Annotated in this window: 47 protein-coding genes and 2 pseudogenes (2 of these 49 cut by a window edge); 19 read left to right on the top strand and 30 right to left on the bottom strand. The window is 65.8% G+C overall.

The features are described 5' to 3' along the window. The 19 genes from GV068_RS14545 to GV068_RS14455 form a co-directional block, all read right to left on the bottom strand. Positions 1–1,098: the 5' portion of an MOP flippase family protein gene (locus tag GV068_RS14545; protein ID WP_159699020.1), read on the bottom strand. It extends 378 nt beyond the left edge of the window; the window shows 1,098 of its 1,476 coding nt (coding positions 1–1,098); it begins with the start codon at positions 1,096–1,098; its stop codon lies off the left edge, out of view. After that, positions 1,095–2,369 (bottom strand): glycosyltransferase, encoded by a 1,275-nt coding sequence (locus tag GV068_RS14540; RefSeq protein ID WP_159699017.1) that lies wholly within the window; start codon positions 2,367–2,369, stop codon positions 1,095–1,097. Before GV068_RS14540 ends, GV068_RS14545 begins: the two co-directional genes overlap by 4 nt. A 120-nt stretch (positions 2,370–2,489) precedes the next feature. Then, positions 2,490–3,692 (bottom strand): glycosyltransferase, encoded by a 1,203-nt coding sequence (locus GV068_RS14535; protein WP_159699014.1) that lies wholly within the window; start codon positions 3,690–3,692, stop codon positions 2,490–2,492. A 1-nt stretch (position 3,693) separates the two neighbouring features. Then, complete coding sequence (locus tag GV068_RS14530) at positions 3,694–5,154, bottom strand: lipopolysaccharide biosynthesis protein (RefSeq protein WP_159699011.1); 1,461 nt, start codon at positions 5,152–5,154, stop codon at positions 3,694–3,696. Positions 5,155–5,208: 54 nt separating this feature from the next. Continuing rightward, entirely contained in the window at positions 5,209–6,204 is a 996-nt protein-coding gene (locus GV068_RS14525; protein WP_159699008.1) for a polysaccharide deacetylase family protein, read from the bottom strand. Continuing rightward, positions 6,201–7,568 carry a putative O-glycosylation ligase, exosortase A system-associated gene (locus tag GV068_RS14520; protein ID WP_159699005.1) on the bottom strand — a complete coding sequence of 456 codons (1,368 nt, stop codon included), beginning with the start codon at positions 7,566–7,568 and terminating at the stop codon, positions 6,201–6,203. Before GV068_RS14520 ends, GV068_RS14525 begins: the two co-directional genes overlap by 4 nt. After that, positions 7,561–7,707, bottom strand: a complete 147-nt coding sequence (locus GV068_RS14515) for a hypothetical protein (RefSeq protein ID WP_159699002.1) — start codon at positions 7,705–7,707, stop codon at positions 7,561–7,563. The genes GV068_RS14520 and GV068_RS14515 overlap by 8 nt, the downstream gene beginning before the upstream one ends. 11 nt (positions 7,708–7,718) lie before the next feature. Then, complete coding sequence (locus tag GV068_RS14510; protein WP_159698999.1) at positions 7,719–8,918, bottom strand: glycosyltransferase family 4 protein; 1,200 nt, start codon at positions 8,916–8,918, stop codon at positions 7,719–7,721. Beyond that, a complete protein-coding gene (locus GV068_RS14505; protein ID WP_159698996.1) occupies positions 8,915–10,153 on the bottom strand; it encodes a TIGR04063 family PEP-CTERM/XrtA system glycosyltransferase in 1,239 nt (412 codons plus the stop codon). Before GV068_RS14505 ends, GV068_RS14510 begins: the two co-directional genes overlap by 4 nt. Before the next feature lie 35 nt (positions 10,154–10,188). Continuing rightward, the gene (locus GV068_RS14500) at positions 10,189–12,129 is read right to left on the bottom strand and encodes an XrtA/PEP-CTERM system amidotransferase (RefSeq protein ID WP_159698993.1); all 1,941 of its coding nucleotides are present in this window, start codon (positions 12,127–12,129) and stop codon (positions 10,189–10,191) included. Then, positions 12,117–13,313 (bottom strand): TIGR03088 family PEP-CTERM/XrtA system glycosyltransferase, encoded by a 1,197-nt coding sequence (locus GV068_RS14495; RefSeq protein ID WP_229464212.1) that lies wholly within the window; start codon positions 13,311–13,313, stop codon positions 12,117–12,119. Before GV068_RS14495 ends, GV068_RS14500 begins: the two co-directional genes overlap by 13 nt. Before the next feature lie 13 nt (positions 13,314–13,326). Next, positions 13,327–14,880 (bottom strand): exosortase A, encoded by a 1,554-nt coding sequence (gene xrtA / locus GV068_RS14490; RefSeq protein ID WP_159698988.1) that lies wholly within the window; start codon positions 14,878–14,880, stop codon positions 13,327–13,329. Then, complete coding sequence (locus GV068_RS14485) at positions 14,871–16,064, bottom strand: TIGR03087 family PEP-CTERM/XrtA system glycosyltransferase (RefSeq protein WP_159698985.1); 1,194 nt, start codon at positions 16,062–16,064, stop codon at positions 14,871–14,873. Before GV068_RS14485 ends, xrtA begins: the two co-directional genes overlap by 10 nt. Positions 16,065–16,067: 3 nt before the next feature. After that, complete coding sequence (locus GV068_RS14480; protein WP_159698982.1) at positions 16,068–17,165, bottom strand: FemAB family XrtA/PEP-CTERM system-associated protein; 1,098 nt, start codon at positions 17,163–17,165, stop codon at positions 16,068–16,070. Positions 17,166–17,179: 14 nt separating this feature from the next. After that, complete coding sequence (locus tag GV068_RS14475) at positions 17,180–18,064, bottom strand: XrtA system polysaccharide deacetylase (RefSeq protein ID WP_159698979.1); 885 nt, start codon at positions 18,062–18,064, stop codon at positions 17,180–17,182. Beyond that, complete coding sequence (locus GV068_RS14470) at positions 18,061–19,095, bottom strand: XrtA/PEP-CTERM system-associated ATPase (protein WP_159698976.1); 1,035 nt, start codon at positions 19,093–19,095, stop codon at positions 18,061–18,063. Before GV068_RS14470 ends, GV068_RS14475 begins: the two co-directional genes overlap by 4 nt. Positions 19,096–19,110: 15 nt before the next feature. After that, complete coding sequence (locus GV068_RS14465; protein WP_229464210.1) at positions 19,111–20,712, bottom strand: TIGR03016 family PEP-CTERM system-associated outer membrane protein; 1,602 nt, start codon at positions 20,710–20,712, stop codon at positions 19,111–19,113. After that, positions 20,693–21,658, bottom strand: coding sequence for an XrtA-associated tyrosine autokinase (locus GV068_RS14460; RefSeq protein WP_159698973.1), 966 nt, complete (start codon positions 21,656–21,658; stop codon positions 20,693–20,695). Before GV068_RS14460 ends, GV068_RS14465 begins: the two co-directional genes overlap by 20 nt. 18 nt (positions 21,659–21,676) lie before the next feature. Beyond that, entirely contained in the window at positions 21,677–23,209 is a 1,533-nt protein-coding gene (locus GV068_RS14455) for an XrtA system polysaccharide chain length determinant (RefSeq protein ID WP_159698970.1), read from the bottom strand. Positions 23,210–23,653: 444 nt separating this feature from the next. Here GV068_RS14455 and GV068_RS14450 point away from each other — a divergent pair, with 444 nt between their 5' ends. The 7 genes from GV068_RS14450 to GV068_RS14420 all read left to right on the top strand — a co-directional run bounded on the left by GV068_RS14450 (position 23,654) and on the right by GV068_RS14420 (position 28,985). After that, on the top strand, positions 23,654–24,382 hold the full coding sequence (locus GV068_RS14450; RefSeq protein ID WP_308637247.1) for a serine protease: 729 nt from the start codon (positions 23,654–23,656) through the stop codon (positions 24,380–24,382). Positions 24,383–24,518: 136 nt separating this feature from the next. After that, on the top strand, positions 24,519–25,133 hold the full coding sequence (locus tag GV068_RS14445) for an XrtA/PEP-CTERM system exopolysaccharide export protein (RefSeq protein ID WP_159705034.1): 615 nt from the start codon (positions 24,519–24,521) through the stop codon (positions 25,131–25,133). A gap of 183 nt (positions 25,134–25,316) precedes the next feature. Further along, a complete protein-coding gene (locus tag GV068_RS14440; RefSeq protein WP_159698967.1) occupies positions 25,317–25,883 on the top strand; it encodes a hypothetical protein in 567 nt (188 codons plus the stop codon). Positions 25,884–25,898: 15 nt separating this feature from the next. Then, positions 25,899–26,177 (top strand): HPr-rel-A system PqqD family peptide chaperone, encoded by a 279-nt coding sequence (locus GV068_RS14435; protein WP_159698964.1) that lies wholly within the window; start codon positions 25,899–25,901, stop codon positions 26,175–26,177. Then, a complete protein-coding gene (locus GV068_RS14430) occupies positions 26,171–27,082 on the top strand; it encodes an HprK-related kinase A (RefSeq protein WP_159698961.1) in 912 nt (303 codons plus the stop codon). The genes GV068_RS14435 and GV068_RS14430 overlap by 7 nt, the downstream gene beginning before the upstream one ends. Further along, positions 27,079–28,182 carry a nucleotidyltransferase family protein gene (locus tag GV068_RS14425; RefSeq protein WP_229464208.1) on the top strand — a complete coding sequence of 368 codons (1,104 nt, stop codon included), beginning with the start codon at positions 27,079–27,081 and terminating at the stop codon, positions 28,180–28,182. Before GV068_RS14430 ends, GV068_RS14425 begins: the two co-directional genes overlap by 4 nt. Before the next feature lie 80 nt (positions 28,183–28,262). Continuing rightward, positions 28,263–28,985 (top strand): GAF domain-containing protein, encoded by a 723-nt coding sequence (locus GV068_RS14420; protein WP_159698958.1) that lies wholly within the window; start codon positions 28,263–28,265, stop codon positions 28,983–28,985. A gap of 87 nt (positions 28,986–29,072) precedes the next feature. Here the strand turns inward: GV068_RS14420 and GV068_RS25230 are convergent, their stop codons facing one another. After that, positions 29,073–29,954 carry a PEP-CTERM sorting domain-containing protein gene (locus GV068_RS25230; RefSeq protein WP_229464206.1) on the bottom strand — a complete coding sequence of 294 codons (882 nt, stop codon included), beginning with the start codon at positions 29,952–29,954 and terminating at the stop codon, positions 29,073–29,075. 465 nt (positions 29,955–30,419) lie between these two features. On the opposite strand from GV068_RS25230, the gene GV068_RS14410 reads away from it, so the two are divergent. Further along, positions 30,420–31,250, top strand: coding sequence for a ThiF family adenylyltransferase (locus GV068_RS14410; protein WP_159698955.1), 831 nt, complete (start codon positions 30,420–30,422; stop codon positions 31,248–31,250). On the opposite strand, the gene GV068_RS14405 is transcribed toward GV068_RS14410, so the two are convergent. From GV068_RS14405 to GV068_RS14370, 8 genes and pseudogenes are all read right to left on the bottom strand, one after another. Further along, the gene (locus GV068_RS14405) at positions 31,230–32,087 is read right to left on the bottom strand and encodes a PEP-CTERM/exosortase system-associated acyltransferase (RefSeq protein ID WP_159698952.1); all 858 of its coding nucleotides are present in this window, start codon (positions 32,085–32,087) and stop codon (positions 31,230–31,232) included. The two genes, GV068_RS14410 and GV068_RS14405, sit on opposite strands and share 21 nt — an antisense overlap. A 30-nt stretch (positions 32,088–32,117) precedes the next feature. Next, positions 32,118–32,990 carry a PEP-CTERM/exosortase system-associated acyltransferase gene (locus GV068_RS14400; protein ID WP_159698949.1) on the bottom strand — a complete coding sequence of 291 codons (873 nt, stop codon included), beginning with the start codon at positions 32,988–32,990 and terminating at the stop codon, positions 32,118–32,120. A 59-nt stretch (positions 32,991–33,049) separates the two neighbouring features. Continuing rightward, entirely contained in the window at positions 33,050–35,833 is a 2,784-nt protein-coding gene (prsT, locus tag GV068_RS14395; RefSeq protein WP_159698946.1) for an XrtA/PEP-CTERM system TPR-repeat protein PrsT, read from the bottom strand. Positions 35,834–36,117: 284 nt separating this feature from the next. Then, complete coding sequence (locus tag GV068_RS14390; protein ID WP_159698943.1) at positions 36,118–36,420, bottom strand: hypothetical protein; 303 nt, start codon at positions 36,418–36,420, stop codon at positions 36,118–36,120. Between the two features lie 135 nt (positions 36,421–36,555). Further along, positions 36,556–38,109 (bottom strand): annotated as a pseudogene (locus GV068_RS14385) (methylmalonyl-CoA mutase family protein); the annotation flags it as partial. Beyond that, positions 38,108–41,011: pseudogene (icmF, locus tag GV068_RS14380) on the bottom strand (fused isobutyryl-CoA mutase/GTPase IcmF); the annotation flags it as partial. The pseudogenes GV068_RS14385 and icmF, both read right to left, overlap by 2 nt. Positions 41,012–41,134: 123 nt before the next feature. Then, on the bottom strand, positions 41,135–44,692 hold the full coding sequence (locus GV068_RS14375; protein ID WP_159698940.1) for an indolepyruvate ferredoxin oxidoreductase family protein: 3,558 nt from the start codon (positions 44,690–44,692) through the stop codon (positions 41,135–41,137). Between the two features lie 150 nt (positions 44,693–44,842). Next, a complete protein-coding gene (locus tag GV068_RS14370; RefSeq protein WP_159698937.1) occupies positions 44,843–45,778 on the bottom strand; it encodes a LysR substrate-binding domain-containing protein in 936 nt (311 codons plus the stop codon). Positions 45,779–45,850: 72 nt separating this feature from the next. Here GV068_RS14370 and GV068_RS14365 point away from each other — a divergent pair, with 72 nt between their 5' ends. After that, positions 45,851–47,107 carry an HD-GYP domain-containing protein gene (locus tag GV068_RS14365; protein WP_373888414.1) on the top strand — a complete coding sequence of 419 codons (1,257 nt, stop codon included), beginning with the start codon at positions 45,851–45,853 and terminating at the stop codon, positions 47,105–47,107. An 18-nt stretch (positions 47,108–47,125) separates the two neighbouring features. On the opposite strand, the gene GV068_RS14360 is transcribed toward GV068_RS14365, so the two are convergent. Then, positions 47,126–47,866: an SDR family oxidoreductase gene (locus tag GV068_RS14360; RefSeq protein ID WP_159698931.1), complete on the bottom strand. Its 741-nt coding sequence runs from the start codon at positions 47,864–47,866 to the stop codon at positions 47,126–47,128. 76 nt (positions 47,867–47,942) lie between these two features. Between GV068_RS14360 and GV068_RS14355 the strand changes: the two genes are divergently transcribed. Then, positions 47,943–48,542, top strand: a complete 600-nt coding sequence (locus tag GV068_RS14355; protein ID WP_159698928.1) for a 2-hydroxychromene-2-carboxylate isomerase — start codon at positions 47,943–47,945, stop codon at positions 48,540–48,542. Here GV068_RS14355 and GV068_RS14350 read toward each other — a convergent pair. Next, positions 48,539–49,579 (bottom strand): GGDEF domain-containing protein, encoded by a 1,041-nt coding sequence (locus GV068_RS14350; protein ID WP_159698925.1) that lies wholly within the window; start codon positions 49,577–49,579, stop codon positions 48,539–48,541. The two genes, GV068_RS14355 and GV068_RS14350, sit on opposite strands and share 4 nt — an antisense overlap. Before the next feature lie 390 nt (positions 49,580–49,969). Here GV068_RS14350 and GV068_RS14345 point away from each other — a divergent pair, with 390 nt between their 5' ends. The 9 genes from GV068_RS14345 to GV068_RS14305 form a co-directional block, all read left to right on the top strand. After that, entirely contained in the window at positions 49,970–50,155 is a 186-nt protein-coding gene (locus tag GV068_RS14345) for a Flp family type IVb pilin (protein WP_159698922.1), read from the top strand. Between the two features lie 64 nt (positions 50,156–50,219). After that, the gene (locus GV068_RS14340; RefSeq protein WP_159698919.1) at positions 50,220–50,741 is read left to right on the top strand and encodes a prepilin peptidase; all 522 of its coding nucleotides are present in this window, start codon (positions 50,220–50,222) and stop codon (positions 50,739–50,741) included. Between the two features lie 111 nt (positions 50,742–50,852). Continuing rightward, positions 50,853–52,229, top strand: a complete 1,377-nt coding sequence (locus GV068_RS14335; protein WP_159698916.1) for an ATP-binding protein — start codon at positions 50,853–50,855, stop codon at positions 52,227–52,229. Next, positions 52,226–53,089: a Flp pilus assembly protein CpaB gene (gene cpaB, locus GV068_RS14330; RefSeq protein ID WP_159698913.1), complete on the top strand. Its 864-nt coding sequence runs from the start codon at positions 52,226–52,228 to the stop codon at positions 53,087–53,089. Before GV068_RS14335 ends, cpaB begins: the two co-directional genes overlap by 4 nt. Positions 53,090–53,114: 25 nt before the next feature. Beyond that, positions 53,115–54,761 (top strand): type II and III secretion system protein family protein, encoded by a 1,647-nt coding sequence (locus GV068_RS14325; protein WP_159698910.1) that lies wholly within the window; start codon positions 53,115–53,117, stop codon positions 54,759–54,761. A gap of 9 nt (positions 54,762–54,770) precedes the next feature. Further along, positions 54,771–55,031 (top strand): DUF3613 domain-containing protein, encoded by a 261-nt coding sequence (locus GV068_RS14320; RefSeq protein WP_159698907.1) that lies wholly within the window; start codon positions 54,771–54,773, stop codon positions 55,029–55,031. 44 nt (positions 55,032–55,075) lie between these two features. Continuing rightward, positions 55,076–56,251 carry an AAA family ATPase gene (locus GV068_RS14315; RefSeq protein WP_159698904.1) on the top strand — a complete coding sequence of 392 codons (1,176 nt, stop codon included), beginning with the start codon at positions 55,076–55,078 and terminating at the stop codon, positions 56,249–56,251. Between the two features lie 42 nt (positions 56,252–56,293). After that, on the top strand, positions 56,294–57,640 hold the full coding sequence (locus tag GV068_RS14310) for a CpaF family protein (RefSeq protein WP_159698901.1): 1,347 nt from the start codon (positions 56,294–56,296) through the stop codon (positions 57,638–57,640). Between the two features lie 9 nt (positions 57,641–57,649). Beyond that, positions 57,650–57,671, top strand: the 5' end (the start) of a protein-coding gene (locus GV068_RS14305; RefSeq protein WP_159698898.1) for a type II secretion system F family protein. 956 nt of this gene lie beyond the right edge of the window; only the first 22 of its 978 coding nucleotides appear in the window; it begins with the start codon at positions 57,650–57,652; its stop codon lies beyond the right edge, outside the window.

Genomic DNA, 57,671 nt, shown 5'->3' with positions numbered 1-57,671 from the left:
GAACACGATCAGGTTCGAGGCTATGCCCCAGCGCAGCTGCAGTCCGGTGTGGCCGGTGGCGACGTAGATCGAGCCGGTGGTGGTGAGCACGGAGCGGATCGCGGCCAGCGGCGCGAACATCGCCAGCAGCGGGACTACCTGCGCCCAGGCCTCGCCGAATACGGCGAAGACGAAGTGCTCGCGCACCGCCAGCAGCCCGATCATCATAGGGAAGGTGACGAAGGCAATGGTGCCGGCCACCCGCAAGAAGGCCTGGCGGAAGCGCGGCAGGTCGTCCTGGGCGCGCGCATAGTAGGGCAGCATGACGCGCCCGAACACCGCCGAGATGGCCTGCATCGGGAAGGTCATCAGCTTGTAGGCCAGGTCATACAGCCCGAGCGCCTCGCTGCCGAGGAAGCGGCCGATCAGGAGGTTGTCGAGGTTCTGGGCGAAATAGTAGAAGATGTTGTAGCCGGCCAGGTTCAGGCTGTAGCCGGTGATGCCGCGGATCTCGTCCCAGGCGAAGACCAGTTGCGGACGCCAGCGGCTGGCCATCCAGGTGAACAGGGTGCCGAGGGCCGCGTTGGCGATGACCTGGTACACCAGGCTCCAGACCCCGTGGCCCAGCAGAGCCGCGCCGATCCCGATCGCATACGAGAGCACCGAGGCCGCCAGCTCCACCTTGGCCAGGCGCTCGAAGGCCATTTCTCGGGTCAGAACCGAGGTGTGCACGATCGAGAGCGAGGACAGGAAGAAGGACAGCGCCATCACCGCGACCACCGGCTGTACCCGCGCTTCCTGGTAAAAGGCCGCCACCAGCGGCGACAGCGCCAGCATGAGCAGGGTCATCGCCAGGCCGAAGCCGCAGTTCAGCCAGAACACGCTCGACAGAAGCGTCGGGCGCGCCTCCTTTTCGCGCACTAGCGCGGCGCCAGTGCCGAGGTCTTTGAAGATGTCGACGAAGCCGAGCATCACGCCAGCCATCGCCACCAGCCCGAAGTCGGCCGGCGCCAGCAGGCGCGCGAACACGATGTTCGCGGCCAGGCCGAGCACCCGCCGCCCCATGGTCGAAGCCGAGGTCCACTTGATGCCGGAGACGACCGCGGTCTTCGATGTCATGCCGCCTTCGCCTCCTGCGCCCGGCTGCTTGCTGCGTCCAGCACCAGGGCCAATTCGCCGGCGCGGTACTGGCGCGAGGCCGAGCGGATCAGTTCATCGCTTGCCACGCTTGCACTGCCCTGCTTGACGCCGTCCAGGAACTGCTGCAGGACCGTGGCGATGTGCTCGGGCGAATCGATGTGGGCGATGTCATTGAAGCCGGCCTTGCCGAGCACGCGCGCCGTCTCGCCCAGCGGGTCGAGCAGGCCGATGATCGGTTTGCGGGCGCGGAAATACTCGTACACCTTGGCCGGGATCTGGTTGTTGAAGGGCGACCCCTGGAACACCATCAGGCCGTCGGCATCCAGCATTTCCCGGACCGCTTCGCCGTAGGGAACGGGCGGCGCGACCTCGACCAGGTCGCTGACGCCCGCCGTGTCGACGCAGGCCTGGGTCGCGGCCAGGTCGCCGGGGGCGCGCAGCACGACGCGCAGGCTGGCGGGGGTGGCCAGGCCTTGCGCTTTAAGGCGCCCCACGGCCTGCAGGAAGGGCGCCGGATCGCGGCCGTCCTGGTACAGCACGCCGCTGTGCAGCAGCGTCAAGGGGCGGCCGGCGGCTGGGGCGGGCGTAGCGCTGGCCGCAGGCATGTCGGAGCCGAAGCTGTCGTCGTCGTAGCCGTTCTCGATCACGCGGAACTTGCTGGCGCAGATCTCGGGGAAGCGGCGACAGTAATCCGCCATCGCGCTGTGGGTCGTGAACACGGCGGTGTCGCAATGCTGGATGGTCTGGCGTTCGATCCAGCGGTACAGGCTGCGCTGCAGCGGCAGGACCGGGTAGGACGGTTGCAGCATCGGATCGCGGAAGTCGGCGACCCAGGGCAGGCCGGTGAGCCGGTGCAGCGCCAGACCGATAAGATGGGCGGTCGAGATCGGAAAGGTCGACCAGATGACCTGCGGCCGGTGCTTGCGGATCAGGGCCAGGCCGGCCGGGATCGCGCCGACGGCCCAGCTGGTCCAGCGGTCCGGCAGGGCCGTGAGCGCCAGGTAGCGGCCCTTGTAGCCGAGGTGGTGCTTGGCATCGAGCGCGAAGGCGCGCCGCACCAGAACCTTGGAAGGAATGCTGGCGAGCTGGGACGTGTTCTGCTGGCTGTAGGCGCGCGGATGGGCCGACAGCACCATCGGTTCCCAGCCGGAGTCGCTCAGATGTTTCGAGAAACTCAGGGTGCGCTGGATACCGCTGCTGGCTGCCTGTGGCGGAAAGTGAAAGGCAATCAGAAGAACTCGTTTACTCATTATGTGTTTCCAGGCATGCGCATGCACCCATCCTCATCATTGCTGTTGCCAAGCCTGCATCGTCGATAAACCCCATTCATTATCGCTTTGTTGCAATATAGTTGCTACAAAAACACTGTGTCATATTGTTTCAACGGAATGCGGGCAGCGGCCGGCAACGCGGTCCAGCACGGCCGAGACGGCGACGGTATGCTGCTCGATCGAATAGCGCTGCGCGGTCTGCGCCGCCTGGCGCGCCATGCCGGCGGCCCATTGTGGATTGTCGAGGATGCGCAGGATGGCCGCGGCCAGCAGGCCGGGGTCGCGCGGGGGGACCAGCAGGCCGTCCTGCTCGTGGGTGATGACGTCCAGCGGTCCGCCTTCGGCCGCCGCGATCACCGGGCGGCCGACCGCCATGCCCTCGAGGAAGGTGCGCCCGAACGGTTCGGGCTTGGTGGATGCATGTACGACCACCGAGCTCAAGGCGAGGATATCCGCCACATCGCTGCGTCCGCCCAGCAGTAGCACCCGGCCTGCCATCTCGGGAGACGCCACCTGCTGCCCGATCGCGCGCGCGAACAGGTCGTTGCGTCCGTAGGCCGAGCCGACCAGCAGGATGCGCGCGTTCGGATAGCGCGCGAACAGCTGTGGCGCCGCCTGCAGCAGGACGTCCTGGCCTTTCCAGTCGATCAGGCCGCCGACCAGGGTGATCACCGGCGTGTTTTCGTCTAGGCCCAGCTCCGCGCGCAGGGCGTGCGACGGGGGGCGCGGCTGGAACTGGCCCAGCTCCAGTCCTTCCGGCACCACGGTGCATTTGCTGTCCGGCAGGCCCAGGCGCAGCAGTTCTTCCTTGACGGCGGTGGAGACCGGAATGCAATGGTCGATCCACTTCAGCACCAGGCGGTTGATGCTGGAATCGGCATGGAAGCCGCGCGCATGCAGGACCAGCGGCAGGCCGGCCAGGCGCGCGCCGACAGCGGCGGTGAAATTGCAGCTGGCGTCGTTGTTCAGGTAGACCACGCGTACCCGTTCAGCGCGGAAGGCCCAGTAGTAGCGCAGCGCGTTGGGCAGTACATTGAACAGGTTGTCGATCATCGAGGCAAAGGGCACGCCGCGGCGGCGCAGCGCGCCATGGTCGACCAGTTCGCGCGGAGGCAGCTGGCGCCAGCGCCCGAAGTGCGCCAGCTGCCGGTAGGGATCGGTGCCCAGTCCGGTCAGCAGCACCGGGGCATAGCGCTGGTCGAGGTGGGCCAGCATCGCGGTCAGCGAGATCACGGCGCCGCCATAGCCGGCGCCGTTCTCGCAGAATGCGACCGGCAAGGGTTTGGCTAGAGTCCGGTGCACGTCAGCTCCTGGTAAGAAGGCGTGCGTTCAGCCACCCGCGCGCCTGCAGCAGGTGTTCCCGGATCGGATGGCGGCACCAGAACACCCCGACCAGCCAGCCCACCAGGGCCACCAGGCCGCCGGCCACGGCGTCGACCAGGGGATAGCCCGAGCCGCTGTCGAGCATCATCACCAGCAGCGGGCCGCCCACCGCGAACAAGGTCACCAGCGAGCTGCGCACGGTGGCGCTCAGCACATGGTGGAAGCTGATCCCGGTGGTACGGCGCAACAGCGGCGAGAGCAGGGCCAGCGCGACCGCTTCCGACACCACGGTCGCCACCGCCACATGCGCCAGGCCGAACATGCTGGCGCCGAGGATCAGGCCGACCCGCACCGGCTGGGTCATCAGCTGCAGCTTGGTCACCGCTTTCACGTGGCCGTTGGCGATCATGACGTCGCCCGCGAACATGGTCAGCATCGACAGCGCGCCGGCAGCGCACAGGATCTGCACCAGCGGCACGGAGGCGTCCCAGTTGGGACCGTAGAAGGTGCGCACGGTCGGCAGCGCCAGCACCGCCAGCACGCCGAAGAAGGGCCAGGCCACGCCGGTGATGTAGGTAATCGCGGCGCGGTAGGGTTGCACCATGTCGCTGGACTGGTGGCGCAGGGCCGAGAAATAGGGCAACACGAGCGGCCCGACTGCGTTGGCGATCAGGTTTTTGAAGACTTGGACGAAACCGTTGCCGCGGCTGAAGAATCCGGTCGCCTCCAGGCTGAGGTTCTTGCCGATGATGACGTCCTGGCAGTTGCTGCCGGCCACGTTGGCCAGGCTGCCCAGGCTGGCGACACTGCCGAAGCGCAGGATCTCGCGCAGCTCGCGAAAGCGCGGCATCAGCGGGACGCCGGGAGCGCGCAGCAGGGCCGCGATCAGGCCGTACATCGCGATGCCGGCCAGGTTCGACCAGGCCAGGGTCATGGCGCCAAAGCCGTTCAGGGCCAGGATGGTCGAGACGATGGTGGAAAACAGTCCGCTGCCGATATGGATGGCGGCCACCTTGCGCATTGCCATGTTGCGGCGGTTGATGGCATTGATCACCGAGCCGAAGGGCGTGACGGCAAAGCTGATCGACATCACGGCCATGATGTCGGCCAGGCGCGGCTCGTTGTAGAAGCGCGCCACCGGATGGCGCAGCGAGAACAGGACCAGGGCGACGCCGGCGGCCAGCAGGATCGCCGCGCCCAGCGCCGAGCGGATCTTCTCGGTCGTGAGATCGGGTTCCTGGATCACGTACTTGGTCACGCCGAAATCGCGGAACACGTGCAGCAGCGCCATCAGGAAGGCGGCCACCGAATAGATACCGATTTCTTCCGAGCTGATGATGCGCGCCAGGATCATCACCCCGACGAACTGGATGAACAGCTCGGTGTACTGGGTGACGACGGCGATGCCGAGGGTGCGTTTTATCTTGGTATCAGCCGACATGGGGGGCTCCCGGCGCGCGGCGTGTGGTCGTCGTCATTATTCTTGTCATGATTTTCATTGTGGACGTCCCTGGGCCAGCCAGCGCAGCAGGCGCAGGCCGAACATCAGCGGACTGCGGTCCCATGGACGGCTGCGCGGCAGCTGGAAACGGTCCTGGTCGGGCGTGATCGCGCCAACGGCGGTAGTGAAGGCGGCATCGAAACCGGCCTCCCGCACCATCGCCACATGGCGCTGGTCGAAGTCCATCCCCACTTTGCCATTCGGGTAGGCGAACAGGCGGACCGGCTTGCCGAGGATGGCTTCCAGGTCTTCCTTGCCGCCGGCGATTTCGGAGCGCGCGGAGGCTTCGTCCAGGCTGGTCAGGATCGGGTGGGTCACGGTGTGGGCGCCGATCTCGATGCCGTGGCGGTCGAGATTCAGCAACATGTCACGGGTCAGCATCAGTTCCGGCGTCATGCTGCCGCCGGCCATGGCCGCCAAGCGTTCGGTCACGTTGCTGCGTTCTGGCGGCGGCAGGTATTTCGAGCGCTCGGTCAGGATGCCGATGGCGGCCATGCGGTCGTCCAGGCTGCGCAGCGAAAACGCACCCAGGCCGAGGTCGCGCAAGTCGAGCGGGCCATCGGGCAGCATCTGGACCGCCTCGATGATGCGGTCGTTCCACATATTGCCCTTGTCGACGTGGCCGCTGGTGACGAACACGGTGGCAGGCAGGCCGAAGCGGCGCAGCACCGGCAGGGCCAGGTCGTGGATCGAGCGGTAGCCATCGTCGAAGGTGATGCACACGCTGCGTGCGGGCAGCGGCTGGCCGGCGTCCAGGCGCGCGAGCGCTTCGCGCAGCGGCAGCACATGGAAGCAGCGGGCCAGCACCTCCATCTGCCAGCTGAAGGTCGCCACGTCGGGCTCGGCCGCCAGCAGCGGGTTATGGATCGGGAGCACGCGGTGGTAGTTGACGACGCAGAAGCGATTGGCGGCCAGAACGGCCGACAGCACCTTGCCCAGCGTCCGGATCGTGGCAACCGCGGGCCGCGAAACCTGGCTGGCGGCGGTCATGCGGGGACTCCCGCCAGCGATGGCGCCGGCTTGGCTTGCGCCGCCTGCGCAACCTGGGATGCCTGCGCCGCCAGTACGGCCGGCATGATGCGCGCTTCGAGCACGATCGCCAGGCCGAACAGGGTGAAGATCAGGTCGAAATAGGCAAAGCTCAGCGCGGCCCCACCCAGGGCGAAGGCGAAGATGCTGAGTTGCAGCATCGTAGCAAGCTGCTGCAGCCATGCCGGCCCGCCTCGCAAGCGGGTGGTCTTCGCGACCCGACCGGTCTTGCGATATGCGCTGACCAGGCAGAAGACGTAGATCGCCAGTCCGAAGAAACCGTGTTCACCGAGCACCTGGAAATAGACGCTGTGGGCGGCGCGGGCAAACTGCGTGGGCGGCAGCGCGTCGCCCGTATAGAACCAGGAGTAGGAGAAGAATTCCTTTGACAGCTCGCGCCATACCGGCAGGAATTCGAGCGACTTGAAGCCGCCGCCGAAGAAGGGGTTCTCCGATGCCATGATGAAGCTGAGCTTCCAAGCCACGACCCGGCCCATGAAGGAGGCATCCTCGCCGGCTTCGTTGATGGTGTTGATGCGCGAGGTCCATTCGGACGAGACGATCTGCGCCAGGCCGACAGCCAGGATCACTGCAAGCACGCCCAGCAGGAACTTGCGGTCGCTCTTGATGAACAGGTAGCCCCCCAGCGCCAGCATGGCAATGAAGCCGCCGCGCGACTGCGTGCCGATCACCGCCGTCACCAGGAGGCACATGGTGCCGATCAGGCCGAGACTGATGATGCGCGAGCGCTTGCCATATTCACTCAGCAGGTAGACGCAGAGCGGCAGTGTCATGACGAAAGCGACCGCCAGTTCGTTGCGGTCACCCAGCACGTGGCCATCCATGCCCGCGATCTTGTGGCCGCCTCCGCTGGCAATGAACTTGAGCGCTTCGACGTTGCCGTAGAAGCCGATCGACAGCACGACGCCCCACAGGATGGCGTCCACATGCAGCTTCTTCTCGACGATCAGAACGATGAACACGAACAACATGATCACCTTCGCGAAGCGGCTCCAGATTTCCCATGCGATTTCAGGGCGGCTCAGCGCCATCGTCGTGCTGACCGTAGTCCAGGCAAAGAACAGCAGCACCATCGCTCCCATCGCGCCGAAGTGCACCTTCGCCTTGTTCTTCTGGATTAGGTAAGTGAAGATGGTGATCCCTGCGAACAGCAGGTTATAGCGGATGCTGCCGGCGGCGCCGTAAAGCCAGCCATTAGGGAAGAACAGCGCCGTCCATGGCCACATCGCCAGCGCGATGAAGGAGCGCTGCCACATGGCGTATAGCAGGACCGGCAGTACGGCCAACATGACGATGTCACGCATTGTCCGGCCCCTGTCCGTTCTGGCCCGGCTTGCCGGATTTGCCCTGGTTTTCCGCGGATTCCGCTTTGTCGGTGCGTAGCGCCCACAGGCACAGGTAGGCGACCGCGGCCAGGTCGAGCGCCCAAATAATCGATTCCATCTTGTGTTCCTTTATTTCTCGCAGCCGATGGCGACGGCCTGCGCGTCGACGCAAGCATTGCGGCGCGCCAGCACTTCGCCAAACAGGCGCAGCTGGCCGGCGCTGGTGTCGTCCCAGCTGAAGCCTTCGGCATAGCGGCGCGTCGCGGCGCGGTCCGGGTAATTCGCGCGCAGCGCGTTGACGGCGTCGGCCACGCCCTGCAGGCTGCGCTCGCGCATCAGGACGCCCGCTTCCGGCGCCGCCACCACTTCCGGGGTGCCGTAGACACGGCTGGCGACGACCGGGGTGCCGCAGGCCATCGATTCGAGCAGCACGTTGGCCCAGCCTTCGCGCGAGGAAGCCAGCACCAGCGCGTCGGCCGCGCCGTAGTGCTCGCGCAGCTGGGCCTGGGGCACGGCGCCAAGGAATTCGACCCGGTCCGCCACGTTTTCACTGCGTGCGAGCGCTTCCAGCATGCCGCGGTTGGGGCCATCGCCGGCCACCACCAGGCGCACGCCCGGCAGCAGCGGCAGGGCCGCGATGATTAGTTCCTGGGCCTTGACCGGCACCAGGTGGCCCACCGTGAGCAGGGTGAACATGGCGTTGTCCTGGCGTTCGGTCGGGCGGAACAGCTGCAGGTCGACGCCGTTGCGCAGCGAGGTCACGCGCTCGGCCGGCACGCCCAGCGCCACCACTTCGTCGCGCAGGGCGTTGCAGACCGTGATCACGGCGTCGGCGCGATTTGCGGCCCACTTGATCATGCGGCGCGGCAGCGTGTACTGGGGCAGCAGGGTGATGTCGGAACCGCGCGCGGTGATTACCAGCGGCTTGTTGAACCAGCGCGCCAGCATGGCTGCGGCCACGCCGTCGGGGTAGAAATAGTGGGCGTCGATCAGGTCGAAGTCGTAGCCCTCCTCGATCAGGCGCGCGATCGCCGGCCTGGCCGCCTGCGCCAGCAGCAGGGGCGCGACGTTCATGCCGATCTTCGGGATCGTCGGATAGCGCGGGTGCGCGACCTGCAGGCCGTGGCGCACTTCCGTGCGCGGGACCTTCGCCATCTTGGCGTAGTTGCCGAAACGGGGATGGGTCGAGGGGAACCAGGCCACCGGCGCCACCACGCGCGCCTCCACTTGCCCGCTTGCGACCAGGTGGCGCAGGCGGGTTTCGACGAAGATGCCGTGGCCCGGCTTCTCCGTATTCGGGAACAGCGTACTGAAAGTCAGGATCTTCATGCAGCCTGCGATTCGGCGGAGCGGGTGGCCGGGCGTTTGGCGAGGCGTCCGTAGATGTTCTGGTAGCGCGCCACGCTGACCGGCCAGTTGCGTTCGGTCTCGACGTAGTGGCGGCCGGCCGCGCGCAGCGCCGGCCACAGGGTCTCGGCGCGCAGCAGGTCGGCGACCTTGTCGGCCAGCGAGCGCGGATCATTCGCCTTGAACAGCACGCCGGTCTTGCCGTCGGCGATCAGCTCGAGGTGGCCGCCGACGTCGGACGCGGCCAGGATGCGGCCCTGGGCCATCGCCTCCAGCGGCTTGAGCGGGGTGACCAGGTCGGTCAGGCGCATCGACAGGCGCGGGTAGACCAGCACGTCGAGCAGGTCGTAGTACTTCTGCACCTGGTCGTGCGGCACGCGGCCGGTGAACACCACTTTATCGAGGATGCCCAGCTCCTGGGCCAGCTGGCGCAGCTGGGCGTCCTGCGGACCGCCGCCGACCAAGAGCACGCGCAGGTCGGGAATGTCGGTGACGAGGCGCGGCACCGCGCGCAGCAGCACGTCCAGGCCCTCGTAGGCGTAGAAGGAACCGATGAAGCCGATCAGGCGCGAGCCCTGCAGGCCGAGCTTGGCTTTCAGTTCCTGGTCGGCGCTGCCGCCCACCGAGAATTTGTCGATGTCGACCGCGTTCGGGATCACCGTGACCTTGTCGGCCGGGATGCCGCGCGCGACGATGTCCTTGCGCAGGCCTTCACAGATGGTGGTGACGGCGTCGGCGCGCTTCAGGGCCCAGGTTTCCAGCGCCCGGGTGGCGCGGTAGCGCAGGCCGTTCTCGCTGCTGGTGCCGTGGTCGACCGCGGCGTCTTCCCAGAAGGCGCGCACCTCGTAGACCACCGGGATGCCGAACTTCTTGCCGGCGCGCAGGGCGGCGACCGCGTTCAAGCTGGGCGAATGGGCGTGCAGCACGTCCGGCTTCACCTGCGGGATCAGTTCGATCAGGCGCCGGGTGAGGCCGTCGATGACTTCCTTCTGGTTCAGTACCGGCAGCTTGGCGAGGGCGCTTTTCGAGGTCGGGGTGCGGTAGAAGTGCAGGCCGTCCACGGTCTCCTCGAGCTCTTCGCCCGAATTCTGCTTGGAGCCGGTGACGTGGAAGGTTTCCCAGCCGAGCGCGCGCTGTTCGCGCAGGATCGAGCGGGTGCGGAAGGTGTAGCCGCTGTGCAGCGGGATCGAGTGGTCGAGGACGTGGAGGACGCGCATGGTCTTGTACTGTTTTTACGTGGTGCTTGTTCGGGTCAGGCGACGGCCAGGGCGGCGCTGTTATCGAGGGCGGCGCTGCTGCCGGCGGCGCCGTTCTTGCGCAGGAAGGCGTCGAACATCAGCACCGACCACAGGGTCGTGCTGTGATCCTTGGCGCTCGACTGGTGCTCGTCGACCATCTGCTTGAGGAAGGCCGGGTTGAAGATGCCGGTGTCGAGCAGGGCCGGGTTCAGGACCGCGCGCCGCATGGCGTCGGCCAGCGGACCGCGCAGCCAGGCCGCCAGCGGGATCGAGAAGCCCTGCTTCTTGCGGTACAGGATGTCCTGCGAGAGGAAGGGCTCGAGCGCCTTCTTGAAGACGTGCTTGCCCTCGCCATTGCGCAGTTTGGTGTTCGAAGGCAGGCCCGAGATCCATTCCACGAACTGGTGGTCGAGCAGGGGCACGCGCACTTCCAGCGCGTGCGCCATGCTGGCGCGGTCGACCTTGGTCAGGATATCGCCCGGCAGGTAGGTCTTCATGTCCAGGTACTGGATCAGCGACAGCGGATCGTCGGTCGGCGACTTGGCCGCATGGGCGCGCATCACCTCGACCGCGCGGTAGCCCTGCAGCTTGTGCTTGAAGCCGCTGGAGAACAGCTGGCTGCGGATGCGGTCGTTGTTGATCGACACGCCGTGGAAGTAGCCCTCGGTGAGGTCGCGCGCCAGTGCTTCGAAGGTGGTCTTGGCGCGGAACATGCGCGGCGCCCAGTCGGCCTTTGGATAGGCCGCGCCCAGCAGGCCAAACACGGGTTTGCGCAGCGCCAGCGGCAGCAGCGAGCGCACGCGTTCCTCGCCCATCGCCATGCGGTGGCGGCGGTAGCCGGCGAAGTTCTCGTCGCCGCCGTCCCCCGACAGCGCCACGGTGACGCGCTTCCTCGCCAGCTGGCACACGCGGTAGGTCGGGATCGCCGAGCTGTCGGCATAGGGTTCGTCGTACAGCGCCGCCAGGGTATCGAGCAGGCCGTAGTCGTCCTTGTCCACGGTCTCGCATTGGTGCTTGGTCTGGTACTGCTGGGCCACCTGGCGTGCATACTCGGATTCGTCGAAGGCCGGGTCGTTGAAAGCGATCGAGCAGGTGTTGACCGCGCCGTCGGTGACGCCGGCCATCATTGCCACCACCGCGCTCGAATCGACGCCGCCCGACAGGAAGGCGCCCAGCGGCACGTCCGAGATCAGGTGGCTCTGCACCGCTTCGCGCAGGCGCGCCACCAGCTCTTCTTCCATGGCGCGCTCGCTCATCGGAGCGTGCGGGGTGAAAGGCACGTCCCAGTACTGCTTCGAGGCCGGCACCGGCTGGCCCACGCGCAGGGTCAGGGTATGGCCTGGCGGCAGCTTCTTGGCATCGCTGAAGATGGTGCGCGGCTCCGGCACGTAGCCGTAGGCGAAGTATTCCTCGACCGCCAGCGGGTCGATCTCGCGCTTCAGTTGCGGGAGCGTGAGCAGCGACTTGAGTTCGGAGCCGAAGGCGAACATGCCGTCGCTAAGTAAGGCGTAGTGCATCGGCTTGATGCCGATGCGGTCGCGCGCTAGGAACAGGGTCTGGTTCGGGCGGTCCCAGATCGCGAAGGCGAACATGCCGCGCAGGTGGTTGACGCAGGCTTCGCCCCACTGCTCGTAGGCGTGGACGATGGTTTCGCTGTCCGAGGGGGTGCGGAACACGTGGCCCAGGCCCTGCAGTTCGGCGCGCAGCTCGCGGAAGTTGTAGATTTCGCCGTTGAACACGAGGGCGAGGGTCTCGTCCTCGTTGAACAGGGGCTGCAGTCCGGCTTCCAGCGCGATGATGGACAGACGGCGGTGGCCGAAGCCCAGGCCCGGTTCCAGGTGCAGGTCGCCTTCCACCGGTCCGCGGTGGAACTGGCTCTCGTTCATCCGGTGCAGCAGGTCGCGGTCGATGGCGCGGCTGCCCTGGGTATCAAAAATTCCTACTATTCCGCACATGGTGTGATCGCCTTATTCGGCTCATTGGGTTTTTTGGGTGTTGGCTTGGTCTGGCACAGTTCGTCGTACAGGGCGACGTAGGCGGCCAGCATGGCCTGCATGCTGTATTGCCCTTCGATTCGGGCGCGCCCCTGCGCGCCGTAGCGCTGCGCCAGCGCGCGGTCGAGTACGTAGGGCGCGATGGCGTCGGCCAGGGCCTGTGGGTCGCCCGGCGGCGCCAGCGCGCCGCTGACGCCCTGCTCGACCAGGTCGGGAATGCCGCCGACCGCGGTGGCAACCACCGGCAGGCCGCTCGCCATGGCTTCCAGCAGGGTGACCGGGGTGCCTTCGGCGATCGAGGACAGGGCGAACAGCGAGAAGCTGCGCATCGCCGGCGCCACGTCGCTGCGGGCGCCCGCGAAGTGCACGCTGCTTTCCAGATCGTGTTTGCGCACGCGCGCTTCCAGCTGGGCGCGCAGCGGGCCGTCGCCCACCAGCACCAGGGCCAGCTTCGCATCGGGCAGCCGGCGGCGCAGCAGCGCGAAGGCGTCGATCAGGGTGGCCTGGTCCTTGACGTCCTGCAGCCGGCCTACGGTGCCGATCACGAAGCTGTCTGGATCGTGTTGCCAGGCTTCGGCGGCGGCCGACCCCGAGGCGCGGAAGCGTTCGGTGTCGACGCCGTTGTCGATCAACTGGATCTTGCGGGCCGGGATGCGCACCACGCGCTCGAGCCAGCCGCGCAGTTCGTGCGAGACCGGCACGTAGCGGTCGATGAAGGGCGTCATCAGGCGCCGCAGCAGATTGTGCTTGGGGTTCACGCCCTGCGGGTCGCGCGCGTCGCGGCCATGCTCGGCATGCACGCGTACCGGCACCCCCGCGGCCCAGGCGGTTGCGGCGTACTCGATGGTGCCCAGGTTGTAGGTGTGCAGGATGTCCGGACGCAGGCGGCGCAGCAGCTTGAACAGGTCGGCATGCGTCCCCAACGCCAGCCCGGCCGGCTTGTTCAGCGCGAACAGCTCGACGCCGGGGCGCGTAATGCGCTGGGCGAAGTCGGTATAGTCGGTCAGGCAGATCACCACGTGCCGGTAGCATCCCGGCGCCATGCGGTTGATGGTGTCGACCAGCAGCGTCTCCAGGCCGCCGATGTCGAGGCGGTAGATCAGGTGCGCAACCAGCGGCGGCTGCGCGGAGGACTGCTTGGCCATGTCGGCATCCATCTCAGTGACCCCGGGCAGCCACCAGCGCGGCGTCGACCGCGTTGAAGTTCTGCGCCAGGAAGGCGCGCAGGGTGGCGCGCGCCGCGTCCTGGCCGCCGGTGGCCGGGGCCGCGATCGCCACCAGGGCGCCGTCGTCGCCATGGAACAGCAGCTTGCCCTGGGCCTGGCGCAGCTTGCCGACCACGTTGCTGGCCGTGTACTGGCCGTCGACCCACAGGACGTGCCAGACCAGCAGTGCGCCGTCCGGGCCATCCATTACCGCTTCGCGCAGCGCCAGATTGCGCGCGCCCACGGTTTCGGTGCGCTGGCTGGATGCGGTCTCGTGCCAGGCATCCTTTTCGCCGGCCAGGCGGTTGACGGAACTGATCAGGCCCTTCTGCTTGCTCTGGTTGCGGTAGTAGAGCAGCTGCAGCTTGACCGCACGGCCGTCCGGTGCGCTGTAGGCGCGCGCCAGACGCGCGTCCGGCTCCATGTAGTCCACCTGCCAGTCGGCGAAGCTGGCGGCATACGGCCAGCTCACTTTCGGTTCGGGCAGGACGACGGCCTGTTCGTTGTGGTTGGCGCGGTCGTTGTAGAAGGCAAAGGCCGGCCAGACGGCGGCCAGCGCGACCACGGCGAGGGCCATCGGCACCAGCGAGCGCAGCGGGCCGCGGCTGTGCTGTGCGGCCACCGGCACGGCGGCCGGCGCGGGCGCGTCGTCCTCGCGCCAGTAGCTGCCGATCCAGAACATGATGAACATGATGATGCCGAAGAACAGCCAGCCGTAGACCAGGTGGTCGACGCCGGTGGCCAGTTCCATGCCGCTCATGTGGCCGATCATGACGATGCCGTAGGCGCGCAGCCAGTTGGCGACGATCGGGACCAGGATGGCCAGGCCGATGAAGACGGCGCGCCGCAGGTTGGAGCGGTAGGTCAGGTAGGCGTACAGGCAGCCCAGCGTGATCGAGGAGATCAGGTAGCGGATGCCGCTGCAGGCCTCGACCACCGACCAGCTGCCGGAGGGCAGTTCGAAGCGGGTGCCGTTGCGCAGGACCGGGATGCCGGTAGCCTGCACTGCCCACACGGTGAAGTCGGCGGTGTAGTGGATCAGCGGGCCGACGAAGATCTCGCCGAAGGGCACCGCGAACAGCAGGAACAGCAGCGGGAAGGTGAATTTCGCGGCCAGGCGCGGGCCCAGCAGGGCCAGCGCCGCCAGCGGGAACATCGACACGAAGGCGTACTGCATCACCACCTGCACCTCGGCGATGCGGCCGGCCAGCCAGGCGGCGCCCGCGCCGGCCAGCAGGATCAGGGCTGGACGCCAGGGCTGCGGCGGCAGCGCCGTGAACCAGGCGCGCTGGCGCCAGATCAGCGCCAGGCTGATCGGCAGGATGACGTAGCCGTGGGCAAAGGTCTCCGAGCTGTTCCAGGTGTCGACCATCGAGCGCACGGTGGCCAGGTAGAGCAGGAAGGGCGCCAGCATGGCCAGCACCAAGGGAAGGTAGTTGGCGCGCGCCGGCTGCGCCGGGGCGTCGACGCCGGCCTTCAGCACGCCGGGTGGAGGTGTCAGATGCATTCGAGTCGCTCCCCGATGCAGGCCAGGTTGCTCGGCCAGCTGTATTTGCGTTCGACCCGGGCGCGCGCGGCCAGGCCCATCTCGTTGCTACTGCGCGCCAGCAGCAGCGCGACCGCATCGGCGAAACCGGCGGCGTCCTGCGCCAGCACCAGTTCCTTGCCCGGCTCGGCATCGATGCCTTCCAGCGCCTGCGGCGACACCACCACCGGGGTGGCCATCGCCATCGCTTCCAGCACTTTGTTCTGGATGCCGCGCGCGATGCGCAGCGGCGCCACCGCGGCGCGCGCGTGGGCGATGTAGGGGCGCACGTCGGGCACGGTGCCGGTGACCACGATGTTCTGCTGCTTCGCCAGCTCCAGCACGGCCGGGGCGGGACGGGCGCCGACGATGTAGAACACCAGGTCGGGGAAGCGCGCGCGCAGCAGCGGCATCGCCTCAAGCGCGAACCACTGCACCGCATCGACGTTGGGCCAGTAGTCCATGGCGCCGGTGAACACGATGGCGCGTTCGCCCGGCTTGAACGGGCTGCTGCCGGCGGCGTCGGGCGAGAAGTAGTCGGTGTCGACGCCGTTGCTGAAGAAGCCGATGCGCGCGTCGCTCTCCGGAGCCAGCTGGCGGAACAGGGCGGCTTCGGGTTCGGACACGAACAGCGAAGCGTCGTAATCGCGCGCCACCTGGCGCTCATACGACAGCAGCTGGCGCGCCTCGTGGCGGTACAGCCAGCTCATCGGCCAGGATTTCTTCTCGGCGTACTGTCGCCACTTGTCCGAGTCGACGTCGCAGAAGTCGACCACGCGGCGCGCGTTCGGGTACTTGTCGGCGTACTGCGCCATCGCGGAGGAGAAGACCAGCACGCGCTCGATCTTGTGTGCGCTGACTGTCTGGTCGACCCAGCGCTGCAAAGTAGCGTCGCGGTAGTAGTCGAGCGAGAGCGAGCGGTTCTTGACCAGCGCACCGAGGCTGCGTACCCGCGCCAGCGTCGGGTTGAGGCTGGCGAAGTGGCTGCTGGCGCACATCTTCTCGACGGTGGGCACGTGCTGCCAGTCGTCGGCGTCGTCCACAAAAGTCGCCAGGTGCACGCGATAGTCGCGCGCCAGGTGCTTGAGCAGGTGGTAGGAACGGATCTTGTCGCCCTTGTTGGGTGGGTAGGGGATCCGGTGGATCAGAAGCAGCAGGTCTTCCACGTCTTATCCCAGGTTGCGCACGATGTAGGGGCCGAGGAAGTTCGCCACCGGCAGCGGCAGTTTCTTCCACATTTTGATGAACAGCTGGTACTTCGGGTTCAGCGGATTGTTGTCCGGCAGCTGGCTCGATGCATACAGCTTGTATTCATACGGCAGCGGCTCGGCGGTGAAGCCCCAGTTCTTCTTGAAGTCGTAGGCGCCGGTGCCCAGCTTGCTGCGGCCATAGTCGAAGATGCGGCAGCCGCGCGCGGCCGCTGCCTGCATCAGGTTCCAGTACATGAAGTCGTTGCCGGCCACTTCGCGCGCCAGGTCCATGCCGCCGCCGTAGTAGGGCACCACCTCGTCGCGCCAGTAGAAGGAGAGCACCGAGGCCACCAGGCGGTCGTCGCTGGTGTAGATGCTGCGCACTTCGCACTCGTCGCCGAAAGTCTGTTGCAGCAGGGCGAAGTATTTTTTCGGGAACACCGGGGTGCCCAGGCGCAGCACGCTGTTGGCATAGGCCTCGAACATGCGGTCTACGTTGTTCTCCACCACGCCCTTCAGGCCCAGCTTGATCCCCTTGCGCACCATGGCGCGCTGCTTGCGCGGGATGGCATTCAGGTTGGCCTCGTCGTCCGCGCTGATCTCCTTGCGGAAGGTGACGTACAGCTCCTTGGTATGGAAGCTGGGATCGTCCGGGTGGGCGCGCTTCATGCCGCGGTATTCCAGGTGGCCGACGCCCAATTCGCGCGCCAGCTTGTCGGCGGCTTCGTCGAGCAGGATGCGGGCGCCATCGTCGACCGCGGCCACGCCGCCGTAGACGCAGAAGGGCATCGCGCCCAGCGAGTGGCCGAACAGGCGGCTCTTGATCTCGGCCAGCGGCAGCACGCCCTGGATCTGGCCGTCCTGCTGGACGTAGTAGAACCAGGTCTTGATGCCGAAGGATTGCTCGATGACTTTCTGCCAGCCCGAGAGGTGGAAGAAGGTGGCGTCCGGGCAGGCGCGCACGAAGGCGTCCCAGCGGCCGTATTCGTGCGGCTGCAGGAGGTGGAGCGTTTGCGGTCCGGTGGCCAGCACCGGGGCGGCGCGCTTGGCCTGGGCGGCTTCGATGATCGAGTTCATGGGTGGGCGAAAGCTTATTTTTGTTCGAGGAAGATGCGGTCCATGCGGTCCCACGCGAAGTCGCGCGCCAGCTGCTCGAGGCGGCCTTCCATGCGCTCGATGTTCACGTAGTGGCGGAAGCGCGACTTGGCGTCCAGGCCCTGCGGGCGCGGCTGGCCCGGGTCAAGCTCCCAGGGGTGGAAGTAGAACAGCGCCGGCTGGCGGTCTTCGCGGTTCACCTTCTGCATCATCCAGCGCGACAGGGCGTAGGGCAGCAGGCGGAAGTAGCCGCCGCCGCCGGCCGGCAGGTTCCGGCCCAGCATGTTGACGGTGGTGACCGGGACTTCCAGCAGGCCGTCCGGGCCGTGCGGGTAGAAGGCGAAGCGCGGCGCATCCGGCATGCCGTAGTGGTCGTGCGCGATCGGGTAGATGCTCGAGCTGTAGCGGTAGCCGGCTTCCTGCAGGGCCTCCAGGGCCCACAGGTTGGCGTGGCCGATCGAGAAGCTCGGGGCGCGGTAGCCCAGCACGGCCTGGCCGCCGATGTCTTCCAGCAGCGCCTTGCTGGATCGGATGTCGTTGTCGAACTGAGCGCGGCTCTGGTCCGAGGCGCGCAGGTGGCCGTAGCCATGGCTGGCAAGTTCATGGCCGGCAGCCACGATCTTCTTGACCATCGCAGGATAGCGCTCGGCGATCCAGCCCAGGGTGAAGAAGGTCGCCTTCACGCCGTGGCGTTCGTAGATGGCCAGGATCCGCTCCATGTTGGCCTCGACCCGGCATTCGCGGGTCGGCCAGGAATCACGGTCGATGTAGGGGGCGAAGGCCGAGACCTGGAAGTAGTCCTCGACGTCGCAGGTCATGGCGTTCCGGATACGCTCACCGGGAGCAGGCACGGGGCGCGGGGCAGGGGCGTAGAGTTTCATTCCTGGTTATCCATGTGCTGCGCCGCCGCGCCCTGGGGCGTGGCGACGATTTTCTTCAGGATCGACAGAACCGAGACGATCGACTTCTCGAGGCGCATCATGCGTTCGTCCAGCACTTCGACGCTGGCCGCGCGGCGCTCGCCGTTGCGCTGGTCGACCGTGCGCAGCCCGTCCTGGGGCAGGGCGCCTGCATCCGGCGTGCCCATGCCGTCCGGCAGTTCGTATTCCTCGGAGATGTCGCGCACCACTTCAAGGATGTCGGCCTCGGTAAACGCGTGCATCTCTTCCAGGTAGCCCATCAGGAGCACCCGGTCCATCAGGGTATTGGTCTTGCGCGGGATGCCGCCGCTGTAGGCGTAGATCGCGGCGTGGGCGCCGTCATCGAAAGCAGGATCGCCCTTCCAGCCGACCGTGGCCAGGCGGTGCTCGACGTAGGCACGGGTTTCCTGGGTGTCCATCGGACCCAGGTGGTAGCTGGCGATCACGCGCTGGCGCAGCTGCTGCATGCCGGGGCTGTGCAGGGTGGCGCGGAATTCCGGCTGGCCGAGCAGGAAAGTCTGCAGCAGCGAGCGGTCGTCGGTCTGGAAGTTCGACAGCATGCGCAGTTCTTCCACCGTGCGCGCGTTCAGGTTCTGGGCTTCGTCGATGACGAGGAGGGCGCGCTTGCCCTGGCGGTCGACGCCGCGCAGGAACTGTTCGAGGCGATTGAGCAGCTCGGCCTTGCTGGCTCCTTCGTAGGGCAAGCCGAAGCTCGAGACCACCATGCGCAGCGTGTCTTCCGGATCGAGACTGGTGTTGACGATGTGGGCGGCGACGATCTGGTCCGTCGGAATCTTGTTCAGCAGGTTGCGCACCAGCGTGGTCTTGCCGGCGCCGACTTCACCGGTGATGACGATGAAGCCCTCGCCTTGCGACAGGCCGTACTCGAGGTAGGCCATGGCGCGCTTGTGGCCCTTGCTGCCGAAGAAGAAGTGGGGGTCCGGACGCAGCTGGAAAGGTTTGGCGGACAGCCCGTAGTAAGTTTCGTACATCGCTTGGCTAGCTCCTTAAAACTGCGCGGACAGGGTGGCGGACAGCGCGTTCTCGCGGTAGCCGCCGGCGATCCGGTCGATCTGTCCGCTCAGGTGGCGATACTCGAAGGCGGCGCGCAGATCCTTGCCCAGCTCGCGCGTCAGACCCAGGCGCAGTTCGCGCGGGTGATTTTCGACCTCGGTGGTGAGCGAGCGGTGGTGCGCGAAGCTCAGCACCGCGATGGCGCTGCTGCGCGCCGTCAGGCGATAGTTGTAGGTCGCGCTGACGCCCTTCTGGCGCACGTTGTTGTTCAGCGTGGCAAACTGGCTGCCCAGCAACGGGCTGTCGGTCTGCTGGTCCGACAGGGCCACCCGGTCGCTGGCGAACAGCGTGACCAGCACGCTGCTGCGGCCGCGCTGGAATGCGCTGCTTGCCTGCAAGCGCTTCTCGCGGAAGAAGCGGTTGCTCAGGTAGTTGATGTTGTCCGCCAGGCTGGGCGGCAGGCCGGTCTGCTGGATATAAGCCGCCACCGCCTGCCGGCGCTGCACCGGGTCGCTGATGGTCGCTGCGAACAGGCTGTCGAGCAGGGCCGCGGTATCGATGGTCGACGGCAGCAGGAACTGCTCGCGGCTGTTGGTGACCATGTCGTCGTACGCGACGCGCCACACCGTGTAGCGGCTGCGGTGGGTGAGGTCGAGCTTGCCCGTCTGGCCGTAATAGTGGCGTCCGAGCGAGGCGCTGAGGCGGGTGCGCGGCGACGGTGTCCAGTCGATGCCGCCTGACCAGTTGCTGCCGGCGTTACCGTTGCCGAGCGAATCGAATTCGTAGCGGTCGTAGCCGACGCTGGCGGTTAGCGCGAAACGCGGCAGCAGGGCGTAGCGCAAGTTCGCGAGCGCACTCTCCGTCGAGGACGCGCCGCCGATCTTGCTGTCGAGGTCCTGGCTCTGGTAGCTCAGGCCCCAGCCGAGTTTCGAGGAACGGTCGGTACTGGCCAGGCTGGCGCTGATGGTGCTGCCCAGGCTGTCGCCGTAGCCAGTGGCGAGCCCATCCGCTTGCACAGCATCGCGCGAATAGCGCAGCGACAGGGCGGCGGCGCGCCCGAGCCGCTGCTCGAAGCGCGGAGCGATGCGCCAGGTCTTGATGTTGGTCTGGTTGCCGAGCGAGTACAGGCTGGCGCCGCCCTGTTGGCCGAAGGCCGAGACCGGTTGCCGCGAAGCCGAGGCGCTCGCTTCAAGGAACAGCATGTCCTCGATCATTTCCCCATTGCCGGCGAACGAGTATTCGACGCTGTGGTCGGCGGTGTTCGGCAGGTCCCCCTTGCTATAGATGAACTGGCGTGCCTGGGCGGCGCCCGCCACCTGGAAACGGCGACCCTTGCCCGATAGCACGATGCCCGGGGTGAGCTCCGTCACGAACTGCGACTGTCGAAACGCATCCGATTGCAGGCTGACGTTGTCGGTAAAGGTTTCCGATACGTTGAAGGTCGGCTGCAGGCGCCAGTCGGCGCGGCATTCGCCGGCCAGCAGCATGGCCGCGGCGGCGAGCGGCGCCAGACGCAGCAGGCGCGAGGGAAGACGAGATGGCTGATGCGGGAAGGCGGGTGCCTGTCCAGCATCTTTACCCATAGTGATAGTCATACGTCTCTTCGATGCCGGGAATGTCCCTGGTCTTGTTATAGATGAGGTTGACGTTCTGGTAGCCCTCGAGCTGGTGCAGCGCTTCCTTGAGCGCGTGCTGGGTCGTGGTCTGGGCTTCCACCACCACCACGATCTGGCCCATGTGCGAGGCCAGCGCGCGCGCTTCGCTGGTCAGCAGCAGCGGCGGCGAGTCGAAGATGACGATCCGGTCGGGATAGCGGTTGGCGATCTCGTTCACCAGGTTCGCCATGGTCGAGCTGGCCAGCAGCTCGGTGGCGCGCGGCGTGCTGGTGCCGGCGGCCAGGATGCTCAGGGTGTCGACATTGGTGCGCAGCAGGACGTCGGAGACGTCGAGCTTGTCGTCGACCAGCAGGTCCATCAGGCCGCGCTCGGCCGGCAGGCCGAGGGTACGCAGCACCGAGGGGCGCGCCACGTCGGCATCCACCAGCAGCACGGTGTGGTCGAGCTCCATGGCGATGCTCATCGCCAGGTTGATTGCGCAATAGGTCTTGCCTTCGCCCGGCAGCGAGCTGGTCAGCATGATCAGGTTGCCCGGATTGCCCTTGACGCTCTGCTCCTCGAAGGCGCGCTTGAGCAGCGGACGCTTAATGATGCGGAAGTCTTCCAGCAGGCTGGTGCGTCCGCCGGCGGCGGTGACCATGCCGGTCTCGCGCATCTTGGCCAGGTCGAGCTCGACCTTGCGGGTGTTGTGGCGAACGACTGGCTCGGCGACTTGTGGGGCGGCCTGCGCCGGGGCCGGCAGCACCGGCGCCGCAGCCGCAGCGTCCACTGCCGGCGCGGCCGGCGGCAGGACCGGCGGGGTAGCGGGCTGGGTCACAGCGGCGGGTTCGAGGATCTCGATGCCGGCATCGAGGGCCGGCGCCGGCACGGCCGCCTGGCCGCGCTCGAGGTCGATGCGGCGTGCCGCTTTTTCGATAATGCTCACGTCTGCTCCTTGTGATCGTTACAGGCCGGTCGGGCGCACCAGGATGGCGGTGACGCCCGCGCCGTAGACGGCGAACAGCACCAGCACGGCGGCGCCCAGCGCGTACAGGCGGCGCTTGCGGCGGATAGTCTGAGCGCCGGTCCAGTTCATGCTGATCGAACCGAGGATCGGCAGGCCGGTGGCTTCGCGCAGGGTGGCCTGGCTGAGGAAGGTCGGGCGCAACTGGCTCATCAGGAAAGCGGCGGCCAGGCCGGCGCCCAGGGCGGCTGCGAATACCAGCGAGAACAGGCGCAGGCGGTTCGGGCCGGACGGCACGTTCGGCGCGGTCGGCGGATCGATCACGCGGAAGGTCAGCATGTCGGTCACCGAAGACAGGTCGCCCGACAGTTTTGCCGATTCGCGGCGCTCGACCAGCTTCTGGTAGTTCTCGCGATTGACCTGGTAGTCGCGGTTGAGCTGGGCCAGCTGGGCTTCGACTTCCGGCGCCTGCGAGCTGCGCGCCCGCAGCTGGGCTACGCGGCTGGAATACTCGGACACGCGCGCCTGCAGCGAGGCCACGCGCGCTTCGGCGTCGGCCAGCGACACGTTCAGCTGCTGGAACATCGGGCTGTAGCCGGCGCCCGGGTCGGCGCTCGGCTTGCGGTTCTTCGCCTCTTCCTTCTTGCGTGCGATCAGCTGGTCGAGCAGGCGGGCGTTGGCAACGATGTCCGGGTGGGCTTCGGTGTACTGGGTGCGCAGGCTGTCCAGGTTCTTGGTGACGGCGGCGATGCGCTCGTCGAGCTCCGGATTGTTGATGATCGGCGCGACCTTGTCGCCCGGCGCCGATTCGCCGGCAATGCGGCGGCGCAGCGCGTTGCGCGCCTGCTCGGCCTCGGCCAGCTCCAGGCGTGCGGTATTCAGGGCTTCACTGGCGGCCACCATGCGCGAACCGTAATCGCCGCCTTCCGACGGCAGCATGCCGACGTTGCGGATTTTGAATTCCTTCAGCGAATTCTCGGCCGCGGCCAGCTTTTCCTCGTAGTTGCGGATCTGGTCGTCGATGAACTGGACCGCCTTGTCCGAATCCTGTTTCTTGCCGCTGGAACCGCCTTCGACGAAGATGCTCAGGAATGCCTGCACGATTTCCTTGCCCAGCTTCGGATCGGGTCCGGTATAGCTGATGGTATAGATGTCGTCGCGCTCGGTGCCGCCGAGCTTGATCCGCGAGGTCAGCTCGTCGACCATCTTGTCGTGGGCCTTGGCATCGGTGGCCTTGACGTCCAGGTCGACCATGCGCATCACACGCTCGACGTTCGGACGGCTGATCAGGGTGCCGCGCATGAACATCACCTGCTGCTCGATGTTCGGCAGCGTGGTCATGCCCGACAGCAGCGGCTTGAGGATACTCTGGGTATCGACGTAGACGCGGGCCGAGGCCTCGTACTGGTTGGGCAGTTTCAACACCACGGCCCAGCCGACGATGGCCACGGCCCAGGTGATGAAGACTGCATGCCAACGGTATTTCCCGATAGCCTTCAGGAAGGTAAGGATTGCGGCTGTGAACTCTGCCATGTCATGAATCTCGCCTTAACGACTTGCGCTTGCGCAAGCCCATCAATCAATAAACAAACTGCATGATCGCTTGTTGACTGAGCAATTGCAATTGCGGGCTGGAAAAATGTCGAGGTGATGCGACGAAAAACACGGCGCATGCAACACAAATTCCCAAGAACAACTCTTTTAGCGCACAATTTGCATCACTTATCGTCAATTCGTTCCATTATAGCAACGCTTTGACTGATAAAATGTTTCTGCAGTCAATCAGAACATCAGGACAGTAAAGTCCCTCATCCAGCCCTTGTTAACAATTATTGCCCTGTATCAAATGCGTATTTTAATGTCGAGATTGCAAAAGTGCCCACACAATTGATTTCCGGTCGGAAGGGTTCGAACGGTCCTCGCAAGGCCTTCAATGGCGCGCTAATCCCGCTGCTCGGCATGCTAATGGTGGCGCCCGTGCCGGCCTCAGCAGCGCCTGTCAACGATCCGCTGCCGGCCACTGTAGCGCGTGTGAAGCCCTCGGTGGTCGGGGTCGGGACCCTGCTCAAGACGCGCCAGCCGGCCACCGTCTTCGTCGGCACCGGCTTCGTGGTGGGAGACGGCCTGAGCGTCATCACGAATGCCCACGTGATCCCGGAGCGGATGGACGTTGCGCGGATGGAAGAGCTCGGTATCGTGCTGGGCAATGGGGCGGAAACGGTGAGCTTCCGGTCGGCGCGCCTGGTCGGCCTCGACCGCGAACACGATCTCGCCCACCTGCGCCTCTCCGGTGCACCGATGCCGGCGCTGGTGCTGGACGGCGACGATGCGGTGGCCGAGGGCCAGCTGCTGGCCTTCACCGGCTACCCGCTCGGCATGCGCCTGGGCCTGCATGCCGCCACCCACCGCGCTACCCTGGCCGCGATCGCCCCGGCGGTGCGGCCCTCACTCAACTCGCGCCAGCTCGATGCGCGCGCCATCTCCCAGCTCCAGCGCAATCCCTTCGGCATCTTCCAGCTGGACGGGACTGCCTATCCGGGCAATAGCGGCAGTCCTCTGTACGATCCCGACAGCGGGGCGGTGGTGGGCGTCATCAACATGGTTTACCTGAAGGGATTGAAAGAAAGCGCGGTGTCGGACCCGAGCGGAATCACCTATGCGATCCCGGTGCGCTACGTACGCGAACTGTTGCAAAGAAGCCCATAGACTTTCAGCAGTGCACGAGGTTGCTTAAGTGCTATGGTATAAAATAGGGCTCGACAAATAGCGAGCCCGCCAGCGGCCCCGGAACGGATGGCTGCGGCCCAAGCCAAACCAGGGGATTCTTGACGTGAGCACGAAAATGACGCACCAGATCAAGCGCGCAGCCCATGCTGTCGCCATTAGCTGCCTGTTCGTACTGGGTGGCTGCGCCAGCACGCCGGCACCGGTCGACACTACGCCGGCCATCAACCCGGAGTACCTCATCGGCCCGGGCGACAATGTCAACATCATCGTCTGGCGCAATCCGGAAGTCTCGATGTCGGTGCCGGTGCGCCCGGACGGCAAGATCACCACGCCGCTGGTCGAAGACCTGCCGGCGGCGGGCAAGACCTCGACCCAGCTGGCGCGCGACATCGAAGGCGCGCTCGCCAAGTTCATCCAGCAGCCGGTAGTGACCGTGGTCGTGACCAATTTCGTCGGCAACTACAACGACCAGATCCGCGTGATCGGCCAGGCCACCAGGCCGCAGGCCCTGCCATATCGCAAGGACATGTCGCTGATGGATGTCCTGATCGCCGTCGGCGGCGTCACCGAATTCGCAGCCGGCAACCGCGCCACCATCATCCGCACCGTCGACGGCAAGCAGCAGAAACTGCCGGTGCGCCTCGACGACCTGATCAAGGACGGCGACATTTCGGCCAACCTGTCGATGCGTCCGGGCGACGTCCTGGTCGTGCCAGAGAGCTTTTTCTGATCAGCTGTCGAAAATTTTTACACAGGGACCGTCTGACTGGCTAGACTGTTGAGTGCGGGGCATGGCTCTACGTCATAGCCCTCTGTTTTTCCAGCAGTTTTTGGACAGGCATGGCAAGAAGGCACAATTCTTGCTTAATCGAAATTCAGCTGTCTCTGTATAACTACCAAGAGGATCGAACCCGTGTCGACCGAAGACCAACCAGCACGCGCTCGCGAAGCGCAGCCCCTGACTCCGCGTGGTACGGCGCGGCGCCGCCTGACCAAGGCCGGTCTGGGCGCGGCCAGCGTGCTGTGGACAGCCGACAGCCGGGCCACGATGAAAACCATGGTCTGCGTCTCGGCTTCCGGCGCCCTGTCCGGCGGACTGAGCAGCAATTACGCCAAGACGACGCCCAAGTGCGACGGCAAGTCGCCTGGCTTTTGGAAGAACCACACGGGGTCTTGGCCTTGCTCGACCGGCAAGGATTTCGACGACGTGTTCGGCTGCAGCGCGAAGTACGCCAAGACCTACGCCACCAAGACGCTGCTCGAGATCGTGCAGGGTTGCGATTTCGACAAATACAACCTGGGCATGCATCTGGTCGCCACCTATTTGAACGTGCTGTCGGGAAAAATCGGATTCCTGTCGGTGCAGACCCTGCAGCAGATGTGGAACCAGCTTCAGAGCAGCGGCTTCTACCAGCCCGCCAAAGGTGTGTACTGGAGCGCCGAGCAAACCAAGCGCTACCTAGAGGCTACACACGATTAAGGACGGCGTTGGCCGATGTGGCGTGTGATTCCGGGGCAGTCCCTGCGCTGCCGCCAGTGGGACGGGGACGAGGAAGCCGTACTGTTCAATAATCTTTCGGGCGCGACCCATCTGCTGGGTCCGGCGGCGCTGTGCCTGCTCGACGCCCTGCGCGCCGCGCCCGCCACGGAAGCGGTTCTGGCAGACAGCCTGCGCACTGCCTTCGAAGTCGACGAGCTGGAATTGCCGGCCCAGCTGGCCGAACTGCTCGACAGCCTGGTGCGTCTCGACCTGATCGAACCCCTGCCATGCTGAACTTGTCCTCCCTGGCGCCAGGCGAACTGCGCCGGCGCTTCGCCGGCCCCGGCCTGGTCCTGCGCACCGGCCCCTTCCGCAGCCGCATCCGCACCGACATCCCGGCCCTGGTCGACACCATCTCCCTGCTGTACGCCGATTACCCGGTCGACGAGGAAGGCTTCGCCGACTTCCAGCTGCACCTGGAAGGCACCCCCGGCTGGCGCCGCTGGCTGCGGCCCCAGGTGCGTTTCGACCAGGATGGCCTGCGGCCCTTCAAGCCGCTGCCGATCGCCCAGGCCCATCCCATGTTCGAATGGGTGATGAACTGGTGCGTGTCGAACAAGGCACACAGCTACCTGGTGATCCATGCCGCCGTGCTCGAGCGCCATGGACGCGCCTTCATCCTGCCGGCGCCGCCGGGTTCCGGCAAGAGCACCCTGTGCGCAGCGCTGGTATGCCGCGGCTGGCGCCTGCTGTCCGACGAACTGACCCTGGTGCGTCCGAGCGACCTGGCCCTGGTGCCACTGCCGCGCCCGGTCAGCCTGAAGAACGCCTCGATCGGCGTGATCCGGGCCTGGGATCCGGATGCCGTGTTTGGCCCCGCAGTGCCGGAAACCAGCAAGGGCACCATCGCCCACCTGCGCGCGCCGCGGGCCAGCGTGGCCGCGGCCGGCGAGACGGCGCGCGCCAGCCACATCGTGTTCCCGCGCTATGAGGCGGGCGCGGCGGCCGTGCTGGCGCCGCTGCCGACATCCCGGCTGTTCACCCGCGTGGCCGACAACGCCTTCAACTACACGGTGCTGGGCGAAACCGGCTTCGACGCGCTCGGGCGCCTGGTCGAAGGCTGCGCCGGTTTCGACTTCAGCTACGGCAAGCTGGACGAGGCCCTGGCCCTGTTCGAGTCGCTGGCGGAAGCGCCATGAGCCTGGGCCGGCCACTGCTGGTCGAGGTGCTACGCGAGCCTGGGCAGGTGCGCAGCCTGGACGCGGCCGGGTGGGACCTGCTGCTGCGCCAGGCCGGGCACGCGGACCTGCTCGCCACCCTCGGCATCCTGCTGGAGGAAGCCGGCCTGCGGGAAGCGATTTCGGCGGCGGCGCGCGAACACTTCGCCTGGGCCGCCGTGCTCCTGGAGCGCCACCGGCGCGCGCTGCGCTTCGAGGTGGACCGGATCGGGCAGGCACTCGCCGGCATGAACCGGCCGCTGCTGCTGCTCAAGGGCGCGGCCTATGTGATGGCCGGGCTGCCGCCGGCCGCAGGCCGCATGTTTTCCGACGTCGACATCCTGGTGCCCAAGGACCGCCTGGCCGAGGCTGAAGGCGCGCTTTTGATGCACGGCTGGGCCGCGATTCACCAGGACGAATACGACCAGCGCTACTACCGCGAGTGGATGCACGAACTGCCGCCGATGGAGCACATCCGGCGCGGCAATACCATCGACGTGCACCATGCGATCCTGCCCGAGACCGCCCGGGTGCGGCCCGATCCCGCGCTGCTGCGCGCGGATGCCGTGCCGGTCCCGGGCGCCGCCGGCCTCTCCACCCTGTCCCCACACGACATGGTGCTGCACAGCGCCACCCACCTGTTCTCGGAAGGCGAGTGGCAGCACGGCCTGCGCGACCTGCTCGACCTGCACTTGCTGCTGCTGCACTTCGGCGCCGTGCCCGGCTTCTGGGACGGCCTGGTGGCGCGCGCCATCCGGCTGGAGCTGGCGCGCGCGCTGTTCTACGCCCTGCGCTACGGCGCCCGCCTGCTCGGCACCCCGGTGCCGCCCGCCGTCATGGCCGAGGCGGCGAGGGCCGGCAGCCCCGGCGCGGCGCTGCTGGCGCTGATGGACGCGCTGTTCCTGCGCGCGCTGCTGCCGCCCCATCCGAGCTGCGCCGACCGCCTGACCCCGACCGCGCTCGGCGCGCTGTATGTGCGCGCCAACTGGCTGCGCATGCCGCCCCTGATGCTGGCGCGCCACCTGTTCCACAAGGCCTTCATTTCGCCGCGCGAGCGTGACACGGTAGACCAGGTCATGTAATCGCTTGTTGCAATTATTGAATTAACATATCATCAAATGCCGCGTCCGCCGGCAGCGCGTTGACCCTGGAAAGGCGATCCATGATGAATGATGCGAAGCACCTGGTGCGGCTTCAGGACGTGCAGGCCCTGCTTGCCAGCGGCTCACTCGACGACAACCTGGCCAGCCATGCCGAACTGGCGCGGCGCCTGGTCGGCGCCACCAGCTGTTCGGTGATGCTGCTCAACAGCGAGGCGCCGGACGACCTGCGCATGCGGGTCTGCGCAAGCGCCGGCGACATGCCGCCGGACGCCGCCGACGCCCTGGTCGGCAGCGGCGAGGGCATCTGCGGGCGGGTGCTGGCCAGCGGCCGCGCGCTGCTGGTGGATGACATCGCACGCTCCGAATTCGCCGGCCTGGCGCGGCGCCGCCGGGCCGCGGTGCCGGCCCTGATGTCGGCGCCGGTGCGCATTGACGGCCGCATCGTCGGCGTACTGAACGTTACCGGGGTCGCTTTCAGCGAGGGCGAACTGCAGCTGCTCGAGGTGACCGCGCTATTTATCGGCAAGTCGGTGCAGACCATCCAGCTGCAGGGCCTGCTGGCCTCGCGCTTTGCCCAGATGGCGCTGGTGCGCGAAGCGCAGGAGAGCGGCGCCGACGCGACCGCCTACCAGAATCCGGAAGACGTGGCGCGCATCCTGGCGCGCTCCTTCTATAAAGAGATGACTCGCGCCGGCTTTGCGCCGGCCCAGATCGTCAGCGCCGCGACCGAACTGATCGGCCAGCTGGGCGGCGCCATCCAGGAAGCCGGCCGCAACACCTAAGCAGGAAAGACAAAGGCCGAAACCCTTGCGGGTTCCGGCCTTTGTTTGCTGGAGATTCCCGCCGCAGGGCGGGAAAGGTCCACTTGATTACTTGGCTGCCTTGCGGCGGCGCAGGCCAGCCAGACCGGCGAAGCCCAGGCCCAGCAGAGCCAGCGAACCTGGTTCCGGCACCTTGTTGGCGCGGATCGGGTCGTTGATCAGGCCGGTGAAGCAGGTGTTGTTAGCGACTTGTGCCGGCGAGCAGGTGCCCGAACCGAACTGGGAGCCGTTGGTGCTCAGGGTGAACTTGCCGTCCAGGTCGTGACCGAACTGGCCGTTGGTGTTCCACTGAGCTGCGGCGGTGCCGCCGACCACATCACCGAAGAACTGGCCTTCGCCAGCTGCCGGCAGGGTTGCTGCGGTCGCGGTCTGGGTCAGGGTTGCCAGGCGCTCGTCGGCGCCCGGGTTGGTGCCGCCGGCCACGTCGGTCAGTTGCTTGCCGGTGCCGAACACGACTTCCAGGTATTTTTCCATGCCTGCGAACAGCGAGAAGCTGTCGTAGCCGGTACGCTGGCTCGGCGAGGCGTTGAAGTCCGAGGTCAGTTGCAGCAGGTTGGTGTTCGAACGGTAGATGTCCAGGTGGATCTCGCCGTCAGCCGCACCACCGGTCGCGCCGATGTTGTAGATGCTGAACTTACCGGTGGTCGAGTCGAACACGATGTTCTGGTCGGCGATACCGTAGATCATGTAGTACAGGTAGGAACCGTCCGAAGCGCCTTGGAACCATTGCTGGCCGCCGGTGCCGCTGATCGAGGTGATGCTGCCAACGCCCCAGGTGGTTTCGTTGGTGCCAGCGCTACGGTTCGATTCGGTGGTCAGGCCGGTCAGTTTGATGTTCAGGTTGCCGTTCAGCGCGTCCAGCGGGGTTGCGGATGCCGAGATAGCTGCGAAACCCAGGGCCAGCGAGGTAATCAGGTGTTTCAGTTTCATTCTAATCTCCAGAGTGTTGGTGTATTGCTTCGGGGAGCGACACTGCCTATCAAGCAAGTGCTGTGCCAGCCCTTATGACTATCCGCCAAGCCCTTGATTATTAAGGTTTTGGCTTACTTTCAGTCCATATGCATGAGGCCACGCGGCAGGGGCTGTAAAGTAAACCGACAGCTGGACCAGGGTTAGTTGATTATTGGAAATGAAATAGGCTATAAACATTGCAATGGAAGAAATGTTTGAGCTATATCAAGCCCATCTGTTGAATTACTGTGCAGATTTGATGCATGAGCAAAACGCGTTTGTAAGCAATGCCGACAGCATGGCGGACCGAGCCGGAAAAGCTGGCTGCTGCGCTCGAAAAATGGCAAGATGCCTAGCATTAATTGCATATGAACGGCGCGCGCGGCGCCATCATCTTCACGCCACCCGCCGGTGGCGCCAACCATGCTCAACAGGGGTTTCTTTATGACCAAGGCTTTCGACTACGATACTTTTACCACCCGTAACAATGGCTATGTCTCGAGCGACACCCAAGCCAAGATCCGCAGCACGCGTTTGCTGATCGCCGGCTGCGGCCTGGGCGCATCGACCGCCATCTGCGCGGCGCGCATGGGGTTTTCCGAATTCATCCTGATTGACGGTGACACCGTCGACGCGCATAACCTGAACCGCCAGTTCTACGATTTCGACGATATCGGCAGCCCGAAGGTGCAAGCGCTGAAGAAACATATCCTGCGTATCAACCCGGAAGCCAAGGTCGAGGCGGTGCAGGCCAATCTCGACGCCACCAATGCCCAGCAGCTGGTGGGAAGTGTCGACATCATCTTCGACACCATCGACTTCCTCGACCTGGAAGCCATCCTGGCCCTGCATACTAATGCGCGCGAGCAGAAGAAGGCGGTATTCACTGCGCTGTCGATCGGCTTCGGCGCCGGCGTGCTGTATTTCCCGGCGGGTACCAGCGCGTCGCTGGCCGATGTCATCGCGCACGACGTCCAGCATGCCCAGGGCGAGGGCGATGCCAGCTATGCGAATGTGTTCGGGAAAATCATGGGCCGCATCGGCGCCCACCTCGACCGTCAGGTGGTCGAGCAGGTGGCCAAGGCCCTGACCATCATGGAAGACGGCCGTCCCTGCCCGGCATCGCAGATCGCGGTGGGCAGCTTCACGGTGGCGGCACTGGCGGTGGCGATGATGCACGACATGCTGGCAGGCATGGAAGTGCCGGCCTCGCCGAACATGGTGGTGCACAGCTTCCGCAACCACACCACCAAGCTAGTTAATATCGCTGCCTAATTCCGTCTTGCGCACCACGTGCACGCGCGTGGGGTGGCTGTGTTCGACCACTGGCGGCTTCTCGCTGAACCAGGCCGCCAGGGTCGGATTGCTGAGCACCAGCTTGCGGCGCAGGTCGTGCAGGTCGAGCACATAAGGGGTGACCGAGCCGTAGTAGTTGGCTTCGGGACCGATCGCCATGAAGCGGAATCCCATTTTCTTCAGCGCATGGGCGAGCGAGCGCTCCATGGCCGCGAACCAGTAGCGGATCCCCGCTTCCTCGCTATGGCGGAACATTTCCCGGTACATGCCGAGCAAGAGCATCGGTGAGGTGCGGTCGCGCCGGTCCACCGCCGGATCGAATTCAATTTGTTGTTCCTTGTCCTGCAGGAAGCCGGGCACCCCCAGCACGCTGTCGGCACGCCGGCGGCGGTGGCTTTTCTTGACCACCAGGCGCGAAATCTCGGCCGCCTGATCGCGGTCCGGCATTTCGAAATCGCTGAACACCTCGCAGTGCAGCTCGAAAGGATAGGGCTTCGGTTCGCGCGGCTGGACCAGGCGCACGGCGCCCACCAGCTTTTCGTCCATCGTATAGGCGGCGAAATGGGTGGAAGCGTCGTCGTAGTCGTCCAGCTCCATGCCGTCCACGTACTGGTCGGCCTGAAGGAAAGCGCATTCCAGGCAGTAAACCTGGTGCCGCAGCCTGAAGATATCGCCGGGAACGTTGTTGGCGCTGAGGCCAGGGCGGAAGGCGCGGAAAATCTTGCGGTTGTCGTGGTCGATTGTTTCTTGATGTGCCCCGAAATCAACACGGGACAGGAAGGCGTCTGGATCGACGCGGGCTTTTCCGTTGTCCATCTTTCTTGATCGTCCAGTCTTGGACCCTAGTTATTTTTTCTTGACGCGCTCCTCCCACACATTGCCGATCAAGGTTTTCACCAGGATCCACAGGGGAATCGGTTCATCGTTGAACCACGCGGCCAGGAACTTGTTTTCCCTCTTTAAGCGCTCTTCCAGCTCGTTCAAGTCGACCATGTGAGGAGTGACCGGGCCGTAATAATCGACCTGCGGACCAATCGGTACGAACTTGAAACCCATTTTGTCCAGCGAGCGCGCCAGTGACCTTTCCATCGCCGCATACCAGTAACGAATCCCGTTCTGGCGGCTATGGCGGTACATCTCTCGATACATTCCGAGCAATAATAGCGGACTATTGCCGCGCTTGTCGCGCCGCACGGTTGACTTCGGCTTAATCGTCTTCGTGCTGCCTTTTTCCACGAAATCCTGCGAAATACCCTCCATCGAGTCGCCACGGCGCCGACGGTGCGTCTTCTTGACTACCAAACGCGAGATTTCCGCGGCGGTTTCCCGTTCCGGATAAGTAAATTCCGGGAAGGGGGCGCAATGCGTTTCGAAGGGATAGGGCTTGCCATCATCTGGCTGGACCAGTCGCACGGTCCCGACGATATCCTTGTTCAGGGTGTAGGCGGCAAAATGGGTCGAGCAATCGTCGTACTCGTCCGTTTCCTGGTCGTCCTTGAAATCGCTCGCTTCGAGAAAATGCCGTTCCAGGCAATACACCTCATAGCGCAGCTTGTAGATTTCCTTGAGAACGTAGGACTCCATATTCCCCTTCATCACCCGCTGGAAGGAAAAGTAGGGAATCAGTATGTCGCGCTTGCCAACGAGATGCTCGACGAGGCGGCCGAAGAAACCGCTGGGGACTGGTTCGCACTCTTGCTCTTGGGTAATTGAAGTCATGGGTCTAACTTAGTTGTTCGAAACGGGAAGGGCGGCGGCCCGGGAGCCGCCGCCCATGCTTACAGCTGTCGCATCAGTGATTTGGCATCGTCCATCGTCGCGAAGGGTTTGCCCGATGCCAGGGTCTTCTCGAGCTCCTTGCGAGCGCTAGCCTTGTCGCCGGCCTTGGCCAGGCCGGCCGCCAGGTGGTAGCGCAGGTCTGGCGCTTCCGGCGCCGCGGCAACCGCCTTGCGCAGCAGATCGACGCCGCGCGCAGTGTCACCTTTTTCTACCAGGATCCAGCCAAGCGTATCCAGGATGGCCGGGTTCTGGCCGGCCAGCTTGTAGGCCTGCTCGGCGGTCGGGAGGGCGCGTGCGTCCTTTTCTTGCTGGTAGGCGTAAGCCAGGTTGTTGAGCGCCGCAGCGTTGGCCGGGTTGACCTTGACGATGCTCTCCAGGCTGGCGATCGCCTGCTTGTACTGCTGCTTGGCCAGGTAGCTGTCGGCCACCACCAGACCCACCACCTGGTCCTTCGGATTGGCAGCCTGGTACTTCACCAGGCGCGCCTGGGCTTCGCCTTCCTTGCCGCTGCGCTTCATGATCTCGCTGATCTTGATCAGGTCGCCAGGCGCATTGCTCAGGGCATAGGCTTTTTCATAGGACGCCAGCGCCGGCGCCAGCTTCTGCTGGCTGAGCATCAGGTCGCCTTCGAGCTGGAAACCGAGCGCGGCTTTCGGCTCGTCCTTCTGGATCTGGCGGACAGCGGCCAGCGCCTCTTCCTGCTTGCCGGCGCGCATTGCCATTTCAGCCTGGGCCACGCGTGCCTGAACGAACTTCGGATCCAGCGCCAGGGCGCGCTTCAGGTGATCGGCGGCGGCGGTATCGTTCTTCATCATCATGTTCACCGCCGCCAGGCGCATCTGCGGCATCGGCGCCTTCGGCATCGCGCCCGCCAGCTTGCTGAAGGATTCCAGGGCGCCCTGATAGTCCTTGGTCGCGATCTGCGCCTGGCCCAGCAGGTCCTGCAGTTCCGGGCTGGACGGATTCACCGCCACCGACTTGCGCGCCAGCGCCAGTGCCTTGTCGGCCTGTTTGTTACGCAGGTAATGGGTGCCGAGCATGATGGCCGGCTGCAGCGCTTCCGGATTTTCCGACTGCGACTTTTCCAGCCAGGTGGTCGCTTCGGCCATGCGGCCCTGCTGCAGTTCGATGGCCGCCAGTGCGCTCATCGCATCGATGTTCTTCTTGTCCTTGGCCAGCATGGCTTCGAAACGCTTTTTCGCGCCCGGCAGGTTCTTCTCGGCGATGTCGATGCGCGCCAGGTTCGACACGGCGGGGAAGAAGGTCGGGTTCAGCGCCACCGCCTTCTCGAAACTGGCGCGGGCGTTCTTCAGGTCCTGCTTGCTCAGGTAGACGCCGCCCTTCAAATTGTGGACCTGCGCGTTGTCCGGCTGGGCTTTTTCGAGCGCCTGCACGGCGGCCAGCGCCTTGTCGACTTGGCCGCGGCGCAGCTCGGCCTGGACCAGGGCCATGCCGGCGTCGGTGGATTTCGGGTCGAGCGTGGCGGCGCGTTCCAGTTCGCCGATCGCCTTGTCCCAGTCGCCCTGGCCCAGCTTCGACAGGCCGAGCGAGGTGCGGATGCTGGCGGCGCCCGGCGCCAGCGCGCTGGCCTGTTCCAGGTAGGCCGAGGCCTTGGCGAAGTCGCGCGACTGCAGGTAGGACTGGCCGGTCAGGGCCAGCAACTGCGCATCCTGGGCGCTGTCGCCCTTCAGGGCCGGCGCCAGTACGGCGGTCGCTTCGGCCGGCTGGTTCGACTTCAGCAGCACCTGGGCCAGCAGCTTGCGCGCATAGACATTGTTCGAGTTGGTTTCCAGGTACTTGCGCAGGTGCTGTTCAGCCGTCTGGGTAGCGCCCAGGTTCAGCTCCACGGCGCCGGCCAGCAGGATGCTCGGCATGTGATTGGGCGCCACCTTCAGGATTTTCTGCAGCGATTCTTTTGCCTCGGTATTCTTGCCCCCGGTGTAGTCGAGCAGGGCCTGGGCATAGGTGAGGTTCAGGTCGCTGCCCAGCTCCTTGCGGGCGGCTTCGAGGTCGGCCTTGGCGGCGGCCAGGTCGTTGTTGCCGATGTGGACGTAGGCCTTCTCGACGCCGGCGCTGCGATGGGCCGGGTTGATTTCCAGGACCTTGTCGTAGGCAGCCAGGGCTTCCTTGGCCTTGCCGGTGCTGCGCAGCAGGTTGCCCTTCATCATCCAGGCTTCGGCATTGCGCGGGTCGCGGGTGGTAGCGTCGTCGACGAAACGCTCGGCGCTCTGCAGGTCGTTGGCCATGGCGGCATGGCGCGCCAGGCCGATCAGGGCGTCGCCCCCATTCGGGTTGACAGCCAGGGCCGCGTCATAGGCCTCCTTGGACTTCTCGCGTTCGCCCAGCCCCAGGTAGGCGTCGCCGCGGCGCGCCATCAGCTCGGCCGAGGCCTTGGCCTTCTCGAGCGTTACCTGGTCGAGCACTTCCTTGTACTTGCCTTGGGCGGACAAGACGCGCGCGAGTTGCGGCAGGGTCTTGTCGGCCGGCGCGCCGAGGCTGGCCGCCTTGCTGAATTCTTTTTCCGCCGACGGCAGGTCGCCGGTTTCCAGGTACAGGTTGCCGAGGCGCAGGCGCGCTTCAACGTTATCCGGGCTTTGCGACACCGCGTTCTTGAGCTGGATCAGCGCCGCCTTGCGGTCGCCTTTCTGGACATAATTCTGTGCTTCTGTGAGCAGCTCTTCCGTCGTTTGCGTACGGTTGCAGCCAGCCATGCCCGCGCTCAGCAGGATGGCGCCGGAAACCACGGCAACGGCAAGTTGTTTCTTGGTGAGAGTACCCGGCATTGTCTTTCCCTTTGATGAAGGCGCTTGCGTAAAGATTGGATTGGGGGCAAGCGAAGTTTCCCGAGTGTTAATAATACCCCAAGGAATACGCCAGAAACGCCGTCAACTCATCCGTACGCGCAAATAGCCTTCGTCTGTTGCTATTGTGCGAGCTCGAGCGGGAAGTAGTGTTGATTTACAGAAAGATAGCAGCAGTTCGCTGCGAATTGCAGCCCCACACGAGGGGGTAATGCCCCACACGAGGGGCATTACGAAGCCCCACACGAGGGGCATGACGAGGGCCCTTACGGCTTGCGCAAGCGGCTGAGGAGGGCTTCAACGTCGTCGCCCACCGGCAGTCCGTGGCGGCGCAACAACTGTACGTGCAGGACCAGGTTTTCGAGCACCAGCTTGGCCGAGACGGCGAGCAGGGTCATGAGGCGGTCTTCGGTGGAAAAGTTTTCCATCGCGCCTGCCATCTCGCACAGGTGGGTCGCGACCAGCTCGCGCAGCTCGTCTTCGGGGAAGGGCAGGTCCGCGAAGTCGATCGGATCTTCCTGTTCGACTTCGCGCATCAGGGCGGCGAGCTGTTCGGGCTGGATCGGCATGCGTGGACTCCGCTATTGGTATGAGTCCATTCTAGGATACCAGGACGATTGGTTGCCACGGGATTGCACAAAACGACAGCGGCAGCGTGGTGGCACTTGGCCACGACGCTGCCGCGGGAGGGCACCGGTAGAGACTTACATATTGCGGCGGTACTGCCCGCCGACCTCGAACAGCGCGGTCGTGATCTGGCCCAGCGAGCAGACGCGCACCGCGTCCATCAGCTTCGCGAACACGTTCTCGTTGTCGATCGCGGCCTGCTGCAGCGCGGCCAGGGCGGCCGGTGCTCCATCGGCATTGCGTGCATGGAAGGCGTCCAGGCGGGTCAGCTGCGACTGCTTCTCGTCGTCGGTGGAACGGGCCAGCTCGATGGTCGCCGGGGCGCCCGCGCCGTTCGGGTTGCGGAAGGTGTTCACGCCGATGATCGGCAGGGTGCCGTCATGCTTCTGGTGCTCGTACAGCATCGACTCTTCCTGGATCTTGCCGCGCTGGTAGCCGGTCTCCATCGCGCCCAGCACGCCGCCGCGCTCGGCGATGCGCTCGAACTCCTGCATCACCTGCTCTTCGACCAGGTCGGTCAGTTCGTCGATGATATAGGCCCCCTGGTTCGGGTTCTCGTTCTTGGCCAGGCCCCATTCGCGGTTGATGATCAGCTGGATCGCCAGCGCGCGGCGGACGGATTCGTCGGTCGGCGTAGTGATCGCCTCGTCGTAGGCGTTGGTGTGCAGCGAGTTGCAGTTGTCGTAGATCGCGATCAGCGCCTGCAGCGTGGTGCGGATGTCGTTGAAGTCGATCTCCTGCGCGTGCAGCGAGCGGCCCGAAGTCTGGATGTGGTACTTCAGCTTCTGCGAGCGCTCGTTGGCGCCGTACTTGTCGCGCATTGCCACGGCCCAGATACGGCGCGCCACGCGGCCCAGCACCGTGTATTCCGGGTCCATGCCATTCGAGAAGAAGAAGGACAGGTTCGGTGCGAAGTCGTCGATGTGCATGCCGCGTGCCAGGTACGCTTCGACAAACGTGAAACCGTTCGACAGCGTGAAGGCCAGCTGCGAGATCGGGTTCGCGCCCGCTTCGGCGATGTGGTAGCCCGAGATCGACACCGAGTAGAAGTTGCGCACCTGGTGGTGGACAAAGTATTCCTGGATGTCGCCCATCACCTTCAGCGAGAACTCGGTCGAGAAGATGCAGGTGTTCTGGCCCTGGTCTTCCTTCAGGATGTCGGCCTGCACGGTGCCGCGCACGTTCATCAGGACCCAGTCCTTGATCTTGGCCGCTTCGTCGTCGGTCGGCTGGCGGCCGTTATCCGCCACGAACTTGTCGATCTGCTGGTCGATGGCGGTGTTCATGAACATCGCCAGGATGGTCGGGGCCGGTCCGTTGATGGTCATCGAGACCGACGTACTCGGGCTGCACAGATCAAAACCGTCGTATAGCACCTTCATGTCGTCCAGGGTCGCGATCGACACGCCCGAGTTGCCGACCTTGCCGTAGATGTCGGGACGCAGGGCCGGGTCGGCGCCGTACAGGGTCACCGAGTCGAACGCCGTCGACAGGCGCTTGGCATCCATGCCAGTTGAAACTAACTTGAACCGGCGGTTGGTGCGGAAGGCATCGCCTTCGCCCGCGAACATGCGGGTCGGGTCTTCGCCTTCACGCTTGAAGGCGAATACGCCGGCGGTGTAGGGGAAGGCCGCGCTCGGCGATGCGCTCGAACTCCTGCATCACCTGCTCTTCGACCAGGTCGGTCAGTTCGTCGATGATATAGGCCCCCTGGTTCGGGTTCTCGTTCTTGGCCAGGCCCCATTCGCGGTTGATGATCAGCTGGATCGCCAGCGCGCGGCGGACGGATTCGTCGGTCGGCGTAGTGATCGCCTCGTCGTAGGCGTTGGTGTGCAGCGAGTTGCAGTTGTCGTAGATCGCGATCAGCGCCTGCAGCGTGGTGCGGATGTCGTTGAAGTCGATCTCCTGCGCGTGCAGCGAGCGGCCCGAAGTCTGGATGTGGTACTTCAGCTTCTGCGAGCGCTCGTTGGCGCCGTACTTGTCGCGCATTGCCACGGCCCAGATACGGCGCGCCACGCGGCCCAGCACCGTGTATTCCGGGTCCATGCCATTCGAGAAGAAGAAGGACAGGTTCGGTGCGAAGTCGTCGATGTGCATGCCGCGTGCCAGGTACGCTTCGACAAACGTGAAACCGTTCGACAGCGTGAAGGCCAGCTGCGAGATCGGGTTCGCGCCCGCTTCGGCGATGTGGTAGCCCGAGATCGACACCGAGTAGAAGTTGCGCACCTGGTGGTGGACAAAGTATTCCTGGATGTCGCCCATCACCTTCAGCGAGAACTCGGTCGAGAAGATGCAGGTGTTCTGGCCCTGGTCTTCCTTCAGGATGTCGGCCTGCACGGTGCCGCGCACGTTCATCAGGACCCAGTCCTTGATCTTGGCCGCTTCGTCGTCGGTCGGCTGGCGGCCGTTATCCGCCACGAACTTGTCGATCTGCTGGTCGATGGCGGTGTTCATGAACATCGCCAGGATGGTCGGGGCCGGTCCGTTGATGGTCATCGAGACCGACGTACTCGGGCTGCACAGATCAAAACCGTCGTATAGCACCTTCATGTCGTCCAGGGTCGCGATCGACACGCCCGAGTTGCCGACCTTGCCGTAGATGTCGGGACGCAGGGCCGGGTCGGCGCCGTACAGGGTCACCGAGTCGAACGCCGTCGACAGGCGCTTGGCATCCATGCCAGTTGAAACTAACTTGAACCGGCGGTTGGTGCGGAAGGCATCGCCTTCGCCCGCGAACATGCGGGTCGGGTCTTCGCCTTCACGCTTGAAGGCGAATACGCCGGCGGTGTAGGGGAAGGAGCCCGGCACGTTTTCCAGCATCAGGAAGCGCAGGACCTCGCCGTGGTCCTCGAATTTCGGCAGCGCGACCTTGCGGATCGGGTTGCCCGACAGGGTCTTTTGCACCAGGCGGGTGCGGATTTCCTTGTCGCGGATCTTGACGACGTAGTCGTCACCCGCGTAGGCGGCCTGCATGTCCGGCCACATCGCCAGCAGTTTTTTGGCGCCGCCTTCCATGGCGTTCTCACGCTCGGTGATCAGGTCGTCGAGCACCACGTCACGGTTGGCGGCGGCCAGCATGCGCTTGGTCTCGTTCAGCTGCTGGCGCTCGCGCGCCAGTTGCACTTGTTTGCGCACGTTGCGGTGATAGCCGCGCACCGTGTCGGCGATTTCGGCCAGGTAGCGTGCGCGTGCCGGCGGCACGATCACGTTCTTGCCGCTCGAGTACTTCTGGCTCGGCGGCGCCAGCTTGCTTGCTTCCACCTTCAGGCCCAGCTCCGCCAGCTTCGGCAGCAGGCCGTGGTAGAGGGCGGTCACGCCGTCGTCGTTGAAGCGCGACGCTTGGGTGCCGTAGACCGGCATCTCGTCCGGCTGGCGGCTCCACAGTTCGCGGTTGCGCTGGTACTGCTTGGCGACGTCGCGCAGCGCGTCCTGTGCGCCCTTGCGGTCGAACTTGTTGATCGCGATGAAGTCGGCGAAGTCGAGCATGTCGATCTTCTCGAGCTGCGAGGCGGCGCCGAATTCCGGGGTCATCACGTACATCGAGGTGTCGACGTGCGGCACGATGGCCGCGTCGCCCTGGCCGATGCCCGAGGTCTCGACGATCACGAGGTCGAAGCCGGCCACCTTGCAGGCGGCGATCACGTCGGGCAGGGCCTGCGAGATCTCGGAACCGGCCTCGCGCGTGGCGAGCGAGCGCATGAACACGCGGGCCTGGCCATTCCACGGATTGATCGCATTCATGCGGATGCGGTCGCCCAGCAGGGCGCCGCCCGATTTGCGGCGCGAAGGGTCGATCGAGATCACCGCGATATTCAGGCGGTCGCCCTGGTCGAGGCGGATGCGGCGGATCAGTTCATCGGTCAGCGAAGACTTGCCCGCGCCGCCGGTACCGGTGATGCCGAGCACCGGGGTCTTGACGCTGTCGGCGGCTTCGACGATCTGCTTGCGCAGGTTCGCGTCGGCCTTGCCGTTTTCCAGCGCGGTGATCAGCTGGGCCAGCGGGCGGTGGCGCGCCGCGATCTCGCCTTGCTGCAGGGCCTCGATCGAGGCCGGTGCATAGGAAGACAGATCGACGTCGCAGGCTTCCAGCATCGAGCGGATCATGCCCACCAGGCCCATGCGCTGGCCGTCTTCCGGGCTGAAGATGCGGGTGACGCCGTAGGCGTGCAGGTCCTCGATCTCGCTCGGGACGATCACGCCGCCGCCGCCGCCGAACACCTTGATGTGGGCGCCGCCGCGCTGGCGCAGCAGGTCGATCATGTACTTGAAGTATTCGACGTGGCCGCCCTGGTAGCTCGAGATGGCGATGCCTTGCACGTCTTCGGCCAGGGCCGCGGTGACGACTTCGTCGACCGAGCGGTTGTGGCCGAGGTGGATCACTTCGGCGCCGTTCGACTGCAGGATGCGGCGCATGATGTTGATCGAGGCGTCATGGCCGTCGAACAGGGAAGCGGCGGTGACGAAGCGCACCTTGTTGGCCAGCTTCGGCTGCTCCGGCAGGTCGAGTTTCGCGGCGGGGGAGATGTCGTTCATGGGTCAGGGGTCCTTGGGAATTCGGGAGGACAGGGGTAGCTTGCTACGGTATATGACGTTAACGTTAACGTCAAGCCGAGTACGGGCCTGTTGCGGGGTGGGCCTTGGCCCACCCCTGCGTCTTTACGCGGCGCGGCGTTTGATGTTGCCGGAGAGCAGCTCAGCCTTGCGTGCGCGGAACTCAAGCACGGCCTTTTCCTTCACGTGGCCGAAGCCGCGGATCTGCTCGGGCAGCGAGGCCAGTTCGATCGCTTCCATATAATTCGAAGCGTCGAGCTTGGCGACCAGCGCTTCCACCATCTCGCGGTATTCGCCGATCAGGGCGCGTTCCATCTTGCGCTCCGCGGTCTTGCCGAAGACGTCGAAGGCGCCGCCGCGCAGGCCCTTCATTTTTGCCAGCAGCTTGAAGGCGCCGAACATCCAGGAGCCGTACTGCGCCTTGACCATGTGGCCCTTGGCGTCCTTCTTCGCGAACAGCGGCGGCGCCAGGTTGAACTTGAGCGAGAAGTCGCCTTCGAACTGGCTCGCGAGCTGCTCGACGAAACGGCCGTCGGTGTACAGGCGCGCCACTTCGTATTCGTCCTTGTAGGCCATCAGCTTGGCGTAGTTCTTGGCCACCGCCATGGCCAGCTTGCTGCCCAGGCCCTTGGCGCTTTCCACCTCGCGCACGCGCTTGACCAGGTCTTCATATACTGCCGCGTAGGCGGCGTCCTGGTAGCCGGTCAGGTGCTCGACGCGCTTCCTGATCACGCTGTCCAGGCTTTGCGGCATCTGCACGACGACGGTTTGCGCAGGGATGGCCTGCTTCTCGACGCGCTTGAAGTCCACGGCGGCGCGGCGGCCCCACAGGAAGCTCATCTTGTTGGAGGCGACGGCCACGCCATTCAGTTCGATCGCGCGCAGCAGGGCGGCTTCCGTCAGCGGAATGCGGCCCTTCTGCCAGGCGTAACCCATCAGGAACAAATTTGTAGCGATCGAGTCGCCCATCAGCGCGGTGGCCAGCTTGGTGGCGTCGACGAAATCGGCCCCAAGCTCGCCGCCGACCGCTTCAAGAATCAGCGCACGGACGTCGCCCAAGGGGAATTCCCAGTCGCGCTGCTGGGCGAAGGTGCCGGTCGGCTGTTCGTGCAGGTTGACGATGGCGAGCGTGCGGCCCGGGCGCATCTTGGACACCGCATCAGCCGCGCCGGTGGTCAGGATGTCGCAGCCGAGGATCAGGTCCGCTTCGCCGGTGGCGATGCGCTGGGCGCGCAGGCGCTCGGGCGTAGCGGCGATCTTCACGTGCGAGGTCACCGAGCCGTTCTTCTGGCTCATGCCGGTCATGTCCAGCACCGAGGCGCCCTTGCCCTCGAGGTGGGCGGCCATGCCCATCAGGGCGCCGACGGTGATCACGCCGGTGCCGCCGATGCCGTTGATCAGGATGTTATAGGGATGTTCGACGCTCGGCAGGCTCGGTTCCGGAAGCAGACCCCAGCCGTCGTCGGCGCCTTGTTTCGACACGCCGGCCTTGCTCTTCTTGAGCGTGCCGCCTTCGACGGTAACAAAACTCGGGCAGAAGCCCTTGGCGCAAGAGTAGTCCTTGTTGCAGGAAGACTGGTCGATCTGGCGCTTGCGGCCGAATTCCGTCTCTTTCGGCAGGATCGAAACGCAGTTCGACTGGATGCCGCAATCGCCGCAGCCTTCGCACACGGCTTCGTTGATCACCATGCGCTGGTTCGGGTCCGGAAATTCCTTCTTTTTGCGGCGGCGGCGCTTCTCGGCGGCGCAGGTCTGGTCATAGATGATGACCGTGACGCCCGGCAGTTCGCGCAGTTCGCGCTGGATGTCGTCCATGTGCTTGCGGTCGTGCAGGGTGACGATCGCCGGCAGGTTCGAGCGGTCGGCGTAGCGCGACAGGTCTTCGGTGACGAGCGCGATGCGCTTGACGCCTTCGGCCGCCATCTGCTGGGCGATCATCGGCACCGAGGTCTGGCCGTCGACCGGCTGGCCGCCGGTCATCGCGACCGCGTCGTTGTACAGGATCTTGTAGGTGATGTTGACCTTGGCCGATACCGCCGCGCGGATCGCCAGGTAACCGGAATGGAAGTAGGTGCCGTCGCCCAGGTTCTGGAACACGTGCGGCACCTGCGAGAACGCGGCCTGGCCGATCCAGGGTGCGCCTTCGCCACCCATGTGGGTGGTCAGCTTGTTCATCTCCGGGTAGATCGAGGTGGCCATCACGTGGCAGCCGATGCCGGCCAGCGCGAAGGAGCCGTCCGGCACCTTGGTCGAGGTGTTGTGCGGACAGCCGGAGCAATAGAAGGCTGGGCGGAAGGGGGTGGTGATGGCCTTCTGCAGGACCGCGTCCTTCGCTTCCAGGAAGGACAGGCGCGCCTTGATCAGGTCGCGCGTGGCTTCATCGGTGATGAGGCGCGCGATGCGGCCGGCGATCACCCGTGCCACCTGGGCCACCGAGAAGTCGGCTTTCGGCGGCAGCAGCCAGTCGCCGCGCGGGGCGACCCATTCGCCCTTGTCGTCGAACTTGCCGACGATGTGCGGACGCACGTCGTCGCGCCAGTTGTAGAGCTGTTCCTTGAGCTGGTACTCGACCACCTGGCGCTTTTCTTCGACCACCAGGATCTCTTCCAGGCCTTGCGCGAATTCGCGCACGCCTTCCGGTTCCAGCGGCCAGATCATCGCCACCTTGTACAGGCGCAGGCCCACTTTCGCGGCCATGGCTTCGTCGATGCCCAGTTCTTCCAGCGCTTCCAGCACGTCCAGGTAGGATTTACCCGAGGCGATGATGCCCAGCTTCGCGTCCGGACTATCGATGGTGGTGCGATTTAGCTTGTTCTCGCGCGCATAGGCCAGCGCCGCGTAGATCTTGTAGTCCTGCATCAGCGCTTCCTGAGCGCGCGCCTGCTGACCCAGCGGCACCGAGGACAGCTTGGTATTCAGCCCGCCTTCCGGCATGACGAAGTCCTTCGGATACTTGACCTCGACGCGGAAGGGGTTGGCGTCCACCGAGCTGCTCGATTCGACCGTGTCGGCCAGCGCCTTGAAGGCCACCGCGCAGCCGGAGTAGCGCGACATGGCCCAGCCGTGCACGCCCAGGTCCAGGTATTCCTGCACGTTGCAGGGATAGAGCACCGGGATCATGCAGGCCGAGAAGATATGGTCGGACTGGTGCGGCAGGGTCGAGGAATAGGCGCCGTGGTCGTCGCCGGCCACCAGCAGCACGCCGCCGTGTTGGGCGGTGCCGGCATGGTTCATGTGCTTGAAGACGTCGCCGCAGCGGTCCACGCCCGGGCCTTTGCCGTACCACATGGCGAACACGCCGTCGTACTTTGCCGGGCCGATCAGGTCCACGGTCTGGGTGCCCCAGACGGCAGTCGCCGCCAGGTCTTCGTTCACGCCGGGGACGAACTGCACGTGGCTCGCTTCCAGGTGGCCCTTCGCCTTCCACAGGGTCTCGTCCAGGCCGCCAAGCGGCGAACCGCGGTAACCGGACACGAAGCCGGCCGTATTCAGGCCGGCGGCGGCGTCGCGCTCGCGCTGGATCATCGGCAGGCGCACCAGGGCCTGGATACCGGACAGGAAGATGTTGCCGGTTCTAGCGGTGTATTTGTCGTCGAGGGTGACGGTGCTCAAGCGGGACGAGTAGTCCGGCACCGCGGTCTGCGGCGTGACGGTATCTGGCATGCGGGTCTCCATTGTGTGGGTCTGGTGCAGCGCCGGCCGCCGGGTAGGCGAGGGCGCATTTTGACCGCGTGGAGTGTAGGGACTTCGCCCGCCCGGGGCCAATAGGGAATGCGGATGGGGGTATAAGAAAATCTGATGACCGTTATGCGGTCAAGCAGAGATCAGGCGCGCGCCCGGCCAAGCGCCGCGTGCGCACAGGTCTTCGGTCACCTCGCGCACCAGCTTCGCGATCGCGGCGGAGGCATTCGTCAATGGGATGTTCCGCGAAGCGCACAGGGTCACGCGACGGGTCACGGCCGGTTCGGCAACAGGCCAGGCCGTCATGGCGCCGCGCTCGATGTCGGCCAGCAGGGGCGCCACCGGCAGCAAGGTGGCGCCAAGGTCGGCCAGCAGGGCCGAACGCAGGATCGCCAGCGAATTGATCTCGAGGATGGGGCCGAGCGCCAGGCCAGCCGCCTGCGCCACCTGTTCCACCAGCGGGCGCACGCCATGCTGGCGCGCCGGCAGGATCAGGGTGCTGGCCAGGGCCTCCTTCAGCCTCAGGCTGGGTGCGCCCGGTGCGAAGCTGGAGCCGGTGCGGCAAATGAACATCAGGTCTTCCTCGACCAGCGCGATGGCGCTGAAGTGGCCGGCCGGGATCTCGTCGAACAGCACCGCCAGGTTGAGGCGCCCCGACTTGAGCTGCTCGGTGAGGCTGCCCGAAATCTCCTCGGTCAGCTGCAGGGTGATTTCCGGATACCTGGCGTGGGTTTCCTTCAGCAGCGGCAGCGCCAGCGCGCCCGAGATGCTGTGCGGCAGCCCGAGCGACACGCTGCCCGAAGGCCGCGTGGTCGACTGCACCACCGCCGAACGCGCGTCCGCCACCTGCTTGAGGATCGCCTGCGCGTGCTCGTAAAAGATCTTGCCCGCATCGGTGCTCACCACTCCGTGGGCCGAGCGGTGCAGCAATTGCGCCCCCAGTTCCTCTTCCAGCTGGCGCAGCTGCTGCGTCAGGGCCGGCTGCGCCACATGCAGCACCAAAGCCGCGCGCGAGAGCGAACCGTGGTCGACAATCGCGACGAAATAGCGGAGCTGACGAAATTCCATCTTTGGGGGTGTGTCTGGTAAGCAACAAAAGATGAGTACGTGTAACAAAATTGTTATACTGCATCTTGGCCAATGGGCGCCGTCATTATTACAGAGCAGAGTCGCGACATGTTAAAAAAGGTGGATGCTTCACAGTTGAAGATCGGGATGTACATCCACGACCTCGATTGCGGCTGGATGGATCATCCCTTCGTGCGCGCACGCTTCCTGCTGACGACCGATGAAGAGATCCACAAGATCCGTACCGCCAAGATCCGCGGCGTGGTCATCGACTGCAGCAAGGGCATGGACGTGGACGACGCGCCGACCCTGGCGCAGGCCGAAGCGGCCACCGAAGCGGAAGTCACGGCGATCGCCGCCGCGCCCCGGATCATCACCCGCGTCTCGCTCGGCGAAGAGTTGCAACGCGCCGCGCAGATCCGCAAGCAGGCCGCCGGCCTGGTGCGCACCGTGATGGCCGATGCCCGCCTCGGCAAGGCGGTCGAGCTGGACAAGGTGGGACCGGTCGTGGAGAGCGTGACCGAATCGATCCTGCGCAATTCCGGCGCCCTGCTGGGCCTCCTGCGCATCAAGAACAAGGACGACTACACCTTCCTGCACTCGGTCAGCGTGTGCGCGCTGCTGGTGGCCTTCTGCCGCTCGCGCAACATGGATGAGGAGACGATCTACCAGGCCGGCCTGGGCGGCCTGCTGCACGACACCGGCAAGGCGCTGGTGCCGGACGCGATCCTGAACAAGCAGGGCCGCCTGACCGACGAGGAATTCGACGTCATCAAGCGCCATCCGAAGGACGGCTACGACATCCTGGTCAAGACCCCGGAAATCGGCCCGATCCCGCTCGACATCACGCTGCACCACCACGAGCGGCGCGACGGCAGCGGCTATCCGGACAAGCAGGACGAAGGCAAGATCAGCGAACTGGCGCAGATGGCGGCGATCGTCGACGTCTACGACGCCATCACCTCGGACCGCTGCTACCACAAGGGCATGCCGGCGGCGGAAGCGCTGCGCAAGATCTACGAGTGGAGCAAGTTCCACTTCAATCCGACCCTGGCCCAGGAATTCATGCGCTGCGTCGGCATCTACCCGGTCGGCACCCTGGTGCTGCTCGAATCGGGGCGCCTGGGCGTGGTGATCGAGCCGCACGAGGCCAGCCTCCTGACGCCGAAGGTCAACGTCTTCTTCAGCACCAAGAACCAGACCTACATCAAGCCGCAGACCCTCGACCTGTCCAAGGCGCTCGGCTTCGGCGGCGGCGACAAGATCCTGCGCCACGAGTCGGCCGAGAAGTGGAACGTCAACCCGATGCAGTTCATGCACATCGCCTGATGTGCGCTTGACGCCGGCCTAGAGTCCGCCGGCGCAGCGCAAGGTCGTTCCCGTCACGTAGGACGCGGCGGGCGACAGCATCCACAGCACCGCGGCCGCGATCTCGTCGGGCGTGGCCAGCCTTCCCAGCGGGATCGCCGGCGCCACCCGTTCCGGCCGGCCCGGTTCTCCCGCCGCCGCGTGGATGCCGGTCAGGGTCGAGCCCGGCGCCACCGCGCACACCCGAATTCCTTCCGGCGCCATTTCGCGCGCCAGCCCCAGCGTGAAGCTCTCCACCGCGGCCTTGCTGGCGGCGTAGTGCACGTACTCGCGCGGGCTGCCGGTGGCGGCCGCGAGCGAGGACAGGTTGACGATCACCCCGCGCGTGCCGTGGCGCCGGAAGGCTTCGATCGCCGCACGGCAGCAGTGCATCGTGCCGTAGACGTTGGTCCGGAACACCGCCTCGATGGTGGCGGGATCGGTGTCCATGAAAGGCGCGATGCGGCCGGTAATGCCGGCATTGTTGACGAGCGCCGCCGGCGGCCCGAGTTCCGCTTCAATACGCGCGAACAGTTGCGCCACCTCGGCTTGGCTGCCGACGTCGGCCTGGATTGCGACGGCGTGCGCGCCAGTGCTGCGAATCGCCGCCACCAGCGCCTGCGCCGCGTCTTCATCGACGCGGTAGTTGACCGCCACCGCATAGCCGCTGGCGGCGGCCTGCCTGGCGATGGCGGCGCCGATGCCGCGTCCGGCGCCCGTGACGAGCATGACCTTGTCCATCCCGACCTCCTGTTGTCGCATCAAGCGGCTGCCTGCATACTGGGTGGACCACTATACCCGACAAGCGAGGACGGCCATGCATCCCCCCATCGAGTTCTGGTTCGAGTTCGGCAGCAACTACAGCTATCTCGCGCTGATGCGCATCGAGGCGCTGGCGGGCCGCGCCGGCGTACCGCTGGTCTGGAAGCCTTTCCTGCTCGGGCCCATCTTCCGCGAACTGGGCTGGCAGGATTCGCCCTTCAACGAGCAGCGGGAAAAGGGCGAGTACGTGTGGCGCGACATGGCGCGGCGCGCCGCGAAGTACGGCATTCCCTTCACCCGGCCTTCCAGCTTTCCGCGCCGTGCGCTGCTGCCGATGCGGGTTGCGCTGCTCGGCGCCGACCAGCGCTGGATGGGCGAATACTGCCGCCGCATCATGCTGCGCAACTGGTCGCAGGATGCCGAGATCGACGATCCGGACGCGGTGCTGGCGCTGCTGGCCGGCCTGGTCGACGATCCGGTCGCGGTGCTGCGCGCGGCGCAGGGCGAGGACAACAAGGAGGCCCTGCGTGCGCAGACCGCAGAGGCGCGCCGGCTGGGCATCTTCGGTGCGCCCAGCTTCATCGTTCGGGGCGAGCTGTTCTGGGGCGACGACCGCCTGGAAGACGCGCTCGAGTACGCGCAGTCGCTCGCTTAGAAGAACTCGGCGGTGTCGTTGGTGGCGATGGTCTGCAGCAGGCCGTTCGCCACCAGTTCCTCGTAGTGGCAGGCGCGGTTGCGGCCGTTGGCCTTGGCAAAGTACAGGGCCTGGTCGGCATGGCCCAGGGTCACCACCGGCGAATCGGCGGCGCTGATGCTGGTAAAACCGACGCTCACCGTGACCTGGCCGACCTGGGGGAACACGTGGCCTTCGACATTGGTGCGGAAGCGGTCGATGATCTTGCGCGCATTCTCCAGCGTGGTCGAGCGCAGCAGCACCACGAATTCCTCGCCGCCGAAGCGGAACACCCGGTCCTGCGAGCGGAACGAGGATTGCAGCAGGTTGGCGATCAGGATCAGCACCTCGTCGCCGTACAGGTGGCCGAAGCGGTCGTTGACCATCTTGAAGTGGTCGACGTCGACCACGGCCAGCCACTGCTTCTCTTCGGCGCCGTGCTGGCGCCTCTCGGGCTGGCCGGGGACCAGGGTCTCGGTGTCGGCGCAGTGCAGCATGCGCGCCAGCTGGTCGTCGAAGGTCTTGCGGTTCAGCAGACCGGTGAGCGAGTCGCGCTCGCTGTAGTCGAGCAGATTCTGGAAGTTACGGTAGACGCTGACGATGCCGCTGATCGTGTGGACCGACTCGGCGCTGAAGCCGTGCGCGTGCACGATCTCGAGGCAGGTGTCGGCCTTGTCGCCGAACCAGATCGGCAGCCACAGGCGGCGCAGGCCGTCCGCGCCCACGCCCTCGGCGCGCGAATCGTGGTGCTCGAGGCAGTGCGCCAGTGCGGGATAGGAGGAGATCGGTTCGCCCGGGCTGGCGCCGTCGTGCGCCTCTTCAGGGCAGGCCACGCCGCCGGCGCGGATGCAGGCGCGCGAGCGCACGAATTTCTGGCCGCAGACCGTGGCGATGCTCAGCACGCGGGTCTGCACCGCGCCCACCGCCAGTTCCTGCACCGCCGAAATCACGGAGATGTCGAGCATCGTGTGATCGCGGTGGCCAGTCATGTCCACCATGTGTCGCAGCAGGGAATCCATGTCTTTAACGAACTGAGCAGAAACTGAGCAGAAACCGAGGAAAACCGGGTCAGGCAAAAGCACGGCCGGGCGCTGGCACGGGTGCCGATTTTTTAAGCGGGCAAGGGGGACAGCATAAAGCGTTTTTGTATAGCAGGCAACTATTCTTAACAAGATTTCGCGTTTTGATGCATGGGAAATAGACGGGGGCGTCTAACGGCTTGCGCGCGCACAAACGCGCGGAGCAACTAGCGTTTCCACATGGAAAACTTGCCTAACATCAACTTGCCGTGCGGCACTATTCGGTACAGTGAACTCACTGACAGACGCAGTCGAAAGCAGCACAAGACGGGGCCCCGTCTGTCAGTAAGACCGTTGTAGCAGTCCCATTAACCACTTAAGGAGTTTGTCATGAGCACGATTACCGCCATCAAGAAGTTTGTTGCTGACGAAGACGGTGTGACGGCTATCGAGTACGGCCTGATCGCAGCCCTGATCGGTGTCGCCATCGCAGCTGTTGCCGGCACCGTCGGGACCGACATCAAGGCGGCTTTCGAGTACATCGCCGAGCAGCTGCCGGATAATCCGGGCGCCTGATCGCTGACGCCCCCCGGAGCCACAAGCCCTGGGGGGCTTTTTTTCCCGTGAAGAGGAACGCACCATGCCTGTCGCACCCTACCTCGACACGCTGCTGCTGCTGCTGGTGGTGGCCGCGGCGATCAATGACTTGTCCAGCCGCCGCATTCCGAACCGCCTGCTGCTGACGGGACTTGCCGGTGCACTGGCCCTGCACGCCGTTTCGCCGGTTCCCGGCCCGGCCCTGCTGAGCAGCCTGGGCGGCGCACTAACCGGCCTCCTGATCTTCCTGCCCTTTTACCTCGCCCGCGGCATGGCTGCCGGGGACGTCAAGATGATGGCCACCGTCGGCGCCTTCAGCGGCCCGGCCATCACCTTTCACATCGCGGTCATCGCCTGGTGTGCAGGCGGCGCCATGGCGCTCGCCCTGATCGTCGCGCACGGCCGCCTGAACCTGGTGCTCGGCAACCTGCGCGACATCGTGCGCGGCTTCGTGCTGCGCCTGCCCGTGGCTTCCCGGAGCGTGCAGGACAGCGCCGGCTCCATGCCCTATGGCGTGGCGATCGCGGCGGGCACGATTTACGTCCTACTAGGCCGCTACGCTTGACATTTCCACCAATCCTTCTTCCTTGCTGGGCGTCAAACGGGAGGGAAGGGCGATGGCTAGAATCAATTTAACAAGTGTAAGAAATATCCGTATCCAGCAGGAGGTTTCTCTATGGAAGTTTTATCAGCGTCCTCGCCGCCAGCCGCCTACGATGAGCGTTTCGCGGCTGCGCCCGACGGCGAGGTCGCGGCTGTGCTCCCGCGCCAGGCCCGGACCGTGCGCGACACCGGCCTCGAGTCACGCTTCCTCACCGCCCTGGTGGTCAAGACCATGCACGTCAGCGGCAAGACGCCGCTGTCGATCCTGACCGGACGCCTGCGCCTGTCGGTCAGCGTGGTGCGCGAAGTGCTGCAGGCCCTGATCGCCGAGCAGCAGGTCGAAGTGGCGTGGAGCGGCGACTCCGACATCGACGTGCATTACCAGCTGACCGCCTTCGGCCAGCGCGCCGCCGTGGACTACCTGGCCGAATCGCGCTATCTCGGCCCGGCCCCGGTCACGCTGGACGCCTGGCGCGCCATGGTCCAACGCCAGTCCCTGCGCCATCCCGACGCCGCCCGCATCACCCCCGCCGAGCTGCAGGCCGTGCTGGGCGACGACGCCATCGAGCCGGCGCTGCGCGAATTGATCGGGGCGGCGCTGTATTCGAACCGCCCGCTGATGCTGGTCGGCCCCTCGGGCAGCGGCAAGACCACGCTGGCGCGCCGCTTCGCCCGCCTGCATCAGGAAGCGATCGCGGTGCCGTACGCGGTGCTGGTGCGGCACGAGATCGTGCAGGTCTACGATCCCGCCCTGCATCCCGCGCCGCTGCAGTCGCGCGGCCTGGACGAGCGCCGCAGCGTCGACGCGCGCTGGGCGCTGTGCCGGCGGCCGCTGGTGCACACTGGCGCCGAGCTGGCGCGCGACATGCTGGAACTGCGCGCCGACGCCCCCAGCGGCGTACTGAGCGCACCACCGCAGCTGCTGGCCAACAACGGCCTGCTGGTGCTGGACGACGTCGGGCGCCAGCGCGTGCCAGCGGACGAAGTCCTGCACCGCCTCCTCGGCGCGCTCGAATCCGGCACCGACCATGTCGCCGTGCCGGGCGCGGCCAGCCATGCGCTGCCCTTCGACGTGACGCTGGTGCTGGCCACCAGACTGGCGCCCGAGTCGGTGCTGGACGAATCCTGTCTGCGCCGCATCGGTTACCGGATCCCGGTCGGGCCCTTGTCCGAAACCGGCTACCGCGCGCTGCTGCGCCGCCAGTGCAGGCTGCTCAGCATCGAGCTGGAGGAAGCCGCACTCGATTACTTGATGAATGACCTGCACCGCCGCACCCGGCGTCCCCTGCTGGCAGCCTGGCCCCAGGAACTGCTGTGCCGGATCGCCGATTTCGCCGGCTTTGCCGGTCACGCCCCGCGTTTCGACGTGGACAGCGTGGCCCAGGCCTGGAGCAGCCTGTTCGGTTCTTGCGCGGCGCTGGAACCCGGTAACCTGGGAGATGTTCGATGAAAAACAAGCGTGCCGTGATCGTGATGACGCTCGCGATCCTGTTCGGCCTGGCCGCCGTCGTCCTGGCTTCGCACTGGCTGCTCAAGCAGCCGGCGGCGAACGGCAACCGTATCGTGGTGGCGGGCGCCGACATCAGCATCGGCCAGCGCCTGACGCCCGACATGCTCAAGCTGGTCGAATGGCCGGCCCACAGCGTACCGAAAGGCGCCTTCGACGATCCCCAGAAGCTGAACGGACGGGTGCTCAAGTCCAGCATCATGCTGGGTGACCCGCTGAGCGAGGCCAAACTGGCGCCGGCCGGCACCGTGGGCGGCCTGTCGGCCCTGATCACCGAGGGCAAGCGTGCAATCACCGTGCGTGTCAACGACGTGATCGGCGTGGCCGGCTTCGCTCTGCCGGGCAACTACGTTGACATCATCGTCAGTACCGAGACCGATCCTCAGCCGCAGGCCGACCAGAGGCGCGAGCGCAGCATCTCGAAGATCGTGCTGGAACGGATTCTGGTGCTGGCCGTGGCGCAGGAAGTCAACCGCGACGAGACCAAGCCCAAGGTGGTCAATGCGGTGACGCTCGAAGTCACGCCGGAGCAGGCGGAGAAGCTCGACCTGGCGCGCAGCGTCGGCACCCTGTCGCTGGCCCTGCGCAATCAGGTCGACCCGGCCGCGGCCGCCACCACGGGCGCTACCAAGGACAACCTGCTGCCGGTCGTGACCCCGCCGCTGCGCCAGGTGGCGCTGCCGGTACGCGTAGCGCGCCCCGCCCAGGCCAGGCCCGCGCACCCGACCGCTACGCCGGCGCCGGCCCCACGCAACTGCGTCAAGGTCATCAACGGCCTGGATGCTTCGCAGGAATGCTTCTGAGCCCACACGAACCGGGATGGATGCCATGAACAGACGCTCGACACTCGCACCGCTCGCCGCCGGCCTGGCGCTCGCCGCCGCCGTGCCCGCCCACGCGGCCCCGGCAGTCCCGCCGGCCGCCCCTGCCGCCAAGGTGGCAAAGGCTCCCGCCGCAGCCGTGAAGCCCGCGGCCAGGAAGGGCGCGCCGGACCCGGTCAAGCTGGCCGCCGCCAACCCGGCCGCCGCCCGGCTTAATGCCGCGTCGGAGACCAGGGTCCCGCCCGCAGTCGGCTGCAGCGGCGAGGCGGCGCGGCCCGCCACGCTGACTCTCAACATGGGCAAGTCGACCATGCTGCGCCTGCCCGAGAAGGTGGTGCACCGCAGCGTCGGCAACCCCGCCGTGGTGCAGGCGATGCTGGTGGCGCCGGATACCTTGTACATCGCTGGAGTCGACGTCGGCACCACCAACATGATCGTGCAGGGCAGGAGCGGCCTGTGCAGCGTGGTGGACATCGTGGTGGCAATGGACCCGGCGGCGCTGCAGGCGACGCTGGCCGTCGCGCTGCCGGAAGAAAAGGACATCCGGGTGCTCGCGGCGGCCGATTCACTGGTGCTGACCGGCAGCGTCAGCGATGCCGGCGTCATGGCGCGCGCGGTCGAACTGGCCGCCGCCTACGTGCGGCGCCCGCTGCGCCAGCTGCCCGCGGCCGGCAAGGAGAACGACACCGACGGCGTGGTCGCGGTCGCCGCCAACAATCAGACCAGCGGTTCCTCGTCCAACGGCGCCACCCGGGTGGTCAACCTGCTGAGCGTGAGCGCCCCCCAGCAGGTGCAGCTGGAAGTCAAGATCGCCGAGGTGTCGAAGACCCTGCTGGAACGGCTGGAATCGAATACCCGCTTCAGTTTCGGCGGCGGCAGCTGGACCACAACGCTGGTGTCGAACTTCCTGAGCGGGCGCACCAACCCGGGACAGGAAACCCTCTCCACCAGGGGAGGCCGCTTCGTGGCCGACGCCAACAAGACGGACGGCCTGGTGCGGGTGCTGGCCGAGCCGAACGTGCTGGCCATCAGCGGCCAGGAGGGGACCTTTCTGGCCGGCGGCAAGTTCTTTATCCCGGTGGCCCAGGACAACAACAAGATCACGCTCGAGGAAAAGGAATTCGGCGTCGGTCTGCGCTTCACCCCCACCGTGCTGGCGGGCGGCCGCATCAACCTGAAAGTGGCGCCGGAAGTGTCCGAACTGTCGCGCGAAGGAGTTGGCGTATCGGCTGCGGGGATCACCGGCACCGCGATCCTGCCCCTGGTCACCACGCGCCGCGCCAGCACCACCGTGCAGCTCTACGACGGCCAGAGCTTCGCCATCGGCGGCCTGGTGCGGAACAACCTGGTGGCCAACCTGAAAGGCCTGCCGATGCTGGGCGAGGTGCCGATCCTGGGCGCGCTGTTCCGCAGCACCGACTACCAGCAGGACCGCACCGAACTGGTGTTCGTGATCACGGCGCGCCTGGTCAAGCCGATCCCCGGCGCGGGCTACTCGCTGCCGACCGACAAGGTCGGCATCCCGACCCGCGGCCAGGTGCTGCTCGGCGGACGCCTCGAAGGCGTGGCCCCGAGTACCAGCACCGCCGTCGCGTCCACGCCGCCGCTCGACGCAACCGCCGCGCAGACCGCCGGCGGCTTCGAACTCAAATAGGAGGTTTGCGTGAAGACCACCCTGTCATTCCTGCTGCTGGCGGCCTGCCTGCCGGGCTGCATGCACACCACGCCCGAATGGGACCGCCAGTTCGGCAACGCCACCCGGGCCAACCTGGCGGTCCAGGTGCTGGACCCAAGCGCCGCCGCCAACCGCCAGAGCGCCACCGGGGTCGATGGCCGCGCCGCCAAGGGCGCCTATGAGCGTTACCAGAAGAGCTTCGCGCAGCCGGAAAGCGCGCCGGCGCCGCTGGTGATCCGCAGTCAATGAGCGTCCATCTTCCCTGACACGATGCGCCAGCAACGAGGCCCTCCATGAAAGCGCTACTCATCAGCCGCGACAGCCAGCTCTATGCGGAAATCGCCACCCAGGGCGCCGCCCGCGTGCCGCCGCTGAACCTCGGGGCGATCCGGGCCAGCCTGCGCGAAGCGCTCGACCGTCCCGAGGCCGACAGCCCGCAGCTGGTCATCGTCGACGCCACCGACACCGAGCCTTCCGAGGTGGCGCTGCTGGAACGCCTGGGCCGCCAGTACCCGGAAGCGCACCTGATGCTGCTGACCGACCAGAACCAGCCCGATCTCCTGATCCGCGCCATGCGCGCCGGCGTGCGTGAAGTGCTGCAGCTTCCGCTGGTGCACCGCGCCTTCCACGAGTCGATGGACCGCATCTCGGCCGCAGCCGGAGTCGCGGCCATGCGCGACGGCAAAATCCTCGCCTTTATCGCGTGCAAGGGCGGCAGCGGCGCCACCTTCATCTCGACCAACTTCGGCTACGCGCTGGCCACCCTGGCCGCCAAGAAGGTGCTGCTGATCGACCTGCACGGCCAGTTCGGCGACGCTGCCCTGTATGTGTCGGACCAGAAGCCGACCATGACCCTGTCCGACGTGTGTGCCCAGATCACACGGGTGGACGGCCCCTTCCTGGAAAACTGCGTGGTGCACGTCACCCCCGGCTTCGGGGTGCTGGCCGCAGCCGACGACGCGGCGCACGCCAGGGAAGCCAAGCCGGAACACATCGACACCATCCTGCGCGTCGCGCGCCAGCACTACGACTACGTGCTGCTCGACGTCGGACGCCAGATCGACGCGGTGTCGTTGCGCGCGCTCGACGTCACCGACACCATCTACCCGGTGCTGCAACTGGCGCTGCCCGACATTCGTGACGCCCGCCGCCTGCTCGACATCTTCCGCTCGCTCGGCTACGTGCTGGACCACATCCGGCTGATCGTCAACCGCTACGAAAAGGGCGGCAAGCTGCGCCTGCAGGACCTGCACGCGGCGCTCGGCTGCGAAGTGGTGCATACCTTCCCCAACGACTACGTCGCCGTCACCGACTCGGTCAACCAGGGCGTGCCGGTACTGCAACTGTCGCGCGCCAGCGCGGCGGCGCGCAGCCTGGCCGATATGGTCGAACTGGTGACGACGCGCCGCATCCCGGAGAGCAGGGGGCTGTTCGACCGCCTGTTCGGCCGCGGCGAGGCCGACGACTGAAGCGACACCGACGCCGACGATTGAAACGAACCGGAGCCACCCATGTCCCTACGTGAACGTCTAGCCAGTACCGGCCAGGAGCGCCAGCCCGGCGCCGCCGCGCCGGAGGCTGGGATCCAGGCCTACCAGGAGCTCAAGAAGCTGATGCACCAGATGATCCTGGACCGCATCGACCTGGAGCGCCTGAAGCGCCTCACCGCCGAGCAGTTCAAGCACGAGCTGGCGCTGCTGATCCAGCGCATCATCGAGGAAGAGCGGATCGTGCTGAACCAGCACGAGCGCCACAACCTGGTGCTCGACATCCAGCACGAGATGCTCGGCTTCGGCCCGCTCGAGCCGCTGCTGAACGACCCGACCGTGTCCGACATCCTGGTTAATACGTGCAGCAAGGTCTATGTCGAGCGGCGCGGCAAGCTGGAACTCACCGACATCAGCTTCCACGACAACGCCCACCTGATGAAGATCATCGAGAAGATCGTTTCGCGGGTAGGCCGGCGCGTCGACGAATCGAGTCCGATGGTGGACGCGCGCCTGCCGGACGGCTCGCGCGTGAACGCGATCATTCCGCCGCTGGCGGTGGACGGGCCGCTGCTGTCGATCCGCCGCTTCGGGGCGACCCCGCTGACCGTGCAGAACCTGCTCGACTACAAGAGCGTGACGCCGCCCATGATCAAGGTGCTGGAGAGCCTGGGCGTGGCCAAGGTGAACATCCTGATCTCTGGCGGCACCGGCAGCGGCAAGACCACGCTGCTGAACCTGATCTCCGGCTTCATCCCCGCCAGCGAGCGGGTGGTGACGATCGAGGACGCGGCCGAACTGCAGCTGCGCCAGCCGCACGTGGTGCGCCTGGAAACCCGGCCGCCGAACATCGAGGGCAAGGGCGAGGTCACCCAGCGCGCGCTGGTGCGCAACGCGCTGCGGATGCGCCCCGACCGCATCATCCTGGGCGAGGTGCGCGGCGCCGAGGCGCTCGACATGCTGCAGGCGATGAACACCGGCCACGAAGGCTCGCTCGCGACCATTCACTCGAACACCCCGCGCGACGCCCTGTCGCGGCTGGAGAACATGGTCAGCATGGCCGGCGTGAGCCTGACCGCGCGCGCGATCCGCCAGCAGATCGTGTCCGCCGTGACGGTGGTGGTGCAGGTCTCGCGCCTGACCGACGGCACGCGCAAGCTGGTCAGCCTGTCGGAGATCACCGGCATGGAAGGGGAGATCATCTCGATGCAGGAGATCTTCCGCTTCCAGCAGAGCGGGGTCGACGGCGACGGCAAGGTGTGCGGCCGCTTCAGCGCCACAGGCGTCCGTCCGCGCTTCGCCGACCGCCTCAAGATGTTCGGTGTCCCGCTGCCCGAGGACACCTTCGATCCTGACCGGATTTTCGAGTAAGGAGGCGGCATGGACGCGCTGTTCTACGCAT

It is taken from the genome of Massilia sp. 9I, from assembly GCF_902506415.1.
Taxonomy (GTDB): domain Bacteria; phylum Pseudomonadota; class Gammaproteobacteria; order Burkholderiales; family Burkholderiaceae_D; genus Telluria.
The sequence above is the reverse complement of the archived record's forward strand: the minus strand, read 5'-3'. Positions and strand labels throughout refer to the sequence as shown.

Excerpts from the sequence above, each read along its gene's own strand:
- GV068_RS14540 (WP_159699017.1), bottom strand. The coding sequence starts at position 2,369 with ATGAGTAAACGAGTTCTTCTGATTGCCTTTCACTTTCCGCCACAGGCA.
- GV068_RS14530 (WP_159699011.1), bottom strand. The coding sequence starts at position 5,154 with ATGTCGGCTGATACCAAGATAAAACGCACCCTCGGCATCGCCGTCGTC.
- GV068_RS14525 (WP_159699008.1), bottom strand. The coding sequence starts at position 6,204 with ATGACCGCCGCCAGCCAGGTTTCGCGGCCCGCGGTTGCCACGATCCGG.
- GV068_RS14520 (WP_159699005.1), bottom strand. The coding sequence starts at position 7,568 with ATGCGTGACATCGTCATGTTGGCCGTACTGCCGGTCCTGCTATACGCC.
- GV068_RS14515 (WP_159699002.1), bottom strand. The coding sequence starts at position 7,707 with ATGGAATCGATTATTTGGGCGCTCGACCTGGCCGCGGTCGCCTACCTG.
- GV068_RS14510 (WP_159698999.1), bottom strand. The coding sequence starts at position 8,918 with ATGAAGATCCTGACTTTCAGTACGCTGTTCCCGAATACGGAGAAGCCG.
- GV068_RS14505 (WP_159698996.1), bottom strand. The coding sequence starts at position 10,153 with ATGCGCGTCCTCCACGTCCTCGACCACTCGATCCCGCTGCACAGCGGC.
- GV068_RS14500 (WP_159698993.1), bottom strand. The coding sequence starts at position 12,129 with ATGTGCGGAATAGTAGGAATTTTTGATACCCAGGGCAGCCGCGCCATC.
- GV068_RS14495 (WP_229464212.1), bottom strand. The coding sequence starts at position 13,313 with ATGGCCAAGCAGTCCTCCGCGCAGCCGCCGCTGGTTGCGCACCTGATC.
- xrtA (WP_159698988.1), bottom strand. The coding sequence starts at position 14,880 with ATGCATCTGACACCTCCACCCGGCGTGCTGAAGGCCGGCGTCGACGCC.
- GV068_RS14480 (WP_159698982.1), bottom strand. The coding sequence starts at position 17,165 with ATGAACTCGATCATCGAAGCCGCCCAGGCCAAGCGCGCCGCCCCGGTG.
- GV068_RS14475 (WP_159698979.1), bottom strand. The coding sequence starts at position 18,064 with ATGAAACTCTACGCCCCTGCCCCGCGCCCCGTGCCTGCTCCCGGTGAG.
- GV068_RS14470 (WP_159698976.1), bottom strand. The coding sequence starts at position 19,095 with ATGTACGAAACTTACTACGGGCTGTCCGCCAAACCTTTCCAGCTGCGT.
- GV068_RS14465 (WP_229464210.1), bottom strand. The coding sequence starts at position 20,712 with ATGACTATCACTATGGGTAAAGATGCTGGACAGGCACCCGCCTTCCCG.
- GV068_RS14455 (WP_159698970.1), bottom strand. The coding sequence starts at position 23,209 with ATGGCAGAGTTCACAGCCGCAATCCTTACCTTCCTGAAGGCTATCGGG.
- GV068_RS14445 (WP_159705034.1), top strand. The coding sequence starts at position 24,519 with ATGACGCACCAGATCAAGCGCGCAGCCCATGCTGTCGCCATTAGCTGC.
- GV068_RS14435 (WP_159698964.1), top strand. The coding sequence starts at position 25,899 with ATGTGGCGTGTGATTCCGGGGCAGTCCCTGCGCTGCCGCCAGTGGGAC.
- GV068_RS14430 (WP_159698961.1), top strand. The coding sequence starts at position 26,171 with ATGCTGAACTTGTCCTCCCTGGCGCCAGGCGAACTGCGCCGGCGCTTC.
- GV068_RS14425 (WP_229464208.1), top strand. The coding sequence starts at position 27,079 with ATGAGCCTGGGCCGGCCACTGCTGGTCGAGGTGCTACGCGAGCCTGGG.
- GV068_RS14420 (WP_159698958.1), top strand. The coding sequence starts at position 28,263 with ATGATGAATGATGCGAAGCACCTGGTGCGGCTTCAGGACGTGCAGGCC.
- GV068_RS25230 (WP_229464206.1), bottom strand. The coding sequence starts at position 29,954 with ATGAAACTGAAACACCTGATTACCTCGCTGGCCCTGGGTTTCGCAGCT.
- GV068_RS14410 (WP_159698955.1), top strand. The coding sequence starts at position 30,420 with ATGACCAAGGCTTTCGACTACGATACTTTTACCACCCGTAACAATGGC.
- GV068_RS14405 (WP_159698952.1), bottom strand. The coding sequence starts at position 32,087 with ATGGACAACGGAAAAGCCCGCGTCGATCCAGACGCCTTCCTGTCCCGT.
- GV068_RS14400 (WP_159698949.1), bottom strand. The coding sequence starts at position 32,990 with ATGACTTCAATTACCCAAGAGCAAGAGTGCGAACCAGTCCCCAGCGGT.
- prsT (WP_159698946.1), bottom strand. The coding sequence starts at position 35,833 with ATGCCGGGTACTCTCACCAAGAAACAACTTGCCGTTGCCGTGGTTTCC.
- GV068_RS14390 (WP_159698943.1), bottom strand. The coding sequence starts at position 36,420 with ATGCCGATCCAGCCCGAACAGCTCGCCGCCCTGATGCGCGAAGTCGAA.
- GV068_RS14375 (WP_159698940.1), bottom strand. The coding sequence starts at position 44,692 with ATGCCAGATACCGTCACGCCGCAGACCGCGGTGCCGGACTACTCGTCC.
- GV068_RS14370 (WP_159698937.1), bottom strand. The coding sequence starts at position 45,778 with ATGGAATTTCGTCAGCTCCGCTATTTCGTCGCGATTGTCGACCACGGT.
- GV068_RS14365 (WP_373888414.1), top strand. The coding sequence starts at position 45,851 with ATGGGCGCCGTCATTATTACAGAGCAGAGTCGCGACATGTTAAAAAAG.
- GV068_RS14360 (WP_159698931.1), bottom strand. The coding sequence starts at position 47,866 with ATGGACAAGGTCATGCTCGTCACGGGCGCCGGACGCGGCATCGGCGCC.
- GV068_RS14355 (WP_159698928.1), top strand. The coding sequence starts at position 47,943 with ATGCATCCCCCCATCGAGTTCTGGTTCGAGTTCGGCAGCAACTACAGC.
- GV068_RS14350 (WP_159698925.1), bottom strand. The coding sequence starts at position 49,579 with ATGGATTCCCTGCTGCGACACATGGTGGACATGACTGGCCACCGCGAT.
- GV068_RS14345 (WP_159698922.1), top strand. The coding sequence starts at position 49,970 with ATGAGCACGATTACCGCCATCAAGAAGTTTGTTGCTGACGAAGACGGT.
- GV068_RS14340 (WP_159698919.1), top strand. The coding sequence starts at position 50,220 with ATGCCTGTCGCACCCTACCTCGACACGCTGCTGCTGCTGCTGGTGGTG.
- GV068_RS14335 (WP_159698916.1), top strand. The coding sequence starts at position 50,853 with ATGGAAGTTTTATCAGCGTCCTCGCCGCCAGCCGCCTACGATGAGCGT.
- cpaB (WP_159698913.1), top strand. The coding sequence starts at position 52,226 with ATGAAAAACAAGCGTGCCGTGATCGTGATGACGCTCGCGATCCTGTTC.
- GV068_RS14325 (WP_159698910.1), top strand. The coding sequence starts at position 53,115 with ATGAACAGACGCTCGACACTCGCACCGCTCGCCGCCGGCCTGGCGCTC.
- GV068_RS14315 (WP_159698904.1), top strand. The coding sequence starts at position 55,076 with ATGAAAGCGCTACTCATCAGCCGCGACAGCCAGCTCTATGCGGAAATC.
- GV068_RS14310 (WP_159698901.1), top strand. The coding sequence starts at position 56,294 with ATGTCCCTACGTGAACGTCTAGCCAGTACCGGCCAGGAGCGCCAGCCC.